Origin of the sequence: Paracoccus aerius, from assembly GCF_014656455.1 — a bacterium.
Classification (GTDB): Bacteria; Pseudomonadota; Alphaproteobacteria; order Rhodobacterales; family Rhodobacteraceae; genus Paracoccus; species Paracoccus aerius.
In genome coordinates this window covers 332,969-390,639 of the sequence record NZ_BNCL01000001.1, presented here as the reverse complement: position 1 = coordinate 390,639, position 57,671 = coordinate 332,969, and the positions used below count along the sequence as shown (strand labels likewise).

The 57,671-nt window shown below is 59.1% G+C and carries 46 protein-coding genes and 6 pseudogenes (2 of these 52 running past the window's edge); 30 read left to right on the top strand and 22 right to left on the bottom strand.

The genetic code is table 11. The features are described 5' to 3' along the window. Positions 1–1,370, top strand: partial view of a VPLPA-CTERM-specific exosortase XrtD gene (gene xrtD / locus IE224_RS01975; RefSeq protein ID WP_191307549.1) — the 3' portion only. 232 nt of this gene lie to the left of the window's left edge; only the last 1,370 of its 1,602 coding nucleotides appear in the window; its start codon lies off the left edge, out of view; its stop codon occupies positions 1,368–1,370. Here the strand turns inward: xrtD and IE224_RS01970 are convergent, their stop codons facing one another. From IE224_RS01970 to IE224_RS01960, 3 genes are read right to left on the bottom strand one after another with little or no spacing between them, the layout of a single operon-like run. Further along, a complete protein-coding gene (locus IE224_RS01970; protein ID WP_191307547.1) occupies positions 1,371–2,669 on the bottom strand; it encodes a glycosyltransferase family 4 protein in 1,299 nt (432 codons plus the stop codon). After that, complete coding sequence (gene epsE, locus IE224_RS01965) at positions 2,666–3,871, bottom strand: exopolysaccharide biosynthesis GT4 family glycosyltransferase EpsE (protein WP_191307545.1); 1,206 nt, start codon at positions 3,869–3,871, stop codon at positions 2,666–2,668. The genes IE224_RS01970 and epsE overlap by 4 nt, the downstream gene beginning before the upstream one ends. Beyond that, on the bottom strand, positions 3,868–5,082 hold the full coding sequence (locus IE224_RS01960) for a glycosyltransferase family 4 protein (protein ID WP_191307543.1): 1,215 nt from the start codon (positions 5,080–5,082) through the stop codon (positions 3,868–3,870). The genes epsE and IE224_RS01960 overlap by 4 nt, the downstream gene beginning before the upstream one ends. Before the next feature lie 137 nt (positions 5,083–5,219). Here IE224_RS01960 and IE224_RS01955 point away from each other — a divergent pair, with 137 nt between their 5' ends. The 5 genes and pseudogenes from IE224_RS01955 (at position 5,220) to IE224_RS01935 (ending at position 9,856) form a co-directional block, all read left to right on the top strand. After that, positions 5,220–6,311: a glycosyltransferase family A protein gene (locus IE224_RS01955; RefSeq protein ID WP_308434833.1), complete on the top strand. Its 1,092-nt coding sequence runs from the start codon at positions 5,220–5,222 to the stop codon at positions 6,309–6,311. Between the two features lie 235 nt (positions 6,312–6,546). Next, positions 6,547–6,847 (top strand): annotated as a pseudogene (locus IE224_RS01950) (transposase); the annotation flags it as partial. Positions 6,848–7,251: 404 nt separating this feature from the next. Continuing rightward, positions 7,252–8,394 carry a dTDP-4-amino-4,6-dideoxygalactose transaminase gene (gene rffA, locus IE224_RS01945; RefSeq protein WP_229849205.1) on the top strand — a complete coding sequence of 381 codons (1,143 nt, stop codon included), beginning with the start codon at positions 7,252–7,254 and terminating at the stop codon, positions 8,392–8,394. 9 nt (positions 8,395–8,403) lie between these two features. Beyond that, the gene (locus IE224_RS01940; protein WP_191307539.1) at positions 8,404–8,976 is read left to right on the top strand and encodes an acyltransferase; all 573 of its coding nucleotides are present in this window, start codon (positions 8,404–8,406) and stop codon (positions 8,974–8,976) included. After that, complete coding sequence (locus IE224_RS01935; protein ID WP_191307537.1) at positions 8,966–9,856, top strand: hypothetical protein; 891 nt, start codon at positions 8,966–8,968, stop codon at positions 9,854–9,856. The genes IE224_RS01940 and IE224_RS01935 overlap by 11 nt, the downstream gene beginning before the upstream one ends. Positions 9,857–9,870: 14 nt before the next feature. On the opposite strand, the gene IE224_RS01930 is transcribed toward IE224_RS01935, so the two are convergent. Next, complete coding sequence (locus IE224_RS01930; protein WP_191307535.1) at positions 9,871–11,295, bottom strand: oligosaccharide flippase family protein; 1,425 nt, start codon at positions 11,293–11,295, stop codon at positions 9,871–9,873. A 248-nt stretch (positions 11,296–11,543) separates the two neighbouring features. Next, positions 11,544–12,137 (bottom strand): annotated as a pseudogene (locus IE224_RS01925) (IS3 family transposase); the annotation flags it as partial. A 237-nt stretch (positions 12,138–12,374) separates the two neighbouring features. On the opposite strand from IE224_RS01925, the gene istA reads away from it, so the two are divergent. Together istA and istB are read left to right on the top strand one after the other, a co-directional pair. Next, entirely contained in the window at positions 12,375–13,907 is a 1,533-nt protein-coding gene (gene istA, locus IE224_RS01920) for an IS21 family transposase (protein ID WP_191307533.1), read from the top strand. A 17-nt stretch (positions 13,908–13,924) separates the two neighbouring features. Further along, a complete protein-coding gene (istB, locus tag IE224_RS01915) occupies positions 13,925–14,680 on the top strand; it encodes an IS21-like element helper ATPase IstB (protein ID WP_191307531.1) in 756 nt (251 codons plus the stop codon). A gap of 461 nt (positions 14,681–15,141) precedes the next feature. Here the strand turns inward: istB and IE224_RS01910 are convergent, their stop codons facing one another. After that, positions 15,142–18,087: a right-handed parallel beta-helix repeat-containing protein gene (locus IE224_RS01910; protein ID WP_191307529.1), complete on the bottom strand. Its 2,946-nt coding sequence runs from the start codon at positions 18,085–18,087 to the stop codon at positions 15,142–15,144. 316 nt (positions 18,088–18,403) lie between these two features. Here IE224_RS01910 and IE224_RS01905 point away from each other — a divergent pair. Then, positions 18,404–18,901 (top strand): annotated as a pseudogene (locus IE224_RS01905) (IS110 family RNA-guided transposase); the annotation flags it as partial. A gap of 52 nt (positions 18,902–18,953) precedes the next feature. Here the strand turns inward: IE224_RS01905 and IE224_RS01895 are convergent. Beyond that, positions 18,954–20,313: pseudogene (locus IE224_RS01895) on the bottom strand (IS256 family transposase). An 86-nt stretch (positions 20,314–20,399) separates the two neighbouring features. Here IE224_RS01895 and IE224_RS01890 point away from each other — a divergent pair. Next, positions 20,400–20,729, top strand: coding sequence for a transposase (locus IE224_RS01890; RefSeq protein WP_191307524.1), 330 nt, complete (start codon positions 20,400–20,402; stop codon positions 20,727–20,729). A gap of 547 nt (positions 20,730–21,276) precedes the next feature. Here IE224_RS01890 and IE224_RS01885 read toward each other — a convergent pair. Together IE224_RS01885 and IE224_RS21365 are read right to left on the bottom strand one after the other, a co-directional pair. Further along, positions 21,277–22,248 carry a glycosyltransferase family 2 protein gene (locus IE224_RS01885; protein WP_191307522.1) on the bottom strand — a complete coding sequence of 324 codons (972 nt, stop codon included), beginning with the start codon at positions 22,246–22,248 and terminating at the stop codon, positions 21,277–21,279. A gap of 397 nt (positions 22,249–22,645) precedes the next feature. Further along, positions 22,646–22,744: pseudogene (locus IE224_RS21365) on the bottom strand (hypothetical protein); the annotation flags it as partial. 717 nt (positions 22,745–23,461) lie between these two features. On the opposite strand from IE224_RS21365, the gene IE224_RS01875 reads away from it, so the two are divergent. The 4 genes from IE224_RS01875 to tnpC all read left to right on the top strand — a co-directional run bounded on the left by IE224_RS01875 (position 23,462) and on the right by tnpC (position 30,578). Beyond that, positions 23,462–27,997, top strand: coding sequence for a PA14 domain-containing protein (locus IE224_RS01875; RefSeq protein ID WP_191307520.1), 4,536 nt, complete (start codon positions 23,462–23,464; stop codon positions 27,995–27,997). 230 nt (positions 27,998–28,227) lie between these two features. Then, a complete protein-coding gene (gene tnpA / locus IE224_RS01870) occupies positions 28,228–28,617 on the top strand; it encodes an IS66-like element accessory protein TnpA (protein ID WP_191307518.1) in 390 nt (129 codons plus the stop codon). Continuing rightward, complete coding sequence (gene tnpB, locus IE224_RS01865; RefSeq protein ID WP_191307516.1) at positions 28,614–28,967, top strand: IS66 family insertion sequence element accessory protein TnpB; 354 nt, start codon at positions 28,614–28,616, stop codon at positions 28,965–28,967. Before tnpA ends, tnpB begins: the two co-directional genes overlap by 4 nt. A gap of 123 nt (positions 28,968–29,090) precedes the next feature. Next, on the top strand, positions 29,091–30,578 hold the full coding sequence (gene tnpC / locus IE224_RS01860) for an IS66 family transposase (protein ID WP_373305488.1): 1,488 nt from the start codon (positions 29,091–29,093) through the stop codon (positions 30,576–30,578). A gap of 244 nt (positions 30,579–30,822) precedes the next feature. Here tnpC and IE224_RS01855 read toward each other — a convergent pair whose 3' ends face one another. The 3 genes from IE224_RS01855 to IE224_RS01845 all read right to left on the bottom strand — a co-directional run bounded on the left by IE224_RS01855 (position 30,823) and on the right by IE224_RS01845 (position 33,917). Continuing rightward, the gene (locus IE224_RS01855; RefSeq protein WP_191307514.1) at positions 30,823–31,797 is read right to left on the bottom strand and encodes a glycosyltransferase; all 975 of its coding nucleotides are present in this window, start codon (positions 31,795–31,797) and stop codon (positions 30,823–30,825) included. A 486-nt stretch (positions 31,798–32,283) separates the two neighbouring features. Beyond that, a complete protein-coding gene (locus IE224_RS01850) occupies positions 32,284–33,030 on the bottom strand; it encodes a DUF8692 domain-containing protein (RefSeq protein ID WP_191307512.1) in 747 nt (248 codons plus the stop codon). A 122-nt stretch (positions 33,031–33,152) separates the two neighbouring features. Next, the gene (locus IE224_RS01845; RefSeq protein WP_268246529.1) at positions 33,153–33,917 is read right to left on the bottom strand and encodes a transposase; all 765 of its coding nucleotides are present in this window, start codon (positions 33,915–33,917) and stop codon (positions 33,153–33,155) included. 623 nt (positions 33,918–34,540) lie between these two features. Between IE224_RS01845 and IE224_RS01840 the strand changes: the two genes are divergently transcribed. Further along, positions 34,541–35,131, top strand: coding sequence for a hypothetical protein (locus IE224_RS01840; RefSeq protein ID WP_191307511.1), 591 nt, complete (start codon positions 34,541–34,543; stop codon positions 35,129–35,131). Positions 35,132–35,137: 6 nt separating this feature from the next. Next, positions 35,138–36,229: a cache domain-containing protein gene (locus tag IE224_RS01835; RefSeq protein ID WP_191307509.1), complete on the top strand. Its 1,092-nt coding sequence runs from the start codon at positions 35,138–35,140 to the stop codon at positions 36,227–36,229. Here IE224_RS01835 and IE224_RS01830 read toward each other — a convergent pair. From IE224_RS01830 to IE224_RS01800, 7 genes are all read right to left on the bottom strand, one after another. Beyond that, the gene (locus IE224_RS01830; protein WP_191307507.1) at positions 36,213–38,192 is read right to left on the bottom strand and encodes a glycosyltransferase; all 1,980 of its coding nucleotides are present in this window, start codon (positions 38,190–38,192) and stop codon (positions 36,213–36,215) included. The genes IE224_RS01835 and IE224_RS01830 overlap by 17 nt on opposite strands. Position 38,193: 1 nt before the next feature. After that, on the bottom strand, positions 38,194–39,297 hold the full coding sequence (locus tag IE224_RS01825) for an HlyD family secretion protein (protein ID WP_229849203.1): 1,104 nt from the start codon (positions 39,295–39,297) through the stop codon (positions 38,194–38,196). A 166-nt stretch (positions 39,298–39,463) separates the two neighbouring features. Then, positions 39,464–40,468 carry a family 8 glycosyl hydrolase gene (locus IE224_RS01820; RefSeq protein WP_191307503.1) on the bottom strand — a complete coding sequence of 335 codons (1,005 nt, stop codon included), beginning with the start codon at positions 40,466–40,468 and terminating at the stop codon, positions 39,464–39,466. 205 nt (positions 40,469–40,673) lie between these two features. Further along, positions 40,674–40,892, bottom strand: coding sequence for a hypothetical protein (locus IE224_RS01815; RefSeq protein ID WP_191307501.1), 219 nt, complete (start codon positions 40,890–40,892; stop codon positions 40,674–40,676). Positions 40,893–41,664: 772 nt separating this feature from the next. Beyond that, positions 41,665–41,886, bottom strand: a complete 222-nt coding sequence (locus IE224_RS01810; RefSeq protein ID WP_191307500.1) for a hypothetical protein — start codon at positions 41,884–41,886, stop codon at positions 41,665–41,667. An 8-nt stretch (positions 41,887–41,894) separates the two neighbouring features. Further along, on the bottom strand, positions 41,895–42,257 hold the full coding sequence (locus IE224_RS01805; protein WP_191307498.1) for a transposase: 363 nt from the start codon (positions 42,255–42,257) through the stop codon (positions 41,895–41,897). Next, positions 42,254–42,919, bottom strand: coding sequence for a replication initiation protein (locus tag IE224_RS01800; RefSeq protein ID WP_191307496.1), 666 nt, complete (start codon positions 42,917–42,919; stop codon positions 42,254–42,256). The genes IE224_RS01805 and IE224_RS01800 overlap by 4 nt, the downstream gene beginning before the upstream one ends. Before the next feature lie 582 nt (positions 42,920–43,501). On the opposite strand from IE224_RS01800, the gene IE224_RS01795 reads away from it, so the two are divergent. Continuing rightward, on the top strand, positions 43,502–43,990 hold the full coding sequence (locus tag IE224_RS01795; protein WP_229849201.1) for a winged helix-turn-helix domain-containing protein: 489 nt from the start codon (positions 43,502–43,504) through the stop codon (positions 43,988–43,990). A gap of 250 nt (positions 43,991–44,240) precedes the next feature. Here the strand turns inward: IE224_RS01795 and IE224_RS01790 are convergent. After that, a pseudogene (locus IE224_RS01790) lies at positions 44,241–44,997 on the bottom strand (IS5 family transposase). Positions 44,998–45,030: 33 nt separating this feature from the next. Further along, positions 45,031–45,390 (bottom strand): hypothetical protein, encoded by a 360-nt coding sequence (locus IE224_RS01785; protein ID WP_191307494.1) that lies wholly within the window; start codon positions 45,388–45,390, stop codon positions 45,031–45,033. Positions 45,391–45,486: 96 nt separating this feature from the next. Here IE224_RS01785 and IE224_RS01780 point away from each other — a divergent pair, with 96 nt between their 5' ends. The 10 genes from IE224_RS01780 (at position 45,487) to IE224_RS01740 (ending at position 56,356) form a co-directional block, all read left to right on the top strand. Continuing rightward, a complete protein-coding gene (locus IE224_RS01780) occupies positions 45,487–47,865 on the top strand; it encodes a phage tail tape measure protein (protein WP_191307492.1) in 2,379 nt (792 codons plus the stop codon). Next, positions 47,865–48,308, top strand: coding sequence for a phage tail protein (locus tag IE224_RS01775; protein WP_191307491.1), 444 nt, complete (start codon positions 47,865–47,867; stop codon positions 48,306–48,308). Before IE224_RS01780 ends, IE224_RS01775 begins: the two co-directional genes overlap by 1 nt. After that, positions 48,305–48,511, top strand: a complete 207-nt coding sequence (locus tag IE224_RS01770; RefSeq protein ID WP_191307490.1) for a tail protein X — start codon at positions 48,305–48,307, stop codon at positions 48,509–48,511. Before IE224_RS01775 ends, IE224_RS01770 begins: the two co-directional genes overlap by 4 nt. A gap of 114 nt (positions 48,512–48,625) precedes the next feature. Then, positions 48,626–49,498, top strand: a complete 873-nt coding sequence (locus IE224_RS01765; protein WP_191307488.1) for a phage late control D family protein — start codon at positions 48,626–48,628, stop codon at positions 49,496–49,498. A gap of 5 nt (positions 49,499–49,503) precedes the next feature. Next, positions 49,504–49,977 carry a hypothetical protein gene (locus IE224_RS01760; RefSeq protein WP_191307486.1) on the top strand — a complete coding sequence of 158 codons (474 nt, stop codon included), beginning with the start codon at positions 49,504–49,506 and terminating at the stop codon, positions 49,975–49,977. Beyond that, entirely contained in the window at positions 49,974–51,449 is a 1,476-nt protein-coding gene (locus IE224_RS01755; protein ID WP_191307484.1) for a hypothetical protein, read from the top strand. The genes IE224_RS01760 and IE224_RS01755 overlap by 4 nt, the downstream gene beginning before the upstream one ends. Further along, positions 51,446–51,601: a hypothetical protein gene (locus IE224_RS01750; protein ID WP_191307481.1), complete on the top strand. Its 156-nt coding sequence runs from the start codon at positions 51,446–51,448 to the stop codon at positions 51,599–51,601. Before IE224_RS01755 ends, IE224_RS01750 begins: the two co-directional genes overlap by 4 nt. Next, positions 51,598–51,723: a hypothetical protein gene (locus tag IE224_RS21260; RefSeq protein ID WP_268246528.1), complete on the top strand. Its 126-nt coding sequence runs from the start codon at positions 51,598–51,600 to the stop codon at positions 51,721–51,723. The genes IE224_RS01750 and IE224_RS21260 overlap by 4 nt, the downstream gene beginning before the upstream one ends. Before the next feature lie 86 nt (positions 51,724–51,809). Then, a complete protein-coding gene (locus IE224_RS01745; RefSeq protein WP_191307480.1) occupies positions 51,810–53,612 on the top strand; it encodes a hypothetical protein in 1,803 nt (600 codons plus the stop codon). After that, on the top strand, positions 53,612–56,356 hold the full coding sequence (locus tag IE224_RS01740) for a hypothetical protein (protein WP_191307478.1): 2,745 nt from the start codon (positions 53,612–53,614) through the stop codon (positions 56,354–56,356). Before IE224_RS01745 ends, IE224_RS01740 begins: the two co-directional genes overlap by 1 nt. Here the strand turns inward: IE224_RS01740 and IE224_RS01735 are convergent. Continuing rightward, on the bottom strand, positions 56,344–57,012 hold the full coding sequence (locus IE224_RS01735; protein ID WP_191307476.1) for a VPLPA-CTERM sorting domain-containing protein: 669 nt from the start codon (positions 57,010–57,012) through the stop codon (positions 56,344–56,346). The genes IE224_RS01740 and IE224_RS01735 overlap by 13 nt on opposite strands. 168 nt (positions 57,013–57,180) lie before the next feature. Here IE224_RS01735 and IE224_RS01730 point away from each other — a divergent pair, with 168 nt between their 5' ends. The 3 genes in view from IE224_RS01730 to IE224_RS01720 are tightly spaced (each overlapping or abutting the next) and all read left to right on the top strand, a layout consistent with a single transcriptional unit that may run on beyond the window. Continuing rightward, the gene (locus tag IE224_RS01730; RefSeq protein ID WP_191307474.1) at positions 57,181–57,423 is read left to right on the top strand and encodes a hypothetical protein; all 243 of its coding nucleotides are present in this window, start codon (positions 57,181–57,183) and stop codon (positions 57,421–57,423) included. Beyond that, complete coding sequence (locus IE224_RS01725; RefSeq protein WP_191307472.1) at positions 57,420–57,605, top strand: hypothetical protein; 186 nt, start codon at positions 57,420–57,422, stop codon at positions 57,603–57,605. Before IE224_RS01730 ends, IE224_RS01725 begins: the two co-directional genes overlap by 4 nt. Next, positions 57,590–57,671, top strand: partial view of a hypothetical protein gene (locus IE224_RS01720; protein ID WP_191307470.1) — the 5' end (the start) only. It continues 314 nt past the right edge of the window; the window shows 82 of its 396 coding nt (coding positions 1–82); it begins with the start codon at positions 57,590–57,592; its stop codon lies off the right edge, out of view. Before IE224_RS01725 ends, IE224_RS01720 begins: the two co-directional genes overlap by 16 nt.

The following is a 57,671-nucleotide window of genomic DNA, read 5'->3' as shown; positions in this document are numbered from 1 at the left end:
CCGTCACTGATCGCTGGCCGGGGGTCGCAGTGATCCTGCTGGCCTTCCTGTTCGGTGCCCTTGGCAAACTGGCGCAGGTGGACGACATCGTCGCCTATGCCACGATCATCTGGGTGGCGGGGATTATCCTGGTCACGATGGGCTGGTCGCGGGGCTGGCTGTTCTGGCCCTCGGTCCTGCACCTGGTCTACATGCTGCCCCTGCCCGCGACGCTTTATTACAAGGTGTCGATCTGGCTGCAGATGGTGTCGTCGGAAATCGGCGTGGGGATCCTGAAGCTGCTGTCGGTGCCGGTCTTCCTGGAAGGCAACATCATCGACCTGGGCGTGATGCGCCTGCATGTGGCCGAGGCCTGTTCGGGCCTGCGCTACCTGTTCCCGATCATGTCATTTTCCTACATCTTCGCGGTCCTCTACCAGGGCCCGAAATGGCACAAGGCGGTGCTGCTGCTGGCGGCGGTGCCGATCACGGTCTTCATGAACTCGGTCCGCATCGCCGTGGCCGGGATTATCGCCAATGTCTACGGCATCGAATGGCTGGAAGGGTTCACCCATTTCTTCGAAGGCTGGGTGATCTTCATCATCTGCATCGCGCTGCTGTTCGGGCTTGCCCGGCTGATGCTGCTGTTCCACTCGGGCCGCCCGAAGCTGGCCGATGCCCTGGATCTGGACACGTCGGGCCTGCTGGCGCAAGCGGGGCGGATCCGGATGATCCGTCCGTCCGCCGCGCTGGCCGCGGCGGCCCTGGCGGGAATGGCAGCCCTGGCCGCCTGGCAGATAGTGCCGCAGGACCGCGGCCACCAGGTTCAGCGCAGCGCCTTTGCGATGTTCCCCACCCGCCTTGGCGAATGGGAGCAACGCGGCCCCGAGGAACGCCTGACCCCCGAGATCGCTAAGACGCTCGGCGCCGACGATTATCGCCAGGCAACGATGATTCGGGACGCAGCCACCCCGCCGGTCGGGCTGTTCATGGCCTTCTATCACGATCAATCGAAGGGCGGCGTCCATTCCCCCGAAATCTGCCTGCCCTCCTCGGGGTGGGAAATCGCCAAGCTGGAACGCGTGGACATCTCGTCCAAGCTGGGGGTCGAGGGGCAGTTCATGCTGAACCGCGCCATCATCCAGAAGGGTGAATCGCGGATGATGGTCTATTACTGGTTCCAGCAGGGTGATCGTCGCGTCGCCTGGGATGTCGCGGCCAAGTTCCATCTGCTGATGGACGGCGTCCGCACCGGCCAGACCGACGGCGGCATCGTGCGCCTGACCACCCCGATGGGCCCCGAGGAATCCGAGGATTCGGCCGAGGCACGGCTGCTTGAGATGACCCGTGGTGTCATCGACCCCCTGCCGCGCTTCATGCCGGAAGACTGATCAGGACAGCAGCCCCGGGGGCGAGCCTGGCTTTCCTTCCAGGATCCAGCGATAGATCCTGGCGATCTGGCGGGCCTTGGCGGGCCAAGTGAAATCGCCGGTCGCCCGGGCGCGTGCAGCCCGGGACAGATCCGGCAGGACCGACGGATCGGCCAGGACGGTTTCCAGGGTGGTCCTCAGATCCTGGATGATCCTGTCGCGCGGACCGATCGGGATCTTGAAGCCGGTTTCTTCGGTCACAAGCTCACCCGGGCCGGCATAGTCGACCACTATCGGCACCACGCCAAGCGCCATCGCTTCCAGGACGACGCCGCCGCCGAACTCGCGGATCGAGGGAAAGGTCAGCAGGTTGGCACGCACGGCCACGTCCTGGACGGCCTCGTGTGCAAGGTTGCCGTGAAAGGTCACGGCGGCCCCGATACCTAGGTTGCGGACTTGCGCCTGCAACCCTTCCCTCATCGGCCCGTCGCCGATCATGTCCAGCACCAGCCGTCCGTCCCGCGCCAGCGGCGCAATCGCCTCGATCAGCATGTCGGGGCCCTTGTAGGGCACCAGCCGGCCAATGAAGCAGGCCCGAAGCGGCCCGGCCAGATCCTGCGGTGCCGTCATGTTGAAGCGGGCGGGATCGATGGCATTTTCCGGCAACCAGATGGTCTTGGACCAATAGGCCGCCGGGATCTCGCTTTCCGTATGGCGGGAGCCGGCAAGGATGGCCGCAGATGCAGCCAGGCTGCGGCCGCGCAACGGGTTCAGCTTGTAGGCGCCGCGGACATAGGACAACCATTCGCGCTCGCGCCGCCGTTCGGCCTCGAAGCCCTTGGGCCAAGGCACGCCGCCGTTCAGCGGCCCCAGCACGAAGGGCACCTTGGCAGCCGCGATCCTGGCGGCGATGGGCGAGGCCACGGTCGGCGACAAGGGCGTCACCCGGTGGACAAGGTCAAATTCGCCCGCGCAGATCCGGTCGCCGAACCGCTTCCAGACAAGGCGCTCGAAATAGGGATAGGTCAGCGCGTTTATGGCCGTGGTCATGGTCCAGCCCTTGCCCTTGCCCATGCGCAGGACCTCGGCCACCCGGAACATGGGACGGGCGATCGCTTCGCTGTCGATCACCGTGAAGTCCTGGCCTTCGACCAGGCCGGCCCGCAGGATCCCCTCGCGGTTGCGGATCTGCGTCACGATGTGAACATCGGCAACCTCCCGCAGGGCCGAGGCCAGGGACCAGCCGACCAGGGGAACCGAGACCCATTCGGGATTGGCGGCCTCGGCAATGACCAGGACGCGAGGACGAAAGGGAGTCATGGCAAGTCCCTCAAGGCGGCGGCAAGGGCATCGGCGCTGCGACGCGAACTGAAGCCTTCGACGATCCGTCTTCGTGCCGCCGTTCCAACGGTTCTGCGCAGGTCGGGATTTTCCATCAGCCTGAACATGGCCAGGGCCAGGGCCAGGGCATCGTCGGGTGGAACTAGAAGGCCATCCTGGCCTTGGGTGATCAGTTCCCGGACCCCGCCGGCCTCGGTCCCGATCACCGGCAGTTCGCAGGCCATCGCCTCCATATAGGCCACGCCCAAAGGTTCATGGCGGCTGGCCAGGACAAAGCCGTCCGCCGCTTGCAGTTCATCGCGCACATCGGCCTGCGTGACAGATCCCAGAAGCGCAACGATGTCGCCAAGCCCGGCTGCCGAAAGGACAGCGTCCAGGTCGCGATGATAGCCGGTGCCGCCTTGCTCGTCCTCGCCAGCGATGCGGACGCGGAAGGGCAGATCGGGATGCCGGGCGCGCAGAAGACCTGCCGCCTCGATCAGGGTTTCGTGGCCCTTGACCCTGTTCAGTCGCGCGCAGCAGAACCAGGTAAAGGGTACGGGGCTGTCCTGGCGCGGCACCTTGGGGGGGCTGAAATGATCGGTGTTCACCCCCATCGGTACGACCTGCACCTTGTCCATCATATCGGGCATGACCTCGGCCACCTGCGCGCGCAGGGTTTCGGTAATCACGAAGACAAAGGCGGCATTCTTCCACTTGAAGGGCTGCTCTGGGCCGTAATCGGCCAGCGGTCCGTGGAGGACCAGGCTGTAGGTTAAGCCACTGATCTGGTGGCACAAGGCGGCGATCAGGGCAAAATTGGCGCAGGAATGGACATGCAGATGGGTCAGCCCCCGTGTCCGGCAGATCCGGGCCAGGCGCAGCGCCATCAGCACGAAGGCCCAGGCCTTCGGCTGGCGCAGGATCCGGCGGATATCGGGATCCGACGCCAATCGCGGCAAGGCCGCGGGCAGATCCACCATGAGCCGCGCCAGTTCCGCCTTGGGCAGCGGGTAAAGCTGGATCGCGCTGGCCTGTTCGACCCAATCGTGCCAGACCGGCTTGGGGGCCAGCCGGGTCGAGATGATCTGCGCGCCGATGCCTTGACCCGCCTGCAGGGCCTCGATCTCGCGCCAGAAAAAGGAATGGGTCTGTCCCGGGAATTCGGGGATCAGGACGGCGATCCGGCCGGGAAGAGTCATGCCTTGTTTCCTTCACCCTGAAACAGCGCGGCAAGCTTCTTGGCCTCGCACGCGATATTGAACTCGGCCTCGACCGTCCTGCGCCCGGCCTCGCCCATCCGGACGGCCTTGTCCGGGGCCGAGAGGATGTCGCAGACCGCTGCGGCCAGGGCGGCGCCGTCGCCCGGCGCCACAACTCGTCCCGATATGCCGTCCTCGACCAGTTCGGGAATGCCTGCAACACGGGTCGCTACCACCGGGCGGCGGGCGGCCATCGCCTCCATCAGCACAACCGGAACCCCTTCGGCAAAGGACGGCAGCACGAAGGCCGCCGAACGGGCCAAGGCCAGGGCCACCTCGTCCTGGCTTTGATAGCCGGCAAAGCGCACCGCGCCGGACAGGCCTAGCCGTTGCACCTGATCCTGCAGCCTTTCCCGGTCTGGCCCGTCGCCGATCAGGGTCAGATGCGCGTCGGGATGGGCGGCCAGGATCTGCGGCATTGCCTCGATCAGCACCGGCACCCCCTTGGCCGCAGCTAGGCGCCCCACGAAAAGAAGACCCTTGCCCGTGGCCGGGGGCGCGTCATAACGCGCGGGCTCGACCCCGCAATGGACGATGTGCAGCCTGGACCAATGCTCGGCCGGGCTGGCCAGCATCGCCTGGGACCGGCAGAAATGAGAGATGCAGGACACGAAGACCGCATCGGCGATCTTGGCATCCAGCCGCCACAGCCTGGGATCGGTGAAGTCGGCGGGCCCGTGTAAGGTGAAGCTGAAAGGAATGCCCGCCAGCCGCGCGGCCAGAAGTGCCACATTGCTACTAGCCTGAGCAAAATGATTATGCAGATGGGTTGCGCCTTGCGCCTTCAGGTGCTGCGCCAGCACCGTGGCCTCCAGGAAATAGAACAGTTGATAGATCGTTGCTCGCAATCCTGGCCCTCGCATTGCCCAAGCTTTACGCAAGCTTTTCCAATAAAGGCCGGGCTTCTTCAGCGCCGCGCACTGGGCGCCGATCAGGCGGCGCGGGTTCTTCGCTGCTTCCAGAACGTTGAAGGTCGCATGCGCCTCGGCTCGTTCGGCCGGGCCGCGATGATGGGCAGGCCCAGTACAGCGGACAGAACATGTGAAAACGTCAAGCCCTTGCGCCCGAAGCGCCGCCACCTCTCGCAGGATGAAGGTATGCGAGACAGCGGGATATTCACCGGCCAGATAGGCAATGCGGGAGGAAGGCATTATTAGTGAACTCTTGAAATTTGTTCAGCGGCATCTAAGCGGAAAATACGCGGCAAGGCTATGGCCGCCAGGCAAAGGAATTTCCTAAGGGCCGTATCCGCTGGTGAAAGATGGTCTTGTAGCTCATCATTCGCAACATGTCCCGTATCAAGAGTGCACCCATGTTGACCTGGTCCCTTGTGATCCCCACCTATAACCGCCGCGACGTGCTGCTGCGGGCTCTGCCCCTAGCCCTGCGCCAGACCGAACCCCCAGTCCAGGTGGTGATCGTCGATTCGTCAGAAGATTGGGAAATGACGCGGCAGGCGGTGCAGAAGCTGGCGGCAGATCACCCCGCCATCCGGCTGGATTACCTTCAGGCCAACACGCCGTCCTCGGCCACGCAGCGCAACCAGGGAGTCGAAGAGGCCATCGGCGATATCGTCGTGATGATTGACGACGACAGCTTCCTTTATCCTGATTACGTTGAACGGATCCTAGCGGTCTATGCGGCCGATTCTCAAGGCGTGCTCGCAGCGGTCAATGGCGTGAACGTCTCCGTCATGCCCGATGCCCAGGCCGCGACGGGACTGGCGCGCAAGGCCGACAGCCGGGAAAAGATCACGGGGATGCGCGACCGAGTGATGCGATACCGCCTGGGCCGCTGGATCAGCAGCCGGATCCTGTTCCAGGACATGCACGCGCTGTTTCTAAAATACGAGGGTGAGCGGGTCTTGTCGGTTCCTTCGAATTTCGCGCATCTGGATGTCACTCCGATGACCTTCATGGCGGGCCACGGTCTCAGCGTACGGCGCGCTGTCGCCCTAGCCGAGCCCCTGGATCGGTCGCTGCGCTATTATGCGGCATTGGAGGATTTGGATGCCTCCTATCGCTATGGCCGGCACGGCATCCTGCTGCGCGCCAACGATGCCTTGCTGCACCACTTCGAGGTAGCAGGCGGGCGTGTGAAACGACGGACTGCTACGACCTTCCAGCTGCTGAACATGCTGGTTTTCATCAAACGCAACACGAACCGGCCCGGCGTATGGCTAGGAACCTATCGCCGTATGCTGTGGCGTCGCCTTCTCGGTGAAGCAATCAAGGATGGCCTGTCGCGCCGCTGGGATTTTCCGCAGGCACGTGGCGTGCTGACCGCCATGCGCAACTGGCACAAGGTCTGGAAAACTCCCGTCGAAGAGCTGGATAGATGGTATCCTGGCCAACAGCGCGCGATCCTAAATCAAATCTGACCTCAGCCCTTGGGGACCAGCCTGCCACTGTGCTACAGAAAGAAAAGCGGCGGCCTCAAAATCTGCGTTACGGTGGCAGTCTGTGGATCAAGGCTGTCCTGAAGGCCGCCTCAGCGAGCCAGACCTTTGGCCGAACCGTGGAAGAACCAAGCACCGGATACGACAGTGCGGACTACTTCATGAACTGGCCCCCATTTCGACCAGACACCAGGCATAACCATGGAGGCTTATGCATATGCCTAAGCACGTGCTGATTTCAGAGATCGAAATCATCACCGATGATGGCCGCCGGCGCCGCTGGACCGCCGCCGAGAAGCTGCGGATCGTCGAGGAGACACTGGATGGCCAAGCGAAGCATCTCGGTCATGGCGCGCCGCAATGGCGTAGCGCCGAACCTGTTATATTGTTGACGGCGTCTGATGCTTGAAGGAGAAAGCGTCGCGGTGAATGAGGACGACGATGTGACCAGCAAATGCGTGGTCGGGGAGATGGAAAACCGCATCCATGAACTTGAGCGCCAGCTTGGCCGCAGAAGTTGCTGAGCATTTATCTGAACTCGCGGGCATCCCCGCGTCCAGCGGTCCAGAAACGAAGGCAGATCACAGGTCAGCCTGCACACTCAACGACCTACCGCTAGTCTAGACGAGCTAAGACCTGAAGGTGGTTGTTCTGCACGCGCTTCAAAATACAAGCTTGCAAAGATTGGTATAATAAGTTGATATGTTTAGCACAATATGTGCGTAGTGTTAGATCCGGCCACACAAGCTTTTCATGCTACATCAGTTAGCGGCTGGTATTCTGCAGCCAAGAACGGATACTGTGTAAGCCTCAGTGCGGAGTGCCGCGACGACCTGCCAAACGGCAGTACATCTACTCGCTTGCCGAACCGCTGTATGGATTTTAAGTGCTCAAGCTGCCTGGAAGGTAAGTGGAATTTAGTATGATGAAGCGTATTCCTTTTAATAAGCCTTCGGTAGTTGGAGGTGAGTTCTCGTTTCTTGAAGAAGCTCTCAAACGGGGACAACTGTCAGGAGACGGGTACTTCACCAAACGCTGTAATGAACGCATCGCTGAAGTCGCTGGTTCATCAGCCGCGCTGCTAACTCACTCTTGTACTGCCGCACTAGAGATGGCGGCCATTCTGTGTGATCTCAAACCGGGAGATGAGGTCATCATGCCCTCATTCACCTTTGTATCAACAGCAAATGCCGTTGCATTGCGTGGCGCCACACCAGTGTTCGTGGATATTGATCCACGGACTCTAAATATCGATCCAGACCAAATCGAAGCAGCACTCACGCCGCAGACCCGTGCAATCTTCGCGGTCCATTATGCCGGCTTCCCTGCAGAAATGGACCGCTTGAACCAGATCGCACAGACCCACGGCCTAATGGTAATCGAGGACGCGGCCCAGGCCCTCGGCTCTACCTACAAGGGACGGCCGGCCGGCAGCCTGGGAGACATTGCTGCCTTTAGCTTTCACGAGACCAAGAACATCATTAGCGGTGAAGGCGGTGCCATCACGCTGAACCGGCGGGACCTCGTTGAACGAGCCGAGATTATAAGAGAGAAAGGTACAAATAGGTCGCGCTTCTTGAGAGGCCAAGTGGACAAGTATACTTGGGTCGATATCGGCTCATCGTTTCTTCCCGGCGAATTGGTCGCAGCCTTCCTTTTTGGACAACTCGAACAGGAGGAGGTGATCCGCAAGGCACGCCTTGCCCTCTTCGACCGCTACTACAGCGCTTTCACCGATCTAGAACAGCGCGAGCGGGTTTCACTGCCATGGCACTCGGATGATGTGACCGGCAATGGTCACATGTTTTACCTCCTGATGCGGGATATCGACGATCGCGATGCGCTGATCGGGCATCTACACAAAGCCGGGATCAATGCCCCGTTCCATTACGTTCCGCTGCACAGTGCGCCAGGTGGCCGCCGGTTTGGACGCGCCAAAGGCGACCTCCCGGTAACCAACGACACGTATTCCCGCCTGATCCGCCTCCCCATGTACTTCACATTGGGCAATGAGATCGAACACGTAATCGACGTCACACGAAGCTGGCTAATCGAGAATGTTTGAGGTCTGACAATGGCTTATCTTTCGGAAGACGCACTACGCGCAATGGACTTTGCAGAGCTCGGACTGAACGTGAAGATCAGCGACAAGGCCGTTATCTATGGGGCCAACCAGATACGGATTCGGGACAATAGCCGTATTGACGATTTCTGTGTAGTTTCGGGGAATGTGGAACTAGGAAGAAATGTTCACCTGGCTCCAGGTTGCTTAGTCGCTGGCGGAAAACCAGGAATAGTTTTCGGAGATTTTTCAGGGTTTGCCTACGGCGTAAAGGCATTCTCACAGTCTGATGATTATAGCGGGCAGACCATGACCAATCCGACAGTTCCTGCGCAGTGGAAGTCGGAGCAGTTCGCCAAAGTCGAAATCGGTCGCCATGCTATTGTGGGAGCAGGAAGCATAATTTGTCCCGGCGTAACCTTGGCGGAAGGAACTGCCATAGGTGCCATGTCGCTTGTCTTGCAATCGACAGATGCATGGTCAATCTATGTCGGCAACCCGGCTCGAAGACTCCATGACCGCAAACGCAATTTGCTAGAACTGGAACGTGAATATCTAGCCAAGGAAAATCGACTTGGCCAATAAACGGAACTACATTGTCTACACGTTTTCTTGGGACGAGAACATCGGCGGCATCATCTTCATGCACAATCTCGTGCATGAGCTTAATCGGATGGGGGAGCGCGCTTTCCTGTGGAAGGGAGCGCCGATCTACAAGCAGAGTTACCGTCAACGCCTGCGCAACTGGCTGCGCCCGACGCCGATGCTCACCAACCCCCTGCTAGACACACCCATTGCGCATCGACGCGATCTTTCCGCGGACTCAATCGTAATCTATCCCGAACTTGTGCGGGGTAATCCGCTAAAGGCGCGGAATGTCGTGCGATGGCTTCTTTACAAACCTAATCTCTTGCATCCCTTTAGCTTTGGCCCTGAGGAAATGTTCTTCCGCGCTGGAGGCATGTCAGATGTGCTGGACATAACCGGCGGTGCACCAGATCTCTACTTGTGGAAAATTAATCCGGCTTACCAAAACGAGAACCGTCCCGACCGCAAGGGCGTCTGCTACATGGTACGAAAGGGAAAAAACAAACCACGCATTCCTGAGACCGAAGCCCCTAATGCAATCCAGATTGACAGCCTATCGCATGCCGAGATCAACGAAATCTTCAATCGCTGCGATACCTTCTATTCCTACGACGAAGCAACGATGTATTCCCAGTTTGCCGCAATCTGCGGCTGCACTAGCATAGTCATACCAGGCATGTTCAGTTCCCGAGAGGAGTGGGCGGGCCAACATCCAAACGGAAGGTTTGGAATTGCCTACGGAACCCATCCCACTGAACTGGAACACGCCCGCACCACCCGTCATCTACTTCTGAAGGACTTGCAACGGAAAGAAGAGGAAAGCCTGGAGACTGTCCGCAACTTCGTCAACCTTACCCACCAACGCTTCTTGGCATGAAGACATCAGCCTTATCACCTTCCGCTTGTCCCAAACATGTCTCGTGCTGTCCAAACATCCGTCAAGGAGGGCGCAGTAGCGCGCGAAATCAAGACAAAGTCACGTAGCGCTTCCCAATTCACCCAGATTGCCAACGCGGCGAAGGCGAGGCCGACTAAGGCGAGGACTGCATCTCGGCGCAGGTCAGTACCATTATGGCGATTAAGGAAGACCTGTTGCAGAGGATAAACGGTGATTACCACCAATCCACCAACCAGCAGGATACCGAACAGCCCCAGTAGCCAGAAGCCTACCAACATATAAACAATGGTCAGCACTGCTTGAGTCACTGTGAGGATCGAGAAATTGCGCGAATTCCCTTCGGCCAGCAAAAGCTGCGAGTTGCCTCTGATCAGTGCGGCAGGAAAGCCCATTATCGACAGGACGATCATCATTGGCCCGGCGGCAGCATAGCGTGGGTCGTAAAGCAGCTCGATCAGCCAATCGCCGATCACCGCCAGGGTGCCTGACATGACGATCAACGCTCCTGCCAACAGCATTCTCGCCCGTCCGATCCGGCGACGGCTCAGTGCGCTCTCGGAAGGGCGAATCTCCCGGTACAGGGGGAACAGAATCCGGGTAGCAAGCATATCGCCCAGCATTCCCGGAAAGCTCGCCATAAAGAAGGCGATGTTATAGATCCCCAGATCGCCGAATCCGACCAGCTTGCCCATCAGCACCTTGTCGCCTTGGTTGACGACGAATCCCGCCATCGTGCTGAGGAAGATGTAGCGGCCGAACGACATCAGGGCCTGCGCGGCCGACGGATCCCACCGCAGCCGGTTCGACACGCCTGGCAGGAACAGATGTCCGGCCAGCACCCCCAGCAGGCCACTGAGCAGCGAACCAATCACGAGTGCCCAGATCGAGGGCCAGATCCAGGCGAGGATCACCATTCCGAGGGTGCCAATGCATTGGATGGCGAGGCTAATCCCAGACTGCCGCCCCAGCCGGAGCTGGCGGTTGGCCACCAGGGCTTTGGTGGTCTGAAAACCCGCAATAAGGGCCGTCAGCCCTACAGCCGGCATCAGAGAAAGCAGTTGCGGTTCGTTGTAGAATTGGGCTGCGGGCCAAGCTAGCGCGCAGGCACCCAGCCACAACATCACGCCGCGCCCAATTTGAATCGTCCAAGCGGTATTAAGGAAATCTGGGTCCTCGCCGCGTCGATTCTGGATTATTGAGGGACCGATGCCAATATCGGAAAACATCGCTAGCCCGGTCATGAAAGTCTGAACCAGCGCCATCAACCCGAATGCTTCGGGAAACAGCAGCCGCGTCAGGATCAGGTTCGAGCCCAGGCGGATTAGCTGCTGCGCGACCGTGGTTCCTAGGCTGATGGCAATGCCGCGCATTGCGCGGCTACGCAACCCCTCACCCTGAAAATGTTTCGACAGTTTCAATATCTTAACCCCAACCGAATTTGAGTACGACATACCGCACCAAGCCCGCGGATCCACACACTTCTTGAGGTTAAGAAGCAGGATTTTTAACGTTAACCCCTGAAATAACCGGTCTCACGTGTTCCTCTCCTTGTATGCGAAGTAGGCAACATTGAAAGAGCGGAGCAAGGAACCCAATCACTCAGCCAGAGGTGGTCCGGGATTTTCAACCAGTTTGCCGCTTCGCTAAGCTCGGGCATGGGTTCATGTCAGGCAGCGATTCTCAGGTTCTGGTTGGCAGTATCATAGGCTTCAGCTGGCGTCAGCAACCCGTGCGCTGAGTGCGGACGTTTTTCATTGTAATAGCTGATCCAGGCGCCGATGCCCCTGCGGGCCTCGGTCCCGGTCTCGAAAGCGTTCAGGTAGACGCACTCGTATTTGAGGGAACGCCACAGCCTTTCAATCATCCGGTTGTCGATCCAGCGGCCACGCCCATCCATGGAGATCTTCACCTGGGCATTCAGCAGCACCTCGGTGAACTCGGTGCTGGTGAATTGCGACCCTTGGTCGGAGTTGCAGATCTCGGGCGGCCCGTATTTGGCCAGCGCCTCCTTCAGGGCCTCGACGCAAAAGCTTGCGTCCATGGAGTTCGACAGCCGCCAGCTGAGCACCTTGCGGCTGTGCCAGTCCATGATGGCTACCAGGTAAAGGAACCCCCGGCGCATGGGGATGTAGCTGATGTCGGTGCACCAGACCTGATTGGGGCGGGTGATGGACAGGTTCTTGAGAAGGTAAGGGTAAATCTTGTGCTCAGGGTGCTTCTTGCTGGTCTTCGGCTCCTGGTAGATCGGCACCAGACGCATGAGCTTCGAGTGCCTCGGCCGAACAGGTTATTCTTGAACGGTCCCTGCGTGCGCGCACCACGGTGATCCGACCACACATTCCATGAACATCCGACCGGCCATTCCACGACCATCCGACCACCCGTTCCAGCCGCATCCGACCAGGCTGATCTGAGCGGGCTCCGTCACGCGGGGCGGGTCTGAGGCAGACCACCTGCGCTACCCAGAAGCTGTTGCGACAGCGGAAGAAGGGGCGCGATGAGGAGACTGCCGATGAGGAAGATCGAGGACGTGCTGCGCCTGCATGCGCAGGGAATGTCGACCCGGCGGATCGCACTTGCGACCGGCGTCGGCAAGACAACGGTGATCGAGTATCTGCGCCGTGCCGCGGTGGCTGGCCTGTCCTGGCCGCTGCCCGAGGGCCTGGACGAGGAGGCACTGGAGCGGCGAGTGTTTCCGCCTCCGCCGCCCTCGCAGGACCGGCAATTCGCCGCTGCAGACTGGGCGATGGTTCATCGCGAGCTGAAGCGGCCGGGCGTCACGCTGGCGCTGCTTTGGGACGAGTATCGGGGCCAGCACCCCGACGGCTATGGCTACTCGGCCTTTTGCGAGCACTACCGCCGCTGGGTCGGGCGGCTTTCGCCCATCATGCGCCAACGCCATGTCGCAGGCGAGCGGATGTTCGTCGACTACTCGGGCACCCGAATGACGGTGACCGACCCGGTGACCGGCGCTGCCCGTCCAGCGGAGATCTTCATTGCCGTGATGGGCGCCTCGAACATGACCTACGCCGAGGCGACCTGGAGCCAGGCGCTGCCGGATTGGATCGGCGCTCATACCCGTGCCTTTGCCGCGTTTGGGGCGGTGCCGGCGCTTGTCGTTTCGGATAATCTCAAGGCCGGCGTGATCCGGGCCTGCTTCTACGAGCCCGAGATCAACCGCAGCTATGCGGAGATGGCAGCGCACTACGGCACAGCCATCCTTCCGGCACGTCCTTACAAGCCACGTGACAAGGCCAAGGTCGAAGGGGCGGTTCTTCTTGCTCAGCGCTGGATCATAGCGCGATTGCGCAACCGGCAGTTCTTCACCCTCGACGAACTCAACGCCGCCATCCGCGAAGAGCTTGCTCGCCTGAACGCCCGTGTCAGCCGTCACCTTGGTGCTGCGCGTCAGGACCTTTTCGAGACGCTCGATCGCCCGGCCATGCAGCCGCTGCCTCCGGAGCCTTTCGTCCATGCCGACTGGCGCCGCGCCACCGTCGGGGTCGACTATCACGTCCGGCTGGAAGGCCACCATTACTCGGTGCCCCATGATCTGATCCGCCAGCAGCTCTGGGCACGGCTGACGGCAGGCACCGTCGAGATCTTCCGCGCCGGCAAGCGCGTGGCCTGCCACAGGCGCGCCGGCCCGGGCGACACGGGCGCAACGACGCTGAACGACCATCGTCCTGCCAGCCATCGCCGCTATGCCGAGACCACGCCCGAGCAGCTGCGCGACCGGGCCGCCCGCATCGGTCCTGCCACCGGGATCCTGATCGACGTCATCCTCCGCGACAGGCCGCACCCCGAACAGGGCTTTCGCTCCTGCCTCGGCATCCTGCGTCTGGCCCGCAGCTATGGACCCGAGCGGGTCGAGGCCGCCTGTGACCGCGCGCTCGCCATCAACACCCGCACCATGACGTCGGTGAAGTCGATCCTGCTGAACCGCCTCGACGGCCGTCCCCCGGACCGGCCACCCGAAGCCCCGCCCATCACCCACGCCAACATCCGTGGCGCCAAGTTCTTCCACTGACCAAAGGAGACAAACCCTTGCTGACCCACCCCACCCACCAAGCGCTGAACGCACTGAAGCTCGACGGCATGGCCGAAGCTTTTGCCGAGCTGATCAGCGAAGATCGCGGCCGCAGCCTCGACCCCGTCGCCTGGATCGGGCTGATGCTGGACCGCGAACAAGCCCGGCGCGGCACCCGCCGGTTCCAGTCGCGCCTGCGTGCCGCCAACCTGCGCCATGGCGGCGCCTGCATGGAGGATGTGGACTACCGGACCTCCCGCGGCCTCGACCGCGCCTTGTTCCAAAGCCTCGCCAGCCCAGACTGGATCGACCGGCACCGCTCGGTCCTGATCACCGGGCCCTGCGGGGTCGGCAAGTCGTGGCTGGCCTGCGCACTCGGCCACGGGGCCAGCCGCGCGGACCGCACCGTTCTTTACCACCGGCTGCCGCGGCTCTTCTCCGACCTCGAGTTGGCGCGCGGCGACGGGCGCTTCGACCGGCTGTTCCGCAAGATCGCGCGTGTGGATCTTCTGATCCTTGACGACTGGGGTCCCGAACGCCTGACCGCCACGCAGCGCCGCGACCTGATGGAGATCGTGGAGGAGCGCTACGGCCGCCGCTCAACCATCGTCACCAGTCAGCTCCCCGTGGAGACCTGGCACGATGTCATCGGTGAGCCCACCTTCGCCGACGCCATCCTCGACAGGCTGGTTCACAATGCCTATCGCATTCCCCTGGATGGTCCGTCGCTGCGCAAGACCGGCATCGACAACCGCTCCGAGGCCAGCCAATGAGCAGGACCCCAGCCCCAGGTTGCCCACTGGTCCCTCCTACGCGCCCGACACCGCCAGCCTCCTGGCGGGCGCGGCGCCGGGCGCGCGGGACCCTCCCGCGGACAACCCTCCGCACCACCGTCACCCTTGACCGGATGCCCCCGGATCAACCATGAAGACTTTGCCTCAGACCGCTACCGTCGACCGGTCTGATGCCCGTGGAACGGCTGGTCGGATGTTGCTGGAATAAGCGGTCGGATGCCGTGGAATACGCACCCTGCGTCCCCAGCCGTCCGTCCTGGGCGTGGAACGCGGGCGACAAGACAGTCTGGAGGTCGAGGAGGGGGTTCGGATAAAGGCCAGCCCCGGACGCGTCATCCTGACGGGCCGGGGCGTGACAGCGGATTTCCTGCGCGACCTCAAGGACTGGCTTGCAGGTCGCGCCTAAGGTTTCGCATGAGAAAGTCGTGACCAACTCCTAATCAGATCGGGTCGTCGGTCACCTGCGGCATCGAAGCCTGCAGATCCTCCCAGAGCGCCTTTAGGGCTGCATCCTTCGTATAGTCGATAAAATTTGCCTCGCCGGTGCTGCTCGTACGGATCTGGCCGCTGCCCTTGCCCGCGTCGCTGATCAGAAGAACGACCTCGTCCTTGACATAGTCGATGCGGATCAGGGCGTCGCGGTCCCTGCCCAAGCCCGAAACGCTGATGTCGTCGAACGATCCGATGATCTGGTCGGCGCTAATCAGCGTCCAACTGTTGCCGGTTTGCTGGTCCAGGCTCGTCAAGTCGATCGACAGGTCACCGCCTAGCCGAATTCCCGATGTCACCGTTGAGGTCTCGAAGGCACCCGAATAGAACTCGGATAACTGGCCCAGTCCGGTCGCATCGGCGACGAAGGACAGTTCGCCCCCCTCATGCAGGTGCAGAGCGGCCGTCTTGCTATCGCCACCGTCGAAGCCCACCTTGGCCTTGCTGCCGGAGATCGACAGGCTGCTGCCGCTGGCCAGATCGAAGCGCCCTCCGGCCGTGGCAAGAAGCAGTTGCGCATCATCCGAAACGTCGATGCTGGCCTTGCCTACAAATTCCCCGGTGTTGGCGAAGCGACCACCATCGAGATCCAGCGTCAGCAGGTCCCGGTCGCGATAGCCATCAACCCAGACCTGGCCGGCATTGTCGATCTGCAGCAGGTTTCCGGTCTTGCTGGTCGATATCTTGCCTTCGATGTTCAGGCGCCCCGATGTCGCCTTCATCTGCCCGAAATCGCCGAAGATGAAATCGTCGATCGTGGCTGTCTCGGCCCCGAACAGCACGCGGTTGCCGCCCAGGTGGACGCTGTCGCCATCCTGCGTGCCAGGCAGGTCTTCGCTTGACCAGTTCAGGCGGTTGTCCCACCGCATGCCCTCGGCCCGGTCATCGGGTGCAAAGCGAACCGTCTCAGCTTCGGCGCGTAGCGTAGTATCCAGCCCAAAGCCGTTGCGGAAGAAGGCATTGATAACATCGGCGTCGACAGTGGCATCCAATTTTCCATCCGCCTGCTCACGCAGATGGTTTGCCAGATCGGCAATGGTGGCTGTCTTCTTGCCCAGCAGTTGCGCTGTGAACTTCTGGATGGTTGTCTGGTTCAAGACGGTCGTGGAAAGTCCGGCCGTATTTAGGGACGTTCCCGTCTTTCCGCCCCCGGTCCAGTTATAGACGATAGTATCGTTTACGAAGTCCTCGGTATTTGCAAGCGCGGTATGAGCAATGTTCTTGATCGCCTGTTCGGCTCGATTGCTGGGATCGGCCAAATGGGCGACGATGTTGCCGATCAGCGAATTCTGCTTGCCGTTGTTGTCGATGCCCATCGACAACGCGCCATCCAGGAGGGAGAGTTGCCTGTATCCGGCCGATGTGACGATGTTGTCCAAGGCCAGAGTATAGCTGCTGCCCCCGAAGAAGTTCAGGCCGGCATTGTTGTCGATGAAGGTATTGTTCTCGATGACGCCACCTGGGCGGACCTGGGCGCCAAAGGACGACCCGCGCATGAAGATGTTATCGCGCACCGTTACGTCAAGGTTGTCGTTCTGGACGTAAAGGTTGTGGTTGAACTTGCTCGGCGGCATGGCGGCTGATGTGGACATAGACGGATCGTATCCGTCGGCCCAACCGTTGTGGTCGAAGAAGGTGCTGGCCAGGAAAACGCCATCACTATCTGCTACATAAACACCGGCGACCTTGTTCGCGCCCGCATCCCAAACCTTTCCGCCATTGATGGGATTTAGACGTGCCACGTCGATGATGTCGGAATTGACCAGCGAGAAGTTTTTAACATTCTGCACGGCCATCCCGTTCAGGGTCACGCTGATATTGTCGAACAGCAGGTTCTCGCCCAGCAGCGCGCTGACATGCGTAGTGTCGATATTCTGGATGACGACGTGGCTGACCTGATCCTGAAAGATGTTGATTTTGCCCCTGATCAGCGGATCATCTCCTCGACCATAGGCGCCGATGTAAAGCGGATTAAGCGCACTTTCGCCCGAGGCGCCGCGGTTCACGACCTGGCCAACATCCCCATAGTCGTAGCCGCGCTCGAACAGCAGCCAGTTTGAATTCGGGCTGACCCCGCGCCCAGTCGAGGCATACCACAACTCCATGCCGATTTTGGCATCCAGGGCCTTGTCAGGTGTAGCTCCGTATTCAGGATGGTCCAGTAGCCATTTCCCCGTTACCTTGCTGATCGCGATCCCTTCGGTCTTAGCGATCTCGGCCGCCGTTAAGCCATGTTCGCCTTTGGTGACATGAATCTTTCTGTGATGATCACCATGCTCGACCACAACGCGACCATCCGCGCCTGTTTCCAGCATGTAGAAATCGCCCTTGCCCCAGCCTTCCGGCTCCTGGCCAGCCATGACGTCGACCTTTGCCTGGACCTGCTGGGTCTTGCCGTTTTGATAGGTAATTTCATAGCTAAATGCGGTATCAGTCTGGTTATCCGGATTTTCGCTAAGGACCAAAGAGAGGGTCTTGTCGGGACTGACGCTGACATGTCCATGGCTGGTCTGAGACAGGATCTTGATGCTGGCGATCCCGCTTTCCGTCGGTTCGATCATTAGGACGCGGCCAGCCTCGGCGGTTAGGTTTTCGGTGCCTTGGGGCAGGAGCGTGGGTTCGGGATCCGGCGTCGAGATGACAGGCGAGTCGGATTCTGGTTGGGGTTCCAGCGCCGCAGGGGGTTGAAAACCGGTTTGCTTATAATAGTCAATCATCGCCTGACGCAGAAAGTCCGACGAGGCAGTTATCTCTGGCAAGGCAATGGCCCGGCTGCTGGTCACCGCGGCCGGCACGATGACCTGTGAAGCGTCCTGCGCTTGTATTTCTGGGACACGTGACATAGTGCCGGTGGGCCCGATCAGTCCAGGCAAAGCAACAAGCAGATCGCGCAGCATAAAAATTCCTTTGGTAGCAGGCTCAGAAAAAGCGAACTATTTGGTACAGTTCACGATGGCAGACAGTGTGTAGAAAGGATCCACATGCGCAGGTAGAGAAAAAGTTAATGTCGGCAGATTCTTGCCCCTACCACTGCGTAATTTAGCGTTTTCTGCCAACTTGCGCAGAAGTGTAAAAAGGCAAATCCGAAGCGCCGCATCCACCCTTACGCTAGGTATTATTGAGAAACAGAGATGGCGTTGATGATGGGTTGGGTAGCCCCTCCTGACGGCACTTGTGCCACTGTGGTCCGGGCTGGATCAGGAGGTTTGAGCTATGAAGGAAGTATCGATCATCGGCGTTGACCTGGCCAAGCAGGTCTTTCAACTCCACGGAGCGACGGCCGAGGGAGAGATTGTGTTTCGCAAGAAGCTGTCGCGCAAACAGTTCCTGGCGTTCATGCAGGCGCACCCTGGCTGCCGGGTTGCACTGGAGGCCTGCACCACAGCGCACTACTGGGCTCGAACACTAGCAGATCTGGGCCATGAGGTGCGGCTGATTGCACCGAAGTTCGTCAAGCCTTATGTGAAGAACCAGAAGAACGACATAGCGGACGCAGAAGCGATCGTGGAGGCAGCCAGCCGTCCCACCATGTGCTTTGTCTAGGTAAAGACGCCAGAACAGCAAGGCATAGGCATGGTCTTCCGGTTACGTGACCTGCTCATTGGGCAGCGCACGCAGACGATCAACGCGCTGCGCGGTCACCTCGCCGAGTTTGGCATCATTGCAGGCAAGGGGCGGGAGAACGTCAGCAGACTTCGGTTGGCTCTGGAACAGGGAGTGTCCTGAACTGTGTATCTAGCCCGGTCCATGCGGTTTCAGATACTCAAGCGTCGAAGCGCTCGCCGAACATTATGGCGAACTGGTTGCGGGCCGCAAACCATTCCCGGACGTTTCGGCCGTCTTTCTCGAAGCTGCGGATGGCCAGGTAGATCAGCTTTGTCGCCGCCTCGTCTGTGGGGAATGACCCTCCGGTCTTGATCGACTTGCGGATGACCCGGTTCAGACTTTCTATGGCATTGGTGGTGTAGATGATCTTGCGGATCGCCGGATCGAAGGCAAAGAACGGGATCACCTCGGCCCATGCTCGTCGCCAGGCTGGGGCGATGGACGCGTATTTCCCGGCCCATTTCTCCTCAAAGGCATCGAGTTCGGCCTCGGCCATTGCGGCGGTTGGGGCGCTGTAAATCCGGCGCAGATCGGCAGCCACAACCTTGCGGTCCTTCCAGGAGCAATAGCTCAGGCTATGGCGGACCAGATGCATCGAGCCATGGGAACGCCACTGGTCCGAGTGACCATGGCGAGGGCAGGTCTGGACCATGGCCTCGGGAAAGGCGGCAGTGATAGCCTCAGGAAAGCCCTTCAGCCCGTCGACGACCCCGATCAGGACGTCCTGAACACCCCGGTTCTTCAGCTCGTTCATCACCGACAGCCAGAACTTGGCGCCCTCGTTTTCAACGATCCAAAGGCCCAGGACCTCGCGCAGGCCGTCACGGGTCACGCCAAGGGCGATGTAGACAGCCTTGTTCTTGACGGTGCGGCTGTCGGCATCGCGGATCTTCACCCGCAGCGCGTCGAAGATGGAGGAGGATCAGAAAACGGGGGTGGGGCCCCGTTTTCCCGACGACGGATCGGATACATCCGGTCCAGTGCCCGGCCTTGCCATTCCCGAACCTCGTCCAGAACCGCGTCAGTGACGCGGCTGATCAGGTCGGGGGAGACCTTCAGGCCGTAAAGATCGAGCAGATGCGCCTGGATGTCGCGCACCGTCAGCCCGGCGGCATAGAGCCCGTCCGCCATGGGCCTCGGACCAGTGGCGGCTTCCATGGCGAACTCTTGTCATCCATGCCATCAATGCGGGTCTGGCCCTTCTTCACCAGCTCCGGCTCGAAGCTGCTGTCGCGGTCGCGGGGCACAGCCACCGGCAGTTCGCCGTCCTGGCCCTTCAGTACCTTCGTCGACGAGCCGTTGCGCCGGTTCGCCTGGCCCGGAGGTGCTTCCTTGCCTTCCTCATAGCCCAGATGCGCGGTCAGCTCCGCACCCAGCATCCGCTCCATCAGCCGGATCTTCAGCTCCTTCATCAGCCCGGCATCGCCGAGCAGATCCTCAGGGCGCTCAACACCCTTCAGCAGTTCATCCAGAAGTTCCTTGGAGATTGTCATGCATGCTTCCTTTCGGTGAAGCATGGACCCGATCAGTCATACACAGAAGACCTGACACTCTCCTGGAACAAGATGAGGAGGCTCCAGATCTGCCGGCCCCGGTTCGTCATATGGCACAACTTTGCTTTGAGCAGATCGACAGTTTGTCCCAAAGGATCGCAGAACTCGACACACAGATTACCGCGGCCAGCAGGCGCTCGCGGTTTTCCGCGCGTCTGCAGAAGATGCCGGGTATTGGTCCTATCACCTCGATGGCTCTTGCTGCCTTTGCTCCCCCGATGGAAACCTTCCGTCGAGGCCGCGACTTTTCGGCTTGGCTGGGGCTTGTGCCGAAACAGCACTCCAGCGGCGGCAAGCAAAGGCTTGGGCGCACGAGCAAGTCCAGACAGTGCGACATCCGGCGTCTGCTGATCATCGGCGCGATGGCGGTGATCTCCTGAGCCAAAGTTCGGCTACCAGCGGAGAACTCCTGGCTGGGCCGTATCCTGGCCAGGAAGCCGAAGATGCCGGCAGCGGTTGCGCTGGCCAACAAGATGGCCCGCATGCTGTGGGCCATGATCACAAGGATGAAGAGTCTCGAAGGGGGCCGCTTCTAGCGCGTTGAAGAACCGGAAGCCCAACCTCGGAAGTGCGGGAGAAGCTGAAGCTGTATGAAATCAATCGAACAGATCAGGGCCAGGAAAATCAGTGTCACATGAAGAGCTTCGAGCTCGTTTTGATGTTTTGATCCTGACCCGCAGATCCCATACCGGCCAAGGGGCGCAGCGCCTCGAAAAAAGGCCTGACACATGGGCGCATTCGATTATATCATTGCTAAGGCATTAGCCCCCTAAACCTAGGGCTACCCACACATGATGTGACCGCCCCCCGACGGCATCTGATGTGCCAAGGTGGGTCTGCGACGATCCACAAGGGGAGCGGTGACATCATCTACGCCAGTGGCACGTCAGCCCTAGGAAGCGATAGGCGATCAAGCCGGGTTCTTTGTCATCCAAAAAACAGGGGGCGCATGACAAGCCGGGCGAAATCGCGGAAAAATCCTTTCGGCGCACGAAGCCTGTGACCCCGAAACGCCGCCAGCGGCGCATTTAGCCCTGCCCCTGCCATCCAAGCCAAACCGGCCGCGACGGCTCCCGAACGACCGCAGGTCTTGAGGTAATAGAAGCGCCAGGAATCGTACCAGTAGGCGGGCTTGGCCTTGCGGACAGAACCGCTTCTGACATCCGTGGCCACGCCTTCGGCATGCTGGACGCGAGCAGCGGGAACATACAAAATTTCATACCCCGATTTTCGCATGCGAAACATTAGTTCGACTTCTTCGTAATACAGAAAAAAATCGGGATCAAATCCACCTAAAGCCCGCAGCACCGGCAGGCGCATCATCACCGCCGCACCGGAAACCCAATCGACCGGCCCGTCGGAATGATCGGCTGGCAGGGCGACCTTGCTGTCCCAGAACAGCCGGGACAAAGGGCCGAAGTTCACCGCTTCCACAAATTCGCTCAAGGCCGAAGGAAAGCGGAAGGCGGCCGAGACCGGCGTACCTGAGGGCAGGGCAATCCCCGCCCCTGCCGCAGCTGCCTGCGGTTCCACATCCAGGCGGTCGGCCAAGAAGGCGATTGCCTCGTTTTCTAGTTGCGCGTCCGGGTTCAGCAGGAAGACGTAATCGGGCGGTGCAGGGCTGTCCCAAAGCGCGCGCAGCACGACATTGTTGCCGCGCCCGAAGCCATGATTTTCCTTTTCTAACCATAGCGTGACGCGGTCCCCCCACCTCCTCCCAGCATGGGCGTCGACCAGCACAGCACCATCCCCGCCAGGAGAGGCATTATCCAGGAGGTGCACCTGGACGGGATGGCCGTGATCGCGCGCCAGAACGCTTTCCACGGCGGCAATAGCCAGCTCGGCTGTTCCATAGTTGATAATGATAACGGCTATAGAAGAAGGCATGATGATGGCCATCGGAGCAAAGGACAGGAACGAGCCAGAGGCTTATCGCCCTAATAGCCAAAAATCCGAATGGTCCCCAGGGAAATCAGCCGGGCCTGACCATTTTAGGGTGGTGATGGCGCGCAGGCTCAGGACCGCTAGGTCCTATGGTCAGACCTGAAGCCGGTCAATATGATGGCAGTCGACCACCCGCAGGCCCAATCGACGGCCTGCTGCCCTGGAACTTCAAGCCGTCAAGATGAACGCAAGTGGGGCGCAGCCGCCGTGTGTGGATGCCTGGTTGAATGCAAGTGGGATCTTAAACACGATTGGGCATGTGATCAGGTGCGGTCATGTGTCCGGCCTCGAAAAATGCAACCCTTCATTTGCCGCGGGCCTTATGGATATATGCAAGTCAGGTTCAGTTTGCTTACCCGCGCTCAGAGGCGCATCGGCGGTAGTGACAATTCTCCCGAGCGGGTCTGGTGACCGTCTGCCTTACATTCCTCGAAGTGCGGCCCAGCCGGTCCTTGCCGCCGCACGAATGTTGTCGCGGCGGGAGGCCGACCCAGGCGGCAAGGTCCCGCTCCTTTCAAAAGGTCTCTACCGGCGGTGGAAAGGTGGCGATCACCGCTGCGGTTACAGTCCCCACTCCCGGGATCGTCGACAGTCACCGCGGTATCGTCATCGGTCGCGCGCTTGCATAATTCGCGCCTGCGCGCATTGAACTTCAACATCTGCGCCCATGACAATTTGTGGCGGAAGACCACCGAGCCGTCAGCTGCGGCGCCATGCGCTTCGAATACGTTCTTCGCCGGATCTAGGCCGATGATGCTAACTTCTTTGTGGACGCTCCTCTCTGTAGCGGTGCTTTAACACCCGCCACCATGGCACATCGATGCCGTCTGGGGCGTCACCCTCTCGCTTACGATGTCCTTCCGCTTCGTTCTGACGATGGCAGTGGATATCTTTGCACGACTGTCGCGATAGCTGGCCACATGACGCCAATAGGCGGCACCAGCAGTGCATGATGTTTGCGCCGATGAGCCAGGATGTCGAAGCTGCCGGTCTAGCCCCAGGCAATTACCCGAAAAATGCAGTGGTGAGATGATACGCACAACCCCTAAAAGAATAATAAACTTGTAGACACTCATAGGTTGTTTTTCTACGTAGTGAACTTATCAAAATAAGCACCTCAAGGCTGCACCAGCGGCAGACATCTTTCTTTGTTTTCCGGAGACAGTGAATGAAAAAATCCCCTGCCCGCTCCCAGCCAGAAACGCTAAAGCGGAACAATGTGATCGCTCCTACTAAGATTGATGCTGAACCCTCGGCAGCGCCTGAAATAATCGATGCAGATCCTTCCATGATGAGCATCGTGGCGAGCGCACAGACCGTACAGGACGACATTTTTGGCGCCCATGTAAATAAGCCACTCGATCATGCTTCCTATGGGAATAACGGCAAATATGCCGTGATGGGTCTGGACGTGGACGCAATCACCCGCAAGGCAAGCGCCTCTGCTCCGAATGCCGATACAACTGCCGATCACACGAAAAATATTCTTGGGAAGGGCCATGAGAAGGCGAGCGACGCATCTAACAAGACAAATGAAAGTGCAAAAAAGGATGATGTTGCATCCCCTGCCGACAAGAAGGTCGCCGTTACCTCGGGCACTAACCGCGATGATGTGCTGACGGGAACCGAAAAGGGTGACCAGATCGACGGTGGCAACGGCGATGACATCATCACTGGCAAGGCTGGAGCAGACACCCTTCTGGGCGGCAATGGTGATGACGAAATCGACGGTGGGGCCGGAGATGATCTGATTAATGGCGGCAACGGCAACGACTACTTGGTGGGCGGTTCTGGAAATGACACGCTCAATGGCGGCAACGGTGACGATGTGCTGGTTGCCGGGCCGGGTCGTGACCTGTTGATCGGCGGGAACGGCAAAGACCTCTACGTTTTCACAAAAGACAGCTTGGGCACTGGTCTAACCACGACCACCCTGATGGTGGACAAGGATGATACAATCGACCTGACCCACCTTGACCTTTACCATGCGGAAGAAAGCGCTTTCAGTGGCAAGGCCGGCGAGATGCTGGTTCTGCGCAGCGGCAGTGTCACGACGCTGCAGGGTGACGTCGATGGAGACGGCAAAGCCGATATCGAGATCAATGTCATCGGTGAAGCAGATGCCGTGCCGGACATGCTGCTGCTTGCTCCTGCTCCGGTAAAACCTGTTCCCGCCGAGCCAATCCCCGTTGATCCTGCTCCCCTTGAGCCCGAGCTCGAACCCGAGCCTGAGCCTGAGCCTGTCGAGCCGAATCCCCTTGATCCCACGCCTATAGAACCTGAACCTCAGCCCGCGCCGGTAGAACCCGCTCCGGTGGACCCGGCTCCGGTGGAACCCGAACCTGTTGAGCCGGAACCCGCACCTGTCAGGGCAGATGGCTTCAAGGCATTCTGGTTCGTGACGTCGGGGAGCGTAAACCGCCTTTCGGATGTAAATTTTGATGTCGAACCCGAGAATGTTGGCATTCTGGACAGCATTTCGTTCAAGTCCAGCTCGGCTCCTTTCTGGGAACATGGTCCGGCGGATCACTTCGCGGGTCGCATCGCGGGCGACCTGACAATCGAGAAGACCGGGACCTACACCTTCTATCTGAACTCCGATGATGGCTCGGCTCTCCGCCTAGGGGGCGAAACTGCAATCGACAATGATGGCGCCCATAGGATGGTTGAGAAGTCGGTGACGATTGACCTCAAAGCAGGGGCTATCCCGCTAGAAGTGATATACTTTGAGCGAAACGGAGGTCAGGTTCTTGAGCTCTCTTGGAGCGGCCCGGATACCGGCGGCAAGCGCACTCCTCTCAATGCTGATCATGTCTCACATGTAATTGATGCAGTCGTGGTCCCCCAACCCGAACCTCAGCCCCAGCCTGAACCGGTAGACCCCGATTCCGTTGACCCTGCACCTGTGGACTCCGCTCCCGTCGAGCAGACTCCGACTGATCCTGCGCCAGTTAACCCCGCTCCTGCCGAGCCAATCCAAGCAGTTATAAGCGCCACCGCGCAGGAAGACCGCGTCGCGCAATTGGAAATCCCCGGCTCCGTCACGAATGGACAGCAAATCAGTTTGATCCGCATCCTGGAGCAGCCCGAAACTGGCCATGTCAGCGTGTCTCCCGACAACGGGATCACCCTGGTTATGACGGATGCACAGAAAGGTTTTGCCCAGGTCGCGTTTTCCTATGAGGTGACCCTCGCCGACAACACGGTCGTCCGCGTGGACGCCAATGTCGATCTGACACCGGCTCAGAATGCCGATGGCTGGAGTCTTGGTGAAGGCTACATGTTGGAAACCGAATCCCATGGCAATCTGATCCTTGAGCATGGCGACAACCACCGCAAGATCTTTGTTTCCGGAGGTGAGCATGCCCTCACCAAGGAAGACATTGCTGCGATGGAGGGCACAACAGTCGCTGCAATCGAGAAGACTTATGGCGGCTGGGGAAACTGGCTTTCTAAGAACTCAGAATACGGCGCTACCGAGGATATGGCCCTGACCGCCGATCTGGGCATGGCGCTTTGGAACGCGACCACCGCCTTCAAGACGACATCCAACTGGCTCCTCTTCGAGCGCGGCTACGAGTATTCGGAGGCCCAGCGCTTATTCACCCGCGGCGCGAATGGCGAATCAGAATTGAACCCGCTCGTTGTAACAGCATATGGCGAGGGTGAGGACCCTCAATTGGGCGACATGAACATCGTTCAGAACCAGTCGGCCAACATGGTCATAACCGGAGTAAAGTTGGGCAGTGCTCAGGCACTGCTAGGAGCGAACCTTCTCATCGACAACGTCACGGTGACGAAGGAGGGCAACTTCCAGAACGTCAACGGGCTGACTATCCGCAGAAGCGACTTTGTTGACATCTTCCGCGAGGTCCCGTTGAACGATACTGACACATGGGCTCAGCACATCAACCGGATAAGCGGAACCTATATCGCAAACAGCAAGGGCGTCCGCCTGGAGAGCAACCTGTTCGACCACAATGGCTGGGCCGACGGCTACGACTACAATCTGGCCGCTACCTCACCAATGCCGCCGTCAATGTATAGCCACAATATCTACATCCAGTCGAACAATTACGACGTCTCGCTGGTGGACAACATCATCATGCGGGGTGCCTCCTTCGGAGCCCAGGTCCGGTCCGGCGGCTTCATTGAGGACAACGCCTTCATCGACAACAACGCTGCGGTGAACTTCTTCGGTGGAGACAAAAATGCAGCAGGTCAGTCCTTAGGCAACTACACCCTGATGAACGGCAACCTCATCACCTCGGCTGGCCACAAGCGTGTGTCGTCTCAAGAAGGCGCACTGGCCTTCGGGATCGATGATTTTGGCAAGCAGACCTCGCTGATCGAAAACATCATCGCCCACATGGCCGATCCGGCCAATGCGGCCGAAATTGCTGCGAAATTCGTCACGCATCATGCTCTCAGCAAGAATGACACGCGCTTCTTCGATGACACCATTATCTACAGGTGGGCATCAGGCCACAAGAGCCAGAGCAACTCTTTGGATAGTAATACTGAAGGACGTGATGTTGTCAGGATGGACAAGACTACCATCCAGCAGTTCGCATCCCAACTGCTCGTCAAGGAAGGCGCTACGATTGCCGACTTGGCAGCCCTGCTGCGCGCCCAGGCACATGGCCAGCTCGACGCCGTCGTCGATGCCGATCTGATCATCGCCTTCTTCCGCGAAGGCTTTGGGCTGGATATTTCGGCACGGACTGGGTCGGAGACGCTAGTCTTCACGCCTGACGAGCGAGGCGACGGCATGCGGTGGGACAACCGGCTAAACTGGTCAACGAACGATCTGCCCGGCACTCGGGAGGGCGACAGCGTCAATCTTGCCGGCAATGCCGTTTACTTCGGGAACTATACGGAGACCGTGGACGACTTTGAGTTCGGCGACTTCGGCAAGCTTGTTGCCACGTCGGGCAAGCTGACCATTGATGGCAATATCGGCGTAAGCGAAATGGGCGCCTCGTTATCAATCGAGCGGGCCGGACAGATCTGGATCGACGGCTACCGCGACAGCGACATCCTAAAGATCGACATAGCGGGAGGACGCTTTGCCAATAAGGGCGACATAATCGGCATGATCGACATGCATGTAAGCAATAATGCTCAGGCATTGCTGGCCATTCACGGCGGCTCCTTCGAACTAATAGATGACAGCAGCCTCGTCATCGAGGGCAGCCGGGTTAAGGTGGGCTTCGATGGCCATAACGGCGACACCGGTGTACTGCGCATGCATGACGGCTCGACGCTCTCTTTCACTGCCGATGTTGCGGGCCTGTCTACCTTGGGCGAATTTCGTTCGGGTACCTTTGGAAAGGCTCCGGAGATTGACACGGCCATCCGCCTAAATGGAGATCTGAAGATTGACGTGTCCGCCTGGGCCGCCGGCTCGGCCAGCGTCAGCGAGACGCTGATCAAGGCTGACGAAATCTTGGGTAGCTTCGACTCAATTGAGGTGATCGGCATGCTCGGCGACCGGAATGCAACCATCGTCATCGACTATGATGCCGACGAGTTCCGCTTCGTGATGGGCCCTGCCAACGGCACCGGTACGGGCGAGATCAGCACGCTCGTCATTGGAGCAGATAGTGCCACGAACTGGCAACAGAAAGCGGACATGCAGGATCTGTGGCAGGCTCTGCATGATCCACACTTATCCCCAGTTGATGACCCACTGTCTCTCTAGTAAAGCCGAAGTTGTCATCTAAAGCGTTTCGGTAAAAACGTGAATCGCGAAGGGATTCCCACAAGGCGCGGTCTGTGCTCCTCTTATTCAGGGAGGATGGATCATTTAAGTACCTTTGCCTAATGCACTCCGGACACGGTTTCAGCGTAAGCGTATTCTGCTCCCCACCTTCCGACTTGCGACCTGATCGGTTCTTTGGACTGGGATGATTGTTGGAATGGAGTATCTCCATGGAGCCTGCATTGGAGTTTCTCCCGGCTGACGGCCGCAGCCGTCGGAATCGGAAGTGGCCGAATGAGGTGAAGGCGCGGGTCGTGGCGGAGACGCTGATGCCGGGGGTCACCGTGAATGAAGTGGCGCGGCGGCACGGCATTCCTGCAAACCATGTTTCCTCCTGGCGGACACTGGCGCGGACAGGGCGGCTGGTGCTGCCTGCTCCGGAAGACCCGGTAGAGTTCGCCGCCTTGATGGTAGGCCCAGCTGAGCCTGCGCCGCGTGCTGATGGTGGCGCCTTGGTCCGGCCGGAGATTGTCACGGGCGGAGTGCTGGTCCGTCTGGAAGCCGAGGCCTCGGCTGAGCGGATTGCGTCAGTCGTGCGTGCCCTGGCGGCCAGTTCATGATCTTCCCGTCCAATCGGGTGCGGATCCTGGTGGCGACAAAGCCCATCGACTTCAGGAAGGGCCATGATGGTCTGAGCGCGATGGTGTCATCGGTGCTGCGCAAGGATCCGTTCACCGGCACGGTGTTTGTGTTCCGTGCGCGTAGGGCCGATCGGCTGAAGCTGCTTTACTGGGACGGGACTGGTCTTGTGATGGCCTACAAGCGGCTGGAGGCTTCAACCTTTACTTGGCCCGCCGTCAAGGACGGGGTGATGGCGCTGAACCATGCCCAGTTCGAGGCGCTGTTTTCCGGGCTTGACTGGCGCAAGGTCAAGTCGCTGGAAATACGTCCACCGGCTACTGCAGAGTAAATCAACCGACTGTTTATACGTGTTTTTGCCGGGCTTTTGTGATAGCTATGGCCCATGCAAGCCGCCCCTGTCCTCGATCTTTTCGCCATCCCTGCCGCGCAGCGCGCGGCGGTTCAGGCGCTGATGGAAGAGGTGGCTGCGCTCAAGGACATCACCCGGCGGCAAGAGCATCTGATTGCCGAATTGAACCATGCCCTGCATGGCAAGCGGTCGGAAAAGCTGTCCGAGGACGAGCGGCAACTGGCGTTCGAGGATCTGTCCATCGCCTTGGCTGAGGTCGAGGCGGAAAAGGAAAAGCGCGCGGCCAAAGCAGGTGACGGAGCAACCAGACCCACTCCCAAGCGCACCATCGGTAACCTTCCTGCTGCACTGCCCCGCATCGAGGAGGTCATCGACCCCGACAGCCTGAACTGCCCCTGTGGCTGCGGTGTCATGCACAAGATCGGCGAAGACCGCACGGAACGGCTGGACATCGTGCCGGCGCAGCTGCGCGTCATTGTCACCGTGCGCCCCAAATATGCCTGCCGGTCTTGCACCGATGGGGTGACCCAGGCACCGGCGCTCTCCCACCTGATCATGGGTGGCTTGCCGACAGAGGCGACCCTCGCCCATGTGCTGGTGAGCAAGTATGCGGACCATCTGCCCTTGTATCGCCAAAGCCAGATCCTGGCGCGGGCCGGCCTTGAGCTGCATCGTGCCGTGCTTGCCGATTGGGTCGGCAAGGCCGCGTTCCATTTGAAGCCGGTGGTGGACAGACTGGCGGAACATCTGAAGCGGTCCGGCAAGCTGTTCATGGATGAGACAACAGCCCCGGTGCTGGATCCAGGGCGCGGGACAACAAAGACCGGATATCTCTGGGCTCTCGCCCGAGATGACCGGCCGTGGGGCGGCGATGACCCGCCTGGCGTGGTCTACTTCTACGCCTCCGGTCGCGCGGGCGAGAATGCCGAAACCTTCCTGTCAGGCTTCGATGGCATTCTGCAGATCGATGGCTATCCCGGCTACAACCGGCTGTCCAAACTCTCGCGCAAGGGTGGCGCCCCTATTCATGTGGCGCATTGCTGGGCCCACGCACGACGCAAACTGAAGGAAGTCTTCGACCGCGACGGATCAGAGATCGCCGCCGAGGGCTTGCGCCGCATTGCTGAACTCTATGCCGTCGAGGCCGATATTTGCGGCGTCTCACCCGGTCAGCGCCTGTCAGCCCGCCAGACCCGCACCGCGCCGCTGGTCGCTGCCTTCGGAGAGTGGCTGCAAGCTCAGCGCCGCAGGATCTCCGTCAAGTCCCGGCTCGGCGAGAAGCTTGCCTATATCCACAATCATTGGGACGGGTTGCAGACCTTCCTGGCGGACGGTCGCGTCGAGATCGACTCCAATCGGGTCGAAAATCTGATCCGTCCTATTGCCCTCAATCGCAAGAATGCGCTCTTCGCAGGCCATGACGAAGGCGGCATCGCTTGGGGTCGCATCGCTTCGCTGATCGAGACCTGCAAGATCAACGGCATCGAGCCCTTCGCCTACCTCAACGCAACCCTGCAGGCCATCGCCAACGGTCATCCGCAAAGCCGGCTCGACGATCTGCTGCCCTGGAACTTAAGACCGTCAAGCTGAGCAGTAGGTGCTGTCCAGCTAACGCTTACGTTTCAGCGGTATATTGAAGAGAGTTTGAATGGCCGTGCCTTAGCCGTGCGCCTGAAGCTGTCACCTGCGACAGGCGCACAGTGGGCAGGAGCCGGAAAAATCCAGAATTCGGCGGTCCAAGGTGGGGGAGCAGCGCACTCGAAGCGCAGCACCTCATAACGTCCAGGACAGGAAGTGGGGCGCAAGCCGAATACCCATCTGGAGCCTAAACAGATCAAATTCCTTCTGCGGCAACAAGATTAGAGAATCGGTGGATCCAGTCATGTCTTGCCTTCATTTGCTCTACGTTCCGGGCACGGATTTCCGCAATCCGGGCAGGTGAAGCAATTAAATCACTTAGAAAACAAAACATATCCTGCGGGTCGTTAGGAGCCTCTATGGTCGCGTCCTGCCATCCAATTAGCTCATCTGTATCAGAAGCAGTTGGACGGCGTCCGACTACTACACAGCCAGCAGACAGGCACTCAAACCAACGCTGTCCGACAATAGAGTAGGGGAAGCGTTGCGGATGCGTGCAAAATGGGTCATAAGCAAGCGCAAAAAGAGAACTCTGCGCAAGCTTCCAAAAATGCCTACGATGCATCAAAAAATCGCTCACCTCGGATATCTTCATATGATCCGTGTGATGGAAAATATTTTCCCTATGGGGGGCATTAAGAAACTTAGATAATACCTGTGTCAGATCTGTGGGCTGGCGTCCGTAACCTAGAACTGTAATTGGTCGTTGTGCATTTAATCCCGACACCAGAGTAGTATCTACTGCTAGCGGTACATAGCGGACAAGCCTCTTATCACTCTCAGAAAAATGATCTCTTGCGCACGGAAACGGAACGCACATTATACTACAGAAAGATGATATATTATAAGATGGATGCACTAGAGACTTTAGTTTTCTTCGATAGTTGTAAAAATAGGAATTTGCATTCCAAGCATCAAAAACATAAATGATTACAGTACAACCTCGCTGCTTTAGTTCGACCAGAGAAGATCTGTGTTCTTCAATGTTACGGAAATTAAGCCCAGTAAAAAGAAGGCAGGAATTGGAAAGATCTTTTTGAAGAAGACCTATGTTGTTTATAATTTTACCTTCAAATCCATTTGAAATAGCGTTCTCCATCTCTACAACACAGCACATGGCAGGGTGTAAATTTCGAGACCGATCAGAAAGTATAAATAGTTTCTTTTTCATCTTCAAAGGTCCTAAATTTCCCTTGTGTAAGCTTGAAAGCTTTGCTTCTATACTTCAGTAAAACATGTTTACTCTCGGCTCATGAGCATTGTTGTGCAATTCAGGCCTGAGTTATTACTGTCCATTATATGTGTTGGTTCACTCCACACGAACGACGTTCCCGAAGCCTGAGACCCTGCATCTTCGTCTCGATTCGGCTGCGGGTCCTCACATGCTTCGACTGCAGATATCATCGATTTGTTGCCAAGTCCTTTTACTCCCTTATGCACTCTCCTCTTCAACCTCCAAGCGCTGCATTATCCGTAACAAAGTAATATGCAAGAACCAGCATTGGTTTTCATTGGATGTTTCGTTGTAGCGCCTTGCTCGTATACGCCCATGGCCACACCCTTGCCCTCTTGTCACCTTCCCTCTCCTGCGCTTCCTTTGTTCAACCTTGGCAGGCGCTGCTGTGGTCGTAATGGATGTTATGCGTTAGGCTCGAACCTAGAGCTGGTCGTGGCGCCAGATACGCTCCGGGTTTCGCGCCACGGCTAGAGCAACAGTTGCGATAGCTGCCACGGCCAGCATCTCACCGCCATCTTCAAGAATGTTCAACAAACGGTTGGCTAAGCGCCCTTGGACCATGATGTGGATCATATCGAAGACTACTGCACACAGGAGCAGGGCGGCGATGGGAAGCGAGATCAACCGAAGAACCAACCCGTCCCCATTACGCCGTCCACTATATGCCCAGTTTCCCAGCAGAAACAAAAGCGTGGTGGCTAATGCCCATGCCAACAGTTCACCAAAATCTTGTGCGCGCAGACCAAATGCAGAGGGTAGATTTATGTTTTTGACAAGTATTGCCCCCATTCGCTCGTGATATTGTGAGGAGTCATCAAGCCAAGCGAACGCAAAGAGAGCTGCCAAGAACAACGCCAGACGCGACCGAGTTTCATAGCTGGCCAAAGTAAACAGTACTGCGGCCAAAAACAGCATGCCGTGATTGAAGCTTTCAGACAGCGACTGATCGCCGCTCAGGATGACCAAGCCATATATCTTTGACGCAAACCCATCGTTTCGTCCAGATGCTAAATGGAGATGCTCAGAAACTATATGTGCCAAAACTAGCACAACAACCACGCTTGCAAGAGTAAATCCTAAACGCAAGGCGGAGAGGTCATCTGATACGCGAAACCGGCGATTTGGTTCTATATTCGAAAGCAAGGAAGAAGTATTCTCAGTAACCATGAACGACTCCAATATGACAAGAGCAAATTACGATCCCACCATATCGGACAAGGGATTGTAGATTGTTACTATAATTTTACTATGATTAGCAATGCCGGCACTCAAGGGACTAGCAACTGTGTCTAGGCGCAGGCCCGGTGCTGCCAAGCCGTACCGCTTTTCAGGACGGCGTTTGCGATGGTGATGAGCCGTCTGGCGATTGCGATGATGACCAGCTTGTGCGGCTTGCCCTTTTCCTTGAGGCGCTTGGCAATCGGCTTCAAGGCCGGGTTGTGACATGGGGCGGCGAGTGCGGCTTGGAAGAGGACATGTCGCGGTGCTCGTCGTCCTCCCGCAATCATGCGGCGGCCGCGCATCGCGCCGCTGTCATGGGACACGGGCGCAAGGCCGGTCATTGAGGCTGCCTCACCTGCTTTCATATGGCCGAGTTCCGGCATCTCGGAAAGCAGCATGGCTGCGCAAACCGGCCCGCTCCCTGGAATGGAGCGGAGAAGCTTTGCCTTGGCGGCCAAGGCGTTTTCCTGCGCGAGGATGCCTGCGATCCGCTGCTCCAACTCCCGGATCTGGGCCTCGAGCATTGTCCTGAGTTCCTCGTCCATGAGGTCCAATTCCGCCGCGACGTCTTGTCTCATTCGCGCTCCGATCTGAGCCACGAGCCGCTTGCGCAACTCGACCATCTGCGCCCTGCAAGTTGTCAGTGCTCTGAGCACACGCAACTTTTCATTTGGCAGTCTTCGCCCCGCCCTAGGACGAAGGGCCATGAACCGAGCAATGAGTTCGGCATCAATCCGGCCGGTTTTTGCCCGCCTTCCCCGGGAAAGGGCAAAAGCCTTGATCTGGGCCGGAGGCAACTGCGTGGCATCCATTCCCGCTGAGACAAGCCGCATCCAAAGGGCCCATTCCTCTGACCTCCTGTAGCTTTAAAGCCGATCCTCAAAGGCGCGGGCAGGTCCTGAAGGATCCCGATCAGGCGCATATGACCCTCTGGTGAGTTCGGAAGTCTGAACCTGCGGCCACACTGGCCCTGGGCTGACAACAGATAGTCTTTCAAGGCCTGGGCAGTCATCGTGCGGCGCATTGTGCTTCCTTCGATTTTCTTGCGGCATACCAGATCCTGGAATCTGAAGTTGAATATATTTGGCGAATGAACAAACCTATGCTGTTAGCAATGAAGCGCCAGTCCTCAGTCTGCCGAACATGATCTTGATCCGGTTTGGCTGCTTGTAGCGGCCTTTCTCGTATAGGATGATCTTGTCTCAGGACCTCCGGCATGGGATGGAAGGGTTTATCCATATTTTTCAACGCCTCTCTGAATCAGACGACATCGGATCGGTGATCCGCGATCAGCCATTCAGCGGCAGGCAGATTACCCAAGGACCGCTTGAGGTAGTGAAGCTTCTGGAAGCAAGCACAGCTATTGTAGAACGTGCAAAGAACCCCCCTTCCACAACCCTTCGATGCAGTGCAGAGTCGTGCATAATCTGTGCAACGGCGGTGATATGGGGCAGCAATGGCAGTTTGGACGAAATCAGCCGGACTGGGGGCTTTTGCTATTGGTGTTGCCCTGGGGCAGGCGCTGCCGGCGGCAGCGGATGGAGAATTTCTACAGGCTGATGTGGGAAGGAGTACGCAATCGGCCGTCGCTACAGTAGTGCGCGGGCCTGTTAGCTACGGGCTGAACGTCTCAAAATACGAGGATGGCCGCTCGGGCGCAGCCAACGTGACATATGCCCTGCCAATCGATGCTCCCGCGACACTGAGGCTCGGACCCTCGCTTGGCTTCCAAGAGGACGACGACGAAGATAGCGAGGTCACTGTCGGTCTCCGGTTGGTCGCTGAACGCTATGTGCCAGCGGATTTCGGGTCGGCTTATCTTCTAGGCGATTTCAGCACGGTCAACCGCTCGTGGTTCCTGTTGGGCCAGCTGACCTATGCGCCGGCCGATATTGGGATAGAACTGTCGCGGGGCGGGAGTGAGACTTATCACGAGACCACGCTTGCTGTGCAAAAGCGGCTGACCGGAAGCCCAGTCAGCCTGCGCATAGGCTACAAGATCAGTTCGGACGAGCTTTTCGCTGGCTTCTCCATCAACACCTTCTGAGGCAACATGACCGATAATCCCCGCTTGACGCTCCGCAGGGCTGGCATTGCTTTTGGATTTGCCTGCCTTTTGTTGATGCTGGCTATACCTACGATCTTCGTGCTGCTCCGAGGGGATCGCTTCACTGACAGCACGCTGGATTATACAGCGCGCTTCCGGACCAATGCCGCAGCAGAGGAGCTTGCTCGCACGCTCGAGCAAGACTGGCGTGATTTGCTTGCCTTGGCGCAACGAGTGCCGCAGCTTAACCCTGAGGAACTGGGCCATATGCTGACAGGGGCCAGCGGCGATGGCAGCCGTATTTCATGGTTGGGCTATGCAGATCTTGGAGGCACAGTTGTGGCGGCGACAAATGGCCTGCTAGTGGGTCAAGATGTCAATCAAAGACCGTGGTTCAGGGGTGGGCTGAGCGGCGGATTTGCCGGCGATGTTCATGACGCGGTGTTGCTGGCCCAGCTCTTGGGAAGCGGGGATGGTGAGCCTTTGCGCTTTATTGATCTCGCGCTGCCAGTGCTGGATCAGGCCGGTAATCCGGCGGGGGTTCTCGGGCTCCATATCAATGCCGCCTGGCTGACAAACGAACTGCGCGAATCCGCGCGCCTCTATGGACTGGATCTTTACCTGCTGAACCCGACCGGCGACGTGTCCGCCACTTCGGCCGATGAGACGCCCTCGACTGGCGAGATGCAGATCCTGCGCGCGGCCCAAACCGGGATCGAGACGGGCGGGCGTGAACGTTGGCCGGACGGGCGCGACTATTTCTCGACAGTCGTGCCGCAAGTGACTCATGGCGATCTACCAAACTTTGGTTGGCGAATGATCGGGCGGCTTGAGGTAGGCCGGCTGCCGTTCGGCATAGACCTGATGCAAAGCGGTGCACATTGGGCTCTCTTGGCAATGATCACTGGGATCGGGCTGCTGACGCTTGTTTTTGTCCGTGCTATCATGGTGCCGTTGAGCCGACTGGCCGCATCCGCCGAGAAGATTGCGGACGGGTCGCAGGACTATCCGGCGATCTCGCGTGGCACACGGGAAGCCTCGCAGCTGTCATTGGCGCTGATGCGGCTTCAGCATGATCGCATCAGCGACGAGAGCTGAAGGATAACCGCTGCCCGAGGCCCGCAAGCAGGCCACTGAGCTGTGCCCGCGCCGTGCCGGGCGCCGCGCCTTCGGCATAAAAGCGCACCAGTAGCGCCTCCCGCTGCTGGGCCGTCGGGCGCAGTGCGACCCGACAGCCGTCCACCGTGGGGACGATTACTTCAACCGGGATGTCGCCGATATCGCGCAGCCGCAGGGTGCCTTGGGTTCCAACCGGATAGCTTTTGCCGCGCAGCCGCGCCTGGTCCATGGTCAGAGAGCTGATCCACAAGCGGCGAATGTCGCCATCGGTTACCAGAATGCCGCGGTCAGGCAAATCTGCGATATGACGCTCGCGCCGGGGCAGTTCAATGCAGGCAAGGACCGTCATCGCCAGAACAAAGAGGTTGTAGATCGTCCAGAACAGCACCACCCATTTTCCATCGCCTGCATCCTGATACGAAAAGCGTTCGATGAAGATGCCGAGCAGCAGCGCAATGGTTGTCAGGACCAGCAGGATCAGAAAAGGCATCATCATCTGCCATTGCACAGTGATCTTTGCGCGATCCCCGCCTTTAGCCGTGACAGAAAACGGATGCCCTTTGGGTTTAAACAGGCCGGTGAAGGCGGCACGGCTGATTGGGATGGCGCCGATTAGCTGGCCGACATCGTGCAGGATTGGTACCACCATGCCCGGCATCAGCACCCGCTGAACCATTTGTCCCCACAGAAAGAAAACGCCGAAATAGGTTATGACCTCGGCCAACTGCGCATCGACAACAATTGTACCAAAATACCAGTAGAGCAGTGGGAAAACGACAACGGCAATGCGGAACGGAAAGCTGGTGGTCCAGAACAGGACTGAATCTACCACACTCCAGCGGTCGCGCAGGCGCAGGTTGTTCCGGGCCAGCGGACCAAGCCGCGAGCGGGCGATCTGCATCAGCCCTAGACACCAGCGGGCACGCTGCGTGACATATTCCTTCAAGCCCTCGGGGGCGAGTCCCTCGGTCAAGGGTTCGGCCAAATACACCGATTTCCAACCTTTGTCCTGAAGCTCCAGCGTCAGCATGAAATCTTCGGTCACGCTTTCGGTCGGCAGACCACCAATCTCGCGCAGCGCTGTCCAGCGGCAGACCGACGATGTGCCACAGCAGAAGGCGATGCCCCATCCGTCGCGCGCAGGTTGCATATGATCGAAGAAGAACCGTTGCTCGTCGGGATAGGAGTAGCTGATTCCTAGGTTGTGCTGGATCGGATCGGCATTGAAGAAATGCTGTGGTGTCTGGACCAGACCGACCTTGGGGTCATGAAACAATGCCAGGCACCGCGAGATGAAGCCGCGATGCGGTACGAAGTCGGCGTCGAGGACGGCAACGAAATCGGGCGGCACCGGATCCTCGGCCAGCCGGTCGAGAGCATGGTTGATGTTGCCTGCTTTTGATCCTTTGTTGTCCGGGCGCCGCATGTAACGCACACCCTGCTCAGCGCAGTAGTCACGCAGCCAGTCACGGCGGCTGTCGTCCAGAACCAGCACCTCCTTGTTGCGGTGGCGCAGGGCACGGGCACCGACAATGGTGCGCTCCAGGATCTCCAGCTCTTCGTTATATGTGGCGATCAGGATCGCGACGCGCGGCTCATCCTCGCCCCACCAGCCAGCATAGGCGTCAGCTTCGTCCGAGCGCAGCTTGATGCGGGACATGATAAAATAAGAACTCACCGTCCCGACCATCGCTAAGAGCTCGAAGCCGAACAGCGAATAGCTGGCCAGCATGTCAAGGGTCAGGCCCGCCGGGGCTAGAGTTTCTGTCCCGCGCCACCAGATATAGCGCAAGGCAAGCAGGAAGGCAGTGAATAGCAGCAACCCGCGGTGCAGGTTGCTTCGGACGTCGACCCAGAAGGGCAGCGTCAACCCGATCCCGAGCGCCAGCAGCAGATGCGCGATGCTGGAACCGAGATCACTTAGGAACGGAAAGTTCAGCATCTTACGGCAGCAAACGGCGCAAACCGTCCAGTGGCCGCCCGTCGAAGAAGGCCCGACCGGTGCGCCCGATCATGCAGCCTTCGGCCCCAAGCTGCGCCAGTTGCGGCACGATCAGCGCCACGTCGTATCGCTCCAGATGACGCTGGCTGGGTGCAACGGCTAGGTTGCGATAGACCGTTTCTGCCCCGCTTCCTGCCAGCCGGGCTACGGTCGCATCATAAACCGTCGACGAGCCGCCAAGGCGGAACCGTGCCGCATCTCCGACCGAAAGGCTGTTATAAACGCGTTCAGTCACCGAGGCGGTGACCATTGTTGCCCGGCAATCGACAAGGCGCAGCAGCGGATCGCCCCGTTGAACATTGACCCCGTTCGCCTCTAGCACTTCCCACAGAAGACCCGTGACGGGAGATTGCAGTTCGCCACCGGTCAGACCATTTACACGGATGCGCTCACGGTCCACGCGTTCGTGCAGGGCGGCGACGCGTTCCTTGGCCTCGGCCAGACGAGTCTGAAGGGCTGCGATCTCGCTGGACAGTTCGACCGCGCGCTGCTCGGCATTTGGTGCGTCGTTGTAGCCATCGCCAAGAAAGACGTTTTCCTCAGCCGCTTGTAGCGCGATCCGCAGCACTTCGACCCGCTCGCGCGCGTGATCCAGCACCAGGGCGTCCAGCCGGGGTTCGCCCGGCAGCCGCTCAATCCCTTCCTCAACAGCGGTCAAAATCTGCTGCTGCGTCTCGTCCACAGCTCCGCCGCCGGTCTCGAGGATCGCAAGCCGTGCCTCAGCGTGGGATAGACGCGCGCGCAATTCCTCCAGCCGCCGGTCGCGGAAAATTTGCGTCCGCTCGATCAGGGTCTCGCGCACCGCCTCGGTTTCGGCCAGCAGCGCTTCAATCTGGGCTCGCGCGGCGTCCTCCAGCCGGACCTCCATCAGCAGGTCGTCCAGCCGGACCCGATCGACAACGGGATCCTCCACGCTTGCCAGAACCTCGCCCTGCGTTACGCGAGCACCTAGCTGGCGGGCGGGTACGGTCAGGTTGCCAGACACAGTCGCGCGCATAGTGACAACGGGCGCGTTCACCACAGCATCGGCGGTCGCTCCGGACATTTGCTCGCCTACAATGATCCATAGGGCAAGAATGATGGCCAGTGAGCCAAGGATCAGTCTCTTGTATTTCATCAGATTGGCGGCCCCAGCTTTGTCTGCGCTTCTTTGCAACTTAAGGGTGTTTTAAGGAATGTCACCCGTCTTTTCTGGTGCTCTTCAAAAGGCCTCAGGCGAAGCATTCCCCTTCACGCAGCGCCACATGGCAAAGCGCCAACAAGATATCAGAATAGTAATCTCCAGCCCCGGACAGCCAATTTGGAAGGGTTGCGCAGTGCGTAAGGTCGCGCAAAGCAAGAAAACCCGGACGATCACTTTGACTGATAAGATGGCCCTCCTCATCCCGCGCCACTACAACATGGCCGGGCTGGGCATCCATCATCAGATTTTGCAGAGCAGCCGCAACGGCCGGGTGGGCTCTATATCCCGACCAAACCAGGTAAAGCGGGATCCGCAACGCGTCAAAGCCCCAGCCAGCCCGGTGCTCCTCTGAAGGCAGAAAACTCGACCCAGTTACGTCCACCCAATTCCACAACTGACTGGAAGCGGCGAGTTCGGCCAGTACCGTTTCGCCATGATCTGCAGCCTGCAGAAGACGTGGATCGCTAGCAGCCTCGCCCAACTCGCGTAAAGCGCGAGGCATGATATAGGACGGATTGAACAGCACCCGATCTGGGGTCCGCCGCGCCTCGGCACCTGGCAATAGTAGCCACTCGGCAGGGGCACGGGGATCGGGGGAAAGGCAAAGGTCGGCAATGTCGCGGGCAACCGCAAGAGCCGTATCCCGATAGCCGTTCCAGCCCGAATCCCGATCCGCCCGCAACAGCGCCCATGCCCGGAAAAGATCACCATCAGTTGCGTTGCGCCAATCGATCCGCCCATCCTCTTGCCGCCGGCTCCAGGCCATCAGCCGGTCCTGTCGCACAGCCAGATGAGCCTGCGTCCACGCCTCTATCTGCTCGAAAGCGTTCCGATCCCCTATGGCTTGGGCCAGCAGGAGGCCGTAGCCTTGACCTTCGGAATGGCTGATGCCCTGCTGCCAGTCGACAACGCGGCCGTTCCGCAGATATTGTTCGCACCAGATCTGCCACCAGGCGGAACCGGACGCCGAAGCAAAAGGCCAGGGCATACCGGCTGCAAGAAAGGTGAGAAGCAATTGGCGGCGGAAAGGCATCGGGCTTTCTCTAGTTTATGCTATCCCAACACGCCGTAGAGGGGTGCAGGAGCCACTTCGTATAGAGCAGTGTGTAGAACGTCACGAGTGAAGGAAATACGCTGCAGCCAATCCAAAAGAACCTTGAATTGGTAGCTTTTCCGGCCAGTAACTTGCTTCCGAAAACTTTTGTTAAGATTCAATATCTGGTTTGTGGCCTGGCCCGCTAACTACAGTTAATCTGCGTCCCGGATGACGCTGCAGCTAGTTTCAGGCACATGGCTTCAAACTCTGCGGTCTGACGCTCAATCCGCCACAAAGTATCGGCCTTTTCCTTCTTGGAGAGGTGCAGCCGACCAATCTTTGCGCGACACAGCATCAGCATTGTTCCGGCAACAGACAGATTGGAGTGAAGCGCTTGATAGGTGGTGATACGGTAGCTCATCAGCCTGTGTCTCCTGGATTATCAAGTATAGGTCAGCTGAACAGCTTCCTGGTATGCCCGGGACCTAGGTGTCCGAGCAGTGACGTTTGCGCGTAAGGCTTCCAATTCGGCAATATGTAGGTCGATCTGCAGATTAGCGTCTTGATTGTCGTCATGCGACAATCTGAAGTTATCCGCATGCGCGCGGCACAGCATAATTGCGACATGGGCGGAGGTCAGTAGTCCTTCAGCAATGAAGTAGTCATGGTTCGGCGCATCTCATATACTTGAACTGATTCTTGTTCTTCAGTGGACAAAATGCTCATAATGCTGAAGAAAGGGTGAAGCCGGGCAAGGCTACCAGCCAACGCGATGAGCGTCTTGAATGTTGAACCCAATATCATGTTTCTCTTGTTCAAGAGGAACGTCTGCGCCAAAGAACATCATTACAGGCAGCAACATGAGGCTGATCGTGGCAGTACGAGCGATCCTGGTCAGTGCAGTGACCGTATTCGTAGTCGGATGGTTCCTGGGCTTGCCCTTTTACGCAACATTGATCGCAGTGGGATGTGGCGTAATGAGCGGGCTGATGACTGCAGCCTTGTATAAAACTCCAGCACCACCTTTACCTTCGCGCCGTCCTGGGAAACATAACGTCAAGGCTGATAGCTGGCGCTCGATGTTGTAAGTTGCCGCTTTCAATCAGGCACTGTCTGCCGAGGTAGTGTGCCCCACAGGATATCGTATGAGCGCTGGCCTTCGAGGGGCCGCAAGCGGCGCACCAGGCACTTGGTTATGCCGATTGATTCACACCGTGGCCCTCGTTCTGCAGATGCCAGGTCATCTGCCGGACGCCGTAGAAGGGCGTATCCAGGGACTGCCGGTCGATCAGCTGCATCAGAGCCAGGTTCACCTCCGTCTCACCCAATGGCTCGTGGTAGAACGACGAGCGCGAGATCGACAGAAGGCGGCACTGCGCCCCGATCGACAGCACCGGGTGGTCTCGCTCGATCATCCCGCGCCTCACTTGCCGATCCACGGCTTGAGCTTTCGTGACATCGAAGCAAAGACCGTGGCCCCAGTGGGGCCGCGTAAGCCTTGCGGAGGATCGTTGGCGACGGCCAGTTCTCCGATTTTGGCATGCAACGACCGGACCGTTTCTTCGTCCACCTCCGCGGGTGTTCGGCTGCCCCGCTCGAAGATGTCCGCCGCACCGTCGAGTAACTCCTTCTTCCACTGATGAATTATTGTCGGATGCACGCCGTATTCGGCTACTAGCTCCGACCCCGTGCGCTCGCCTTTCAAAGCCTCCAGCGCCACGCGCGCCTTGAAGCCCACGTCATGGTTCCTGCGTTTCCGCTGAGCAGCAGGGTTTATCTGGATCATCCGTTCAGTTCTTCAATCAGCGCGTTCGGCAGGGCGGGGGGAAACAAGTCTGCCTGCTGCCCTTTCTGAGCCTGCCACTGCGCCTTCTGTTCATCGATGGTTTTAAGCCACCACGATACCCTAAGCTTAGTGATCTTTCTGCCCTGCTTCTCTACTACATCGACGCGGCACGAGAAGGGAGCAAGTAGATTGACCTCTGCGACAGCAGGCTCAATGGCCTTCCTGCGCAGGGCGGCAAACGAAACTAGCTTGCCTTCCGGCACACCGAGATAGTCGCGCAGCTCCTCGGTTTCAAAGTCGTTGTAGAAGACGTGCTTCAAGCCGATCCGCTTTGCGATGATCTCATAGAGGGCCATACCGTACTTCGTCGCAAAGCCATGCAGAATCTGCATCTCGAGCCGCGCAAAAATCTGGCTGTCTTGTAGGATTGGCAGAAGCTTGGGGTGCAGTTCATAAGTCAGCATCGTGGCAATGCCGGGACCAAACTTTTCGATGTCAGTTGGCCCGAGCAGGTGGACGTTGCGCGTCGATCCGTCCGACATACGCACACGTACGACCGTCTGCATGAGGCTAAGAATAGCCTCAGTGACGCGATCGTTTGATGTGTGGTTACCCCGAAGTTCAGCAAATGGGATTCGGTATTCCTGCCCTTCAGCTGCCATATCTGGCCCAAGGCATTAGACAGCAGCTGGTTGTAGATCCGGCGTGCAGCAAGGGTAATCTTCTCACCTCCACGCACCTCGATTAGTTCGGCGGGCTTGATGACTTCTCCGCGCCGCTGAAATGCATTGAGCGTGCCGCCATTAGTATTGTGACTTTTGGGGCGAGGTTCGTCCTGCATTTATTGTAACCTGTACTGCGTGCGGGGTCACAATAGGGAGAACTCACTGGCTTTGGGAAGAGAAATGCGATCCAGGAGCCTAAAACCGGCTGACCTCGCCCCAAAAGTCACCATTGCTCGTAGTCCCTGAGGCAGGATCGCCCCAAAAGTCACAATCCCTCGCCCCAAAAGTCATTTACCCTCGCCCAAAAAGTCACAATACCTCGCCCAATATGTCACAGTCAGAGCGAATAATTATTTTTAAACAATGGCTTACAAACTATAAAATAGAAGAAACAAAATAGAAGAAACCCCGCCCAAATAGGGGACATCAAGAATGACCCCTTAGAGCGTATCTCCGCCATCAAGATTCAGGATTGCCAATGATGTGATTCTCTTCTGCTAGGGAAGATGGAGATTTCAGATGGGCAAGCCACATCCAGTAGAGCTTCGTAGCCGGGTTATCGGCTACGTGGACGAAGGTCACGGACACCGTCAGGCGGCTCGGCATTTTCGGGTATCGCCGAAGTTCGTCAATGATCTGGTGAAGCTGCGGCGCGAGACCGGATGTTTGACGCCGAGGCGCCAAGGCAATGGCGGCGGACATGGCAAGCTGGTGGACGTGACCGGTTGGCTCAAGGCCCGCGTCACGGCCAAAAGCGGGATCACGCTTGATGAACTCGTGACCGAACTGGCTGAGACGCATGGCATCGATGTTCACCGCGCCACCGTCTGGCGCGTTCTGCGGGGTCTCGGATTGACCCATAAAAAAACTCTGCAGGCGCTTGAACAGAAGCGAAAGGACGTCGCCGCTCTGCGCCATGTCTGGATCGCGAGACGCCAGCCTTTCATGGCCAATCATCTGGAGCGGCNCCGCAAAGCCGGCTCGACGATCTGCTGCCCTGGAACTTAAGACCGTCAAGCTGAGCAGTAGGTGCTGTCCAGCTAACGCTTACGCATCAAGATGGTTGAAGTGGCTGGTAAACCGTTCTCGGTTGTTGGTGCGCTCAGTCTCGCACCAGCCAAAAACGTCACGAAAAAGTAGGTCCGGATTTTTATTGGGCGCGAAATCACCCATGCAGGAAACGAAATGCTCAAGATCATCGCGCGGGTGGCCTTGAGCGTCCGAAATCGCAGTGATCAGATCTAGGGTCCGTGGACATTCATCGTGAGGCGATGATGGTTGCGGCGAGATGCCAATTGGCGGCGTAGCTGCATGCGGTCTTTTCGTAGCGCGTGGCGATGGCGCGGAACTCCTTTATTTTCGCGAAGAAGTTTTCGACCAAGTGCCGCCATCTGTAGGCGTGTTTGTCGTAGTCACGCTTGATCTTGCGGTTCGCCTTCGGTGGGATGACTGCACTCGCACCTCGCCCGTCCAGTTCTGCAAGCAGCCCATCGGCATCAAACGCCTTGTCCGCCAGAAGGGCGTCAAAGGCGACGTCCTCGATCAGCGGTGCCACGCCTTTCAGGTCGTGAGCCTGGCCGGGCAGCAGAACAAAGTCGAACAGGTTGCCCAAGGCATCGACCAAGGCCACGATCTTTGTAGTCAGTCCGCCGCGCGATCGCCCGATGGCCTGAGCCTGAGTCCCCCTTTTGCGCCGCTCGCCTTCTGGTGAGCCTGGACAATGGTGCCGTCGATCAGCGCGTATTCGAAATCGGGCTCGCCGGGGATCTCTTCGAAAAGGCGCTCGAAAACACCCCCTTTGGCCCATCTGCGAACCGGCGGAACACGCTGTTCCAGTTCCCGAACTCCGATGGCAGATCCCGCCAGGGCAAACCGGTTCGCACCCGCCAGAGAACGGCCTCCAGGAACAGGCGATTGTCCTTGCCCGTCACACCGCTGTCGCTCTTCTTGCCGGGGAGATGAGGTTCAAGACGCGCCCAAATATCATCCGTCACCACAAACCGCTGCTCGTCCATTCAGACCTCCATTTGGAAGGCCTGAATCACAGATCAGATGGCATGTGAACCATGAATGTCCACGGGCCCTAGTCGGTCATCCTGCGAAAGGTCCATGAACTGCTGGAGGGTGATCAAGTATTCCTCGCCGTTTTCAGACTGAGAGGTTTCAGCGGCCACTTCTGTTGGTGGGGGCTTGGACCCATCGATTTTGGACGCGGCCGTGGTGCTTGCCGTGGGCTCTGTTGGTTTGTCGGAGGTACCGACTATAATAAATCCGACTAGCGCCAATCCAAAGCTGATCCCCGCGCGGCTCAGCTTTCGGCTCCGATTATGAATAAATATGGCTCGCAGCAGATAAACTCCTGTCGCTGCTATGCCGACGAAAAACAAGATAGCCCCAAGATAATCCATTGCCGGTCTCCACACTGATGCTCGGCAATGATGGAACTACCACTGCCTCAACTCAAGCGGCCCCTGGGCCGCTTATCTCTTTTCGAGAGGTGCCGTATGGCAAAGACCCTGCAGTCTCAATTGATCCTGTCGCTAGTTGATCGCGTGACTGCACCTGCGCGTGGCATTCAGGCTCAGATGGATCGGCTTAATAGCCGGATCGCGGCAACGAATGAGCGCGCCAGCCAAATCGGCAGCAAGCTGGTAACGGCAGCAGCGCAGGCGACTGGTTTTGCGCTAGCGATGGCTCAGCCGGTGCGCGCGGCAATGGATCTTGAGTCAGCAATGGCTGATGTTCGCAAGGTCGTGGACTTCCCAACACCTGAAGCTTTCCGGCAATTTCAGGATGAACTGGTTCAGATGTCCACGGAACTGCCGATTGCCGTCACGGGCCTGGCGGAAATCGCGGCGGCAGCGGGGCAGGCGGGCATCGCAGGGGCTGACCTGACGCGGTTCACGCGCGAGGCCGCGCAGATTGGCGTGGCCTTCGACATCAGCGCCGGGGAAGCCGGAGATGCGATGGCGAAGATGATGACCGGCCTTGACCTGACGATTGATGAGGTGGTCAGCCTGTCAGATGCCATGAACCATCTGTCGAACGCCCAGGCATCCAGTGCTGCACAGGTTCTTGACGTAGTGAGGCGGGCGGGCGCTCAGGGCAGGCAATACGGTTATACAGCCGAACAGACCGCAGCCTTTGCCTCGGCCATGATTTCTGCCGGCGCAGAGAGTGATGTGGCCGCAACCAGCTTCATGAACATGGGGCGGGCGCTGACACGAGGCACGAGCGCCACCAAGCGTCAAAACGCTGCGTATTCTCAGTTGGGCCTGAATGCGAGTGACGTGGCTAAGCGGATGCAGGAAGATGCAGTCGGCACCACAGTCGATGTGATGGAACGGCTGTCGCAACTTCCGAAAGAGATGCAGGCGGCTATTTCCAGCGATTTGTTCGGGGATGAAGCTCGTGCCTTGGGGCCCCTGCTGACTAACCTTTCCCTAGTGCATGATAGCGTCGGCATGGTGGCGGATCAGTCTCTCTATGCCGGATCGTCGCTTGCCGAGTTCCGTAATAGGATGAAGACCTTTGGCGCGACCGTGCAAACCTTCCGGAACCGCCTGAACGCCCTGAGCATCGCTTTGGGAGAAACGCTGTTCCCGATCCTGACGCAGGTGATGGAGCAGATCACACCGATCATCGTCGCCATCCGCGACTGGATCAGGATCAACCCCGAACTGACCGCCCGCATCATTGCCGTAACGGGCGCGCTGATCAGCCTGCGCGTGGCTCTGCTGGCCCTGCGCTTTGCCGGTCTGACAGGGAGGGCCGGCGTTCTGAACCTTCTTGCCCTTGGCATGGGAACAATAGGCAGAGCGGGGGCATCCATGGCCGGGGCAGTGGGAGAAAGCATTCGCTTGCGATGCGCACTTGCTAAAATGGACGGGTCCAAAGTCGGCTTGATCGACAAGATTGGTGCTGGCTTGCGCGGTCTTGCGGGGGTGACGGGCCTTACCGCAGTGTCACAAGGTCTTGCTGCTGTTGGGGCCGTCATCGCGGGTATCAGTGCCCCGGTCTGGCTTGGCGTAGCAGTCGCCGTCGGTGCGGTAGGACTGGCCTGGAAATATTGGGACAGGGTCAGCGCAATTGTCAGCGGAGTAGGCGCAGCGATTAGCGAGAAGTTTGCTCCGGTCATGGAAAAGCTAGAGCCGATCTTGAAGCCCCTAAGCCCTGTTATTGAGGATCTTGGCGAAGCCTTCGCCTTCGTGGACGAGAAAATCAGGGCGGCAGCGGAGTTTGCCCGAAACCTCGTTGGCGGGCTGTTCACCCGAGAAATCCTAACCGAAGGGGAACAAGCCGATCTTCGCGCCCGTGCGTCCAAGATGACGTCTGATCTAATCGATTACTTCGCTGCGCTTCCTGGAAAGCTGCTGACGATCGGTAGCGAGATGATCCAGAAGTTGTGGGATGGCATGGAGGCAAAGTTCAGCGGGCTTCTTGAGCGAGTTAAAGCCATGGCCGACGAGATCAGCGGGCCGTGGAGGAGCATCCTTTCCGGAGGCCGGTCCGATCAGCCTGACCTTGGAACCTATAACCCAGCAACCGGCACCTTCGAACAGGCCAAGGCGGTAGGCGGTCATATGCGAGGTCGAGTCCCTACACTGGTCGGGGAGCGCGGCCCCGAGATCGTCTATCCGTCCCGTGCGGGCTGGGTGGCCCATGCCAACCAGGCCAAGCGGCTGGCGGACCTGTCCCGCCGCGCCCGTCCTTCGGCTATGCCTTCGCGGTCTGCGCCTTCGCAAGGCAGCCGCCCAATGAACGTGACCTTTGGCAACATCATCGTACAGGGCGGTGCCAACGCCAGTGCCCGCGACATCTCCCGCGAAATCGGCCGCGAAGTGCAGGCTGAACTGCGTGGCACATTCACGGATCCGTATTGATGGCTGGTCCTGTCGTCATGTCGCTGGGCTTTTTCCAGTTCACCGCGCGCGGCTTCTCGTTTGACGGACGCTGCCGGGATCAGGACACAAGCTGGGTTTCTACACCGGTTGCTGGTGGCTTCGACCGCCTGCAATGGACCGGGGGCAGGGGGCGCACGGAAACGATCAGCGGCGCACTGTTCGACGAGTTCGGCGGCGACTGGTCCCTCGAAGGGATCAAGTTGGCGGCAAAGCAGGGCCAACCCCTGACGCTGGTCAGCCTGGGCGGCGCACCGTTTAACGCCTTCGGGATTTTTGTCGTGGAGCGGATTTCCGAGGACCACGGCTTTATCGACCAGAACGGGCGCCCGATGAAGAACGCCTACACGATCGACTTACGGGGCTATGAGGGAGAAATGAACCTGATGTCTGCCGCAGTCGGAACCGTGTTGCAGCTGCTATGATCGTCACCAGCATCGCGGGCGAAACCGTGGACCTGATCTGCCGCCGCCACTACGGCGATGAGAGCGGCTTTGCCGAGGCGGTCTATGACGCCAACCGTGGCCTTGCCGCGCTGGGCGCGATCCTTCCAGGTGGCGTGGCGATCGTTCTGCCAGAGGTCGCGTCGGCTGTGCAGACCGACCCTGTCATCCGGCTCTGGGACTGACCGATGAAGCCGCAATGTGTTGTGACCGTGAACGGCAAGGCCGTCACGAATGACTTCCTGCGCCGGCTGTCTGAATGCGAGATCGTGGATCGTGACGGCGTTTCGTCTGACAGCGTGCGCCTCAAGCTGGACGACAATCCGCCTGCTGAAATTCCACAGCCAGGCGCGCGGATCGCAGTGTCGTTGGGCTACGGCGAAAATCTCGTTCCGATGGGCAGCTATCTGGCCGAGGAAGTGGAAGTCGAATGCCTGCCTTATGCCATCACCATCCACGGCAAGGCAGCCGAGATGGGCGGACCCGTCAAGGAAATGCGGCGCCGCCACTGGGATCAGGTCAGCCTGAAAGACGTGATCGCGGATATCGCGGGCGAGATTGGCGTTCAGCCGGTCGTGGACGCCGCTCTGGGGGCCTTTCACTACGAATGGCTAGGGCAGATCGCGGAAAGCAATGCCGCCTTTCTGGAGCGTCTGGCAGAGCGCCACGGCGCGCTGTTCTCGATCAAGGATGGCCGGCTGGTCTTTGCGAAACGCGGGGCAGGGCAGTCGGCAACAGGAAAGCCTCTGACGGGCTTGGTCGTCACCCCGGCAACGCTAATCACAGGATCCTGCAGGGTCACGTTTTCAACCCGGTCTGTTTATCGGACAGTCAAGGCAACCTGGATGGATCGGACCACGGGCCGCAAGCGGTCGGTGACGGTTCAGGGTGACAAAGACTCAGACGCGGAATTCGAGATCGGTCAGCCGTTCGCCACACGGGATGAGGCAAAGGCGGCAGCCGAAGCCAAGGCCGGATCGCTGGGCCGCAAGAAGCTGCAGTTCACGGCGTCTCTGATTGGCGATCCGACCATCAGGGCCGGGGCACCTGTGCAATTCTCTGGCGTCCGGCCTGGCGTGGATGGGCTGCCCTTGATCATCGAAGAAGCCACCCACCGGTTCAGCAAGGCCAACGGCTACACAACCGACATCAGCGGTTCGATAAAGGACTAACCCTCATGACATTGGATGAACGCACGCTGCGGGCCGCTGGCCTGCCGGCGTCCCTTATCTCATTGCTGGTCAGCATCACGAAGGCTGCTGAACGGGCGCAAGCGGCAGCCAGTACGGCTGCGACGGCAAACGACCTGTCGCCGCAGATCAGCGCCGCTGTTCAGGTGCTGCAGGACATGGGCGTAGTGCCTGGCCTGAATGAGAAGATCGCAGAACTGGCTTCCCGGCTGGACGGCATCCAACTGCCTGACGGAACGATCGTCAATATCGAGTTCGAAGACGGCCGGCTGATCTTTGTGCGGGCTGATGGGTCACGTGATGAAGGCCCGAAAGTGTCTGATCCTGTCGATGATCCGGAAATCGTCCTGACCGGCGGCGCCCTAACCATGGACGGCCTCGACCTCGTCATCATCCCGCCCGCCGCCTCGATCCAGGGCGGCATCGATCTTGTCGCAATTTATGAGCAGGCACAGCAATGAGCGATCAACGGTCAGCCGCCCTAGCTGCGGCCATTGGTGGGGACATCAAGGTCATCCGCCAAACCCAGGGGGCGCAGGATCAGGTGCTAGCCGACACGCAGCAGGCTGTAGCTGATGCTGATGGAAAGGCTACAGAGGCCAAGCAGGCCGCAGATGATGGTCGCGCTGCCGCTGTCCCCCACGCCAGCTATGCCGCCGCTCTCGCCGCGCCCAAACGAGCAGAACAAAAACGCATTTCGGCCCTCGTTGGGGGTCGGCTAGTCGAATGGGTGAGCGATCCGGACGGGGAGCTGCTTGGCGGTGGATGGACTGCGGGACAAGCCGCGCTTGAGCACTTTGGCGCGGCCGGCGATGGCGTCACCAACGACATCAACGTTGAGCGCGCGGCGCATGCTTGGGCAACTGGTCTGTTGCGCGCTCAGGCGGTTGAGTACGAGAACAAAAAGTACATCGGCATCGAAAATATCCGCAGCATCTATGGGTCTGGCTTCATTCAGACGGCCCTATGGAAGCGCGCCTCGGCAGGCACGGCTCAGTATCCATCCCATGCCGCTGAACCGATCTTCATGGCTACCAAAGTTTCGGACACGGACGCGCCCAATGGGGGATGGGACTCAGGGGCGATCTACGGTTCGCTCAACCGGATCGGCGGCAGTGCTTTCGGTGGAGCGGCCGTTACTGGCGTGGCAACTTTCACGGATGGCTCCGGTGATTTGGTCGGGGTTCATGGCCGAGCGCGAGTTGAAGCTGCTGGCGACAAGGGCGGGTGGGGCGGCTGGTTCTACGCGACCGACACCGAGGCAGGCAGCCGTCACCTGATTGGCATTGAGGTCAACGTCGTCAAGAAAGGGCCGGATGCGGGGTGGCAGTCTACTCCTACGGTCTTCAACACGTCGCGTGGCGTTGCCGTGACGCTTGAGCATGATGTGACCGCCCCAGGCACTATGGGCGTTTATATCGGCGGTCGAGGTGCCACTAACCCCATGTCCAAGTGGTACACTGGGCTTATGGTGTTGCAAGATGCCGTTATGCCTAACCCTGGCGATCCCTCTAGTGTTCTGGGAAATGGCGAAGCCCTGCGCCTCCAAGGTGCATCAACCTATGCCAATCGTTATGGCGGTCTCCGTTTTGAAAAAGGTAATTTCCAGTACGGAGTTTCTTTTGCCGAAGCGACTTTCGCGGGCAATGCGGCGATCATATTAGGCGCTAGCCAGCGGATCGTCTTCGGCAATCGGCCTGGCGCCGCTCAGCGCCTTTCCTATGACGGCGTCAGTCTCCTCAGCATCAATGAGATGGACTTTGGCCGGAACGGTGTGCGCCTTCTGACCACGCGGCGTACGGGCTGGGGGGTGCCCACTGGAACCGCCACCCGAGCCACATTCGACACAGCCACCGTGACACTTTCCCAGCTTGCTGAGCGGGTGAAGGCGCTCATTGACGACAACACAACTCATGGCCTGATTGGAGCATGACCGTGATCACCCTGACCTTTGATGACCAGCAACTGCAGATCATCGGCGCCGCGCTGAACGAGATGCCCCACCGCATTGCCCGGCCGGTGATCGATCATATCAGCCAGCAGATCGAGGCCCAGCAGCAGGCGCAGGAGCCTGCAAAGAAATGACTGCCCGCCTGATCCACCCTGATGGCAGCATCGCCCGCGAGTGGCAGGCGGCCAGGCCTGACCTGGCGCTGACCGCAGATCGAAACTGCCCCGCAGGCTGGCGGGTGGTTCTGGTCGCATAGACGCTAACGCCAAGACGCATCCCATCCACCCGCTGCGGCGGGCTTTTTCATGCGCGGTTGCAACCGCATCAACTCCGGAGTTCGCAATGGCTGATGACATAGCAGTAACCCTGCTACTCACCCGCGATGGCATCGATGTAACCAGCGAGATCATTGGCGGACGCATCCTGAACGCGCCAGCTGGTGAATACGTCGCCACGTGGATGGCCTCTGATGGCGTCCTGCCTTCCGTCGCCAAGACGGAGAGCCTGACGGTTGAGGAGCCGCCTTCTGGTCAGGTGCCCGCGATTATCGGCGGCATCGCGGACCGGAGCTATACCGTGGGTCAGTCTGTTCCCGCGACCGATCTGCGCACCAAGTTCGCGGGCGCCACCAGCTACGTCATCAGCCCCGCAGTTGCTGCGGCTGTGATCGACGGCTACGATCTGGTCTTCGATGCTTCATCGGCCTTGGAGGAAACATCCTTCGCAGTGCGCGGGGTGAATGCGGCCGGTCAGTCTGACCCGGTGTCGTTCAAGCTGACCATCGAAGCAGCCCAGCAGGAGCCTGCCATCGAGATTGTCAGCATCGAACCAAGCCCGTTGGTCGCGGGCCAGCCTTTCACCATCACGTTCAACGTTAGCCTCGACGCGAATGAGGTTTCAGCCAGCGTCCCTCTGGTGGGTGCTGGCACGGCACGCAGCGGGACGGCCCCGACCGACGACACGGTGAACGTCAGCGGCGCGGCCACCAAAGCTGGATATACCTCGCTGCCCTTTGTCTATGACGTAGTGCCCGCAAGCCCTTCCGCCACCACGACAGCCGACAACAAGGTCATCCTCAACAACGTGACCCCGCAGTCCGATCCGTTCAGTTTCACGATCGGCCAGCATCCTGCCTATGCCGGGGATCTAACGGTTGCCGCGCCTTCTGATCTTGGCACCGGCCCCGTCTCCCTCATTGCGCCGTCCATCAGCGGCACGCCTGCCCACGGGCAGAAACTGACCGCGCGGCCAGGCCTGTACGGATCCCTGCACAGCAGTGCGACCATCTTTGGGGAATGGTATCGGGGCGAGGATGAAACCGGCATCACGTCGCTGGATTACCTGATCGATAGCGCCGTAGATGGTGGGAAAGCCCTAACCTATCGCGAAGCCGGAACGGATGCGTCCGGAACATCCGAGATGGTGTCCAGCAACTCCATCGTAGTGCCGTCGCAACAGCCAGCCTCCTATACCTCGGCGGGGACGGGCGCGGTCTACAACACCACGTCTCAGACCCAGCACACGATTGCTGCCGTGCCCCTGGGCGAGGCGAACGCAGATCGCTTCATCGAACTGGACCTGAACGCCTACCTGATCACCGACACAACGGCAGTTATCACAGGGATCAGCATCAGGGGCGTTGCGGCGACGCAGCGGGCAATGCAGACGAACGGCAACGACCCCAAGCTGCGCACGGGCCTGTGGTGGGCCGCGGTCCCCACCGGCACGACCGGCGATGTCGTCATCACGCTGGACAAGCCGAGCGCCCTGATTGCCGGGTGCCACGCATTCCGCGCCGTACGCATGATCTCGGGAACGCCCGTCGTGACAACCCAATCTGTCGCCACCGGCAGCGTCCTTTCGACCACCGTCACGACCGCACCTGGGGATCGCATTGTCTTCACGGTCGGTAGCAACGGTGGCAAGGCATCTGGAGGCTGGTGGGGCACCCCTGTCGGCCATGCCGAAGTCGCCGATTTTGCCGGTGCGCCTAGCAAGGGTGATGATGTCAGGACCAACCTCTACATCGGGACGGCAACGGTTGCATCTGGCGATACCAGCCCCCGCACCCTATCCGTTACGTCGCAAGGCACAGTTACCACCCGCGCCACATATCTCGTCCGCAAAGTTACGGAGATCGCCTGATGCCCATGTATTTTCACAGTGCGCTGCTTGAAGGTCAGCCGTTTGAAGTGACCCCCGGCGCAGGCATGACAGGCGCGGCTGTTTCAGTCGAGGCTTGGGGTGAGGCGGGTGAAATCTCGGAGTTCTCTGCGTTCGGCGGTCGGGTCAATGTGCTTGATGCGGAAATCAGCAGTCCATCGGCGGGGATCGCCGTTCCGCGCGGCGCGGGACAGACTACGCTTAACCTGCTAGGAACGACCTCCCAACAGACAATCACGGCTGTCATGACGGGCGGCGGTCAGGCAAATGTTTACGCGCAGGCTGCTGCAAAAAAATACGGGCACCCATCCGGTGAGCACATGTGGTTGCCCATTGCTGGCGACGACCGCTTTGTGTGTGAGCCAGGCCAGCGTCACCGCAAGTGGTATGCTTCCAAATCGCCATCTGCACTAACAAGGGCGCAGATCGCGGCCAATGCCGGGGTTCCAGAAAGCGCCGTCACCGCTGCATGGCTGCTGGACAAGCCTCAATATGGCGGGTCTCCCGAGACTGCGGTCCATCTGGACGTGATGAAAATCCACCTCGCTTATGCCGGGGCAACGGGCGCGCCGTCCCGGTCGGATCATTACTATCTGGAGCGGGGTTACCAATATCTCGACTTCCACCTAGGCGGTCTGTGCGGCGAGGATGAATTGCACCCCTTCGTACTTGGCGCGTGGGGTGCCGGTGCCGATCCAGTCATCGATATTTATAGCAACTTCCTGCACCTGCCCTACGGCGTCGTTCAGGACGTAAAGACCGTCCGCTTCGTCAGTGGTTTGCACCAGCCTGTGCAAGCTTGGTATGGCTATGCCACGATCTATGACCACATAGATGCAGGGTTCACTATGAACCTCTCTAACACCATGTTCACTACGGTCCGGGAGGCGACAGCTCTCGCCCCCTGGCGGGACTTCCCTAAACCAGACAAAATCACGGCTGATGGGAAGTGGCTTGCGAATGGCAACCATTCTCCCGGCATTTACTCAGCGGACAGTGAAGGTCTGCTGATCGACTCCTGCTTCATCGATCATGCCGGATGGGCTGAAGGTTACGATCCAGCAGGCTCGGCGACCTCCCCCATGCCGCAGAGCAAGTATTCCCATGCTATCTACACAGATCGTCAGTTGGATCACACGATCCGGTCTAGCGCTTTGTTTCGATCTGCGTCGGGTGGAACCCAGCTTCGCACAGGGCTCCATCTGGAAGGCAACCTGCTGGTGGACAACAACATCGCCGCCGCAGTCAACAGCTTTGGCGGGGGTTGGCAGTTCAACAACGTCTTGGACAACGTGGCGTTCTCGGCGGGCTACCGGCGATCCTCCTACGGAGAGGAGGGAGGTTATAACTACGGCTTTGATGTCAACGGCCCGCAATCATCTATGGTCGGGAACGTTCTCGCGCATCGGGCCAATCCTGATGACGCTGAAGAACTTGGGCGTAAGACTGACGGGTGGCATGATTATGGTGTCAGCCAGGACGTGAAGCTGGTTGACGACACGCAGTCGTGGAAATGGAGCGATCCTGTTCCCGCCCGCAATGTCGAAGGCATCGATCCCACAATTCTGGATCAGACCACGATCCAGCGTCGTGCCGGGCAACGCCTGAGCAAGTCGAGCGCAACGATTGCTGAATATGTGGACCACATCGCTGCGCAGGCCAGCATCGGGAACCTCGTTCGTGAGGATGTACGTTGGGTCAAGTCGCGCTTCGGGACACCGATCCCCGAGCGCAGCACCCCTGCAAATCTGTTCTTCCAGCCCGATCCGCGCCTTGAGGGCTTCCGCTGGGACAACCGCTACAACTGGTCCACGAAAGACCTGCCCGGCGCGCATGTAGCTGACAGTGCCGATTTGGCGGGAAACTTCGTTCGGTTCGGGAACACCAACGCGGACATTGCTGCCCTGCAAACCAGCGGCGGGAAGCTGGACGTGGTGTCGGGCAAACTGGAAGCAGGCGTATTGACTGATGCCGCCGAGATGATGATCCGCAAGGCTGGTCAGGTCTGGATCGGAGATGCGGACCATCCGTTGTCCGCCACGGCAATTAGCGGCCGTCTCGCCTTGACGGGTACGGCGGCGAACCTGGACCTTCACGCAGGCGGGCAAACGCAGGTTCTCCTTGGGCCGGATTGCACGGCTGACGATCTGGTTATCAGCGGTTCCCGTGCCAGGGTAGGCTGGGATGGTAGCGGCAGCGCAGTGCTGACGGTCAACCGGCTGGAGTTCAAGCGCGGTGCTATCGTTCAGATCAATGGCGGTGGCGCAGGAAAGATCCGCTTTGTCTACCAGCACATCGGTAAGGAGGTCACTGGCTCCGTCAGTGGTTTTAGCGCACGGATCGGAGCAGTCGAGCGCACCGAAAACCGAGGGGGCGATTACAGGGTTTGGCTTTATGACGTAATCGGCATGCCGGTTGCAGGCGATGTGTTCGCCGTCGCTCCGGTTCGCACCACCGCGGGCGAACCTCAAACCTTGCTTACCATCTCCTCGGTAGTCAGCAACGGCATCACGCCCCTGCAACGCTTCCGGTCCGGCGCGATCGGTACCGGCCTTGTGGAGCCGACCGTCAGCCCCACCGTGAACATCAACGAGGTGATTGTCCCGACCGGGCTAGCGCCCGGCAGCAAGCATGATCTGACTGCTGCCGGCGTGATCCTCGGAGACCTTGGCAACCTACCCGCTGGTGTAGCGCCAGAGGGCGGGAAGCTGGTTTATACTGCTTGAGCCTTACGGCGCTTTCGCATCGTAGCGAGGGCGCCGATCCCAAGCGGTAGAAGGGCGGCAGTGGCGGGCAGAGGGACGGGCGCGGGAGTGTCCACAATCTCTACGACAGTGAACTTGGCCGCACTATACCAAGCATGGTAGCTCCATCGCCCATCATCACTTGCCCAGTCTCCTGGATATGCCTGGTTATAAGTGAAAGCAGAACCCACCTGCGTGCTTCCCGTGATCATGATTAGGTCAGAATATCTGATATCAAAAGCATCATAGGGGCCTTTCGGATATGCTTCTGTGGTGTTTGTGCAAGATGTTTTCCCAATGGCACACACCGGGGCACGTCCGCCGTTGTCATATTGTCCAAGAAGCTGATCAGGGTCTTCTGGAAAGACAATGGTGGCGATGAAACGAACAATGTCCCCGATGGCCAGACTAGGAAACATCTTGTTGGAGATATCGAGGTTGAGAGGATCCTCAGCCGGGTAATACGGACTGCTGTATGTGTTATCCAGATCCCACTGGTCATAAGCTACTAAATCACTGAAGGCAGTCCCTTCATAGCGAAGGTAAAGATCGTAATCGACAGCCGTATACGTCGCCGCCTCTGCCTGCCCCACGCCCACTGCCACGACCGCAGCCGCAATAACCGCACCTAGTTTCACGCTAACCCCCTGAAATCGAATCACTCACCACTGTGTGAATGATCTGCACTTATCTGCGAGCGAGTCTCCGAGAATATGCACACCGTGAAGCAACCGGCGCGCGAAACCCTTCTCCGAACAGCACGATAGGCCTGATATGTTCATTCATCGCGTAAGGACCGCACTCCGATGGATGTAGCGGCTTTCATCAAAGAGGTGGGCGGTGGCCTGGCTGGCGTCGTCATCGTCGTCCAGGGCTGGTTCAACTGGATCCAATATCGGCGGAACAGCGACTTGCAGGACAAGATGCTGGCGATGGCTGAGAACTCGGTGAAGGAAAGCCGGGAAATCCTCACCGAAACAAACAAGACCACGAGCGCGAACACCGAGATCATGCGCCGCGCCGTGATGCTCTTGGAGGATAAGCGATGATGGGACGGCTTATCCGGCAACTGACAGGGCATGGCCAAAGAGAGGCCAAGGCCGACGAGATCATGCGCGACTACGAGGCGGAAGCAGCCCCGCAGAAGCGCGCCATCAAGACGCGGGTCGCAGCGATTGAGCGGCTAGTGGAGCAATTGGAGAAGGAAGCAAATTCATGGCCATTGCGCTAGGGCTTTTCGCCATCATCAACGCCCTGGGCTATTTGGCTGTCGTCTGGGCTTTCCGCGCATCCTTCC

Bases quoted from the DNA above. Each gene is read 5' to 3' on its own strand.
- IE224_RS01970 (WP_191307547.1), bottom strand. From the start codon at position 2,669: ATGACTCCCTTTCGTCCTCGCGTCCTGGTCATTGCCGAGGCCGCCAAT.
- epsE (WP_191307545.1), bottom strand. From the start codon at position 3,871: ATGACTCTTCCCGGCCGGATCGCCGTCCTGATCCCCGAATTCCCGGGA.
- IE224_RS01960 (WP_191307543.1), bottom strand. From the start codon at position 5,082: ATGCCTTCCTCCCGCATTGCCTATCTGGCCGGTGAATATCCCGCTGTC.
- IE224_RS01955 (WP_308434833.1), top strand. From the start codon at position 5,220: ATGTCCCGTATCAAGAGTGCACCCATGTTGACCTGGTCCCTTGTGATC.
- rffA (WP_229849205.1), top strand. From the start codon at position 7,252: ATGATGAAGCGTATTCCTTTTAATAAGCCTTCGGTAGTTGGAGGTGAG.
- IE224_RS01940 (WP_191307539.1), top strand. From the start codon at position 8,404: ATGGCTTATCTTTCGGAAGACGCACTACGCGCAATGGACTTTGCAGAG.
- istA (WP_191307533.1), top strand. From the start codon at position 12,375: ATGAGGAGACTGCCGATGAGGAAGATCGAGGACGTGCTGCGCCTGCAT.
- IE224_RS01910 (WP_191307529.1), bottom strand. From the start codon at position 18,087: ATGCTGCGCGATCTGCTTGTTGCTTTGCCTGGACTGATCGGGCCCACC.
- IE224_RS01890 (WP_191307524.1), top strand. From the start codon at position 20,400: ATGGCACAACTTTGCTTTGAGCAGATCGACAGTTTGTCCCAAAGGATC.
- IE224_RS01885 (WP_191307522.1), bottom strand. From the start codon at position 22,248: ATGGCCATCATCATGCCTTCTTCTATAGCCGTTATCATTATCAACTAT.
- IE224_RS01875 (WP_191307520.1), top strand. From the start codon at position 23,462: ATGAAAAAATCCCCTGCCCGCTCCCAGCCAGAAACGCTAAAGCGGAAC.
- tnpA (WP_191307518.1), top strand. From the start codon at position 28,228: ATGGAGCCTGCATTGGAGTTTCTCCCGGCTGACGGCCGCAGCCGTCGG.
- tnpB (WP_191307516.1), top strand. From the start codon at position 28,614: ATGATCTTCCCGTCCAATCGGGTGCGGATCCTGGTGGCGACAAAGCCC.
- tnpC (WP_373305488.1), top strand. From the start codon at position 29,091: ATGGAAGAGGTGGCTGCGCTCAAGGACATCACCCGGCGGCAAGAGCAT.
- IE224_RS01855 (WP_191307514.1), bottom strand. From the start codon at position 31,797: ATGAAAAAGAAACTATTTATACTTTCTGATCGGTCTCGAAATTTACAC.
- IE224_RS01850 (WP_191307512.1), bottom strand. From the start codon at position 33,030: ATGGTTACTGAGAATACTTCTTCCTTGCTTTCGAATATAGAACCAAAT.
- IE224_RS01845 (WP_268246529.1), bottom strand. From the start codon at position 33,917: ATGCGGCTTGTCTCAGCGGGAATGGATGCCACGCAGTTGCCTCCGGCC.
- IE224_RS01840 (WP_191307511.1), top strand. From the start codon at position 34,541: ATGGCAGTTTGGACGAAATCAGCCGGACTGGGGGCTTTTGCTATTGGT.
- IE224_RS01835 (WP_191307509.1), top strand. From the start codon at position 35,138: ATGACCGATAATCCCCGCTTGACGCTCCGCAGGGCTGGCATTGCTTTT.
- IE224_RS01830 (WP_191307507.1), bottom strand. From the start codon at position 38,192: ATGCTGAACTTTCCGTTCCTAAGTGATCTCGGTTCCAGCATCGCGCAT.
- IE224_RS01825 (WP_229849203.1), bottom strand. From the start codon at position 39,297: ATGTCCGGAGCGACCGCCGATGCTGTGGTGAACGCGCCCGTTGTCACT.
- IE224_RS01820 (WP_191307503.1), bottom strand. From the start codon at position 40,468: ATGCCTTTCCGCCGCCAATTGCTTCTCACCTTTCTTGCAGCCGGTATG.
- IE224_RS01815 (WP_191307501.1), bottom strand. From the start codon at position 40,892: ATGAGCTACCGTATCACCACCTATCAAGCGCTTCACTCCAATCTGTCT.
- IE224_RS01810 (WP_191307500.1), bottom strand. From the start codon at position 41,886: ATGATCGAGCGAGACCACCCGGTGCTGTCGATCGGGGCGCAGTGCCGC.
- IE224_RS01805 (WP_191307498.1), bottom strand. From the start codon at position 42,257: ATGATCCAGATAAACCCTGCTGCTCAGCGGAAACGCAGGAACCATGAC.
- IE224_RS01800 (WP_191307496.1), bottom strand. From the start codon at position 42,919: ATGGCAGCTGAAGGGCAGGAATACCGAATCCCATTTGCTGAACTTCGG.
- IE224_RS01785 (WP_191307494.1), bottom strand. From the start codon at position 45,390: ATGGATTATCTTGGGGCTATCTTGTTTTTCGTCGGCATAGCAGCGACA.
- IE224_RS01780 (WP_191307492.1), top strand. From the start codon at position 45,487: ATGGCAAAGACCCTGCAGTCTCAATTGATCCTGTCGCTAGTTGATCGC.
- IE224_RS01775 (WP_191307491.1), top strand. From the start codon at position 47,865: ATGGCTGGTCCTGTCGTCATGTCGCTGGGCTTTTTCCAGTTCACCGCG.
- IE224_RS01770 (WP_191307490.1), top strand. From the start codon at position 48,305: ATGATCGTCACCAGCATCGCGGGCGAAACCGTGGACCTGATCTGCCGC.
- IE224_RS01760 (WP_191307486.1), top strand. From the start codon at position 49,504: ATGACATTGGATGAACGCACGCTGCGGGCCGCTGGCCTGCCGGCGTCC.
- IE224_RS01755 (WP_191307484.1), top strand. From the start codon at position 49,974: ATGAGCGATCAACGGTCAGCCGCCCTAGCTGCGGCCATTGGTGGGGAC.
- IE224_RS01750 (WP_191307481.1), top strand. From the start codon at position 51,446: ATGACCGTGATCACCCTGACCTTTGATGACCAGCAACTGCAGATCATC.
- IE224_RS21260 (WP_268246528.1), top strand. From the start codon at position 51,598: ATGACTGCCCGCCTGATCCACCCTGATGGCAGCATCGCCCGCGAGTGG.
- IE224_RS01745 (WP_191307480.1), top strand. From the start codon at position 51,810: ATGGCTGATGACATAGCAGTAACCCTGCTACTCACCCGCGATGGCATC.
- IE224_RS01740 (WP_191307478.1), top strand. From the start codon at position 53,612: ATGCCCATGTATTTTCACAGTGCGCTGCTTGAAGGTCAGCCGTTTGAA.
- IE224_RS01730 (WP_191307474.1), top strand. From the start codon at position 57,181: ATGGATGTAGCGGCTTTCATCAAAGAGGTGGGCGGTGGCCTGGCTGGC.
- IE224_RS01725 (WP_191307472.1), top strand. From the start codon at position 57,420: ATGATGGGACGGCTTATCCGGCAACTGACAGGGCATGGCCAAAGAGAG.